Origin of the sequence: Atlanticothrix silvestris CENA357, from assembly GCF_016056295.1 — a bacterium.
Classification (GTDB): Bacteria; Cyanobacteriota; Cyanobacteriia; order Cyanobacteriales; family Nostocaceae; genus Atlanticothrix; species Atlanticothrix silvestris.
Map to the genome: position 1 here is coordinate 1 of NZ_JAECZB010000009.1, position 57671 is coordinate 57671.

General features: G+C 41.3%; 38 protein-coding genes, 2 tRNA genes, 2 rRNA genes and 1 pseudogene. 13 read left to right on the forward strand and 30 right to left on the reverse strand.

Annotation, left to right across the window (positions count from 1 at the left end; all coding sequences use genetic code 11):
• The 4 genes from I8751_RS06160 to I8751_RS06175 all read right to left on the reverse strand — a co-directional run.
• Nucleotides 1-2678 (reverse strand): 23S ribosomal RNA (locus I8751_RS06160); the annotation flags it as partial.
• 182 nt (nucleotides 2679-2860) lie between these two features.
• A tRNA-Ala gene (locus I8751_RS06165) sits at nucleotides 2861-2933 on the reverse strand.
• Nucleotides 2934-3027: 94 nt separating this feature from the next.
• Nucleotides 3028-3101, reverse strand: a tRNA-Ile gene (locus tag I8751_RS06170).
• Nucleotides 3102-3228: 127 nt separating this feature from the next.
• Nucleotides 3229-4718 (reverse strand): 16S ribosomal RNA (locus tag I8751_RS06175).
• Between the two features lie 323 nt (nucleotides 4719-5041).
• On the opposite strand from I8751_RS06175, the gene glyQ reads away from it, so the two are divergent.
• Complete coding sequence (gene glyQ / locus I8751_RS06180) at nucleotides 5042-5905, forward strand: glycine--tRNA ligase subunit alpha (protein WP_214438300.1); 864 nt, start codon at nucleotides 5042-5044, stop codon at nucleotides 5903-5905.
• A 586-nt stretch (nucleotides 5906-6491) separates the two neighbouring features.
• Complete coding sequence (locus I8751_RS06185; RefSeq protein WP_214438301.1) at nucleotides 6492-8849, forward strand: ComEC/Rec2 family competence protein; 2358 nt, start codon at nucleotides 6492-6494, stop codon at nucleotides 8847-8849.
• A 134-nt stretch (nucleotides 8850-8983) separates the two neighbouring features.
• Here I8751_RS06185 and I8751_RS06190 read toward each other — a convergent pair whose 3' ends face one another.
• From I8751_RS06190 to I8751_RS06225, 8 genes are all read right to left on the reverse strand, one after another.
• Complete coding sequence (locus tag I8751_RS06190) at nucleotides 8984-9946, reverse strand: ROK family protein (protein ID WP_214438302.1); 963 nt, start codon at nucleotides 9944-9946, stop codon at nucleotides 8984-8986.
• A 17-nt stretch (nucleotides 9947-9963) separates the two neighbouring features.
• A complete protein-coding gene (locus I8751_RS06195; protein ID WP_214438303.1) occupies nucleotides 9964-10743 on the reverse strand; it encodes a photosystem II S4 domain protein in 780 nt (259 codons plus the stop codon).
• Between the two features lie 422 nt (nucleotides 10744-11165).
• Nucleotides 11166-11672 carry a hypothetical protein gene (locus tag I8751_RS06200; protein WP_214438304.1) on the reverse strand — a complete coding sequence of 169 codons (507 nt, stop codon included), beginning with the start codon at nucleotides 11670-11672 and terminating at the stop codon, nucleotides 11166-11168.
• Nucleotides 11673-11826: 154 nt separating this feature from the next.
• Complete coding sequence (locus tag I8751_RS06205) at nucleotides 11827-12204, reverse strand: hypothetical protein (RefSeq protein WP_214438305.1); 378 nt, start codon at nucleotides 12202-12204, stop codon at nucleotides 11827-11829.
• Nucleotides 12205-12562: 358 nt separating this feature from the next.
• Nucleotides 12563-14806 (reverse strand): TolC family protein, encoded by a 2244-nt coding sequence (locus I8751_RS06210; RefSeq protein ID WP_214438306.1) that lies wholly within the window; start codon nucleotides 14804-14806, stop codon nucleotides 12563-12565.
• A 104-nt stretch (nucleotides 14807-14910) separates the two neighbouring features.
• Nucleotides 14911-16470 (reverse strand): circadian clock protein KaiC, encoded by a 1560-nt coding sequence (kaiC, locus tag I8751_RS06215; protein ID WP_214438307.1) that lies wholly within the window; start codon nucleotides 16468-16470, stop codon nucleotides 14911-14913.
• Nucleotides 16471-16558: 88 nt separating this feature from the next.
• Nucleotides 16559-16873, reverse strand: coding sequence for a circadian clock protein KaiB (kaiB, locus tag I8751_RS06220; protein WP_214430437.1), 315 nt, complete (start codon nucleotides 16871-16873; stop codon nucleotides 16559-16561).
• A gap of 93 nt (nucleotides 16874-16966) precedes the next feature.
• Nucleotides 16967-17551, reverse strand: coding sequence for a circadian clock protein KaiA (locus I8751_RS06225; RefSeq protein WP_214438308.1), 585 nt, complete (start codon nucleotides 17549-17551; stop codon nucleotides 16967-16969).
• A gap of 668 nt (nucleotides 17552-18219) precedes the next feature.
• Here I8751_RS06225 and I8751_RS06230 point away from each other — a divergent pair.
• The gene (locus tag I8751_RS06230; RefSeq protein ID WP_214438309.1) at nucleotides 18220-21648 is read left to right on the forward strand and encodes a hybrid sensor histidine kinase/response regulator; all 3429 of its coding nucleotides are present in this window, start codon (nucleotides 18220-18222) and stop codon (nucleotides 21646-21648) included.
• A gap of 84 nt (nucleotides 21649-21732) precedes the next feature.
• Here I8751_RS06230 and I8751_RS06235 read toward each other — a convergent pair whose 3' ends face one another.
• On the reverse strand, nucleotides 21733-23622 hold the full coding sequence (locus tag I8751_RS06235) for an ArnT family glycosyltransferase (RefSeq protein ID WP_214438360.1): 1890 nt from the start codon (nucleotides 23620-23622) through the stop codon (nucleotides 21733-21735).
• Nucleotides 23623-23758: 136 nt separating this feature from the next.
• On the reverse strand, nucleotides 23759-24382 hold the full coding sequence (locus I8751_RS06240) for a hypothetical protein (protein ID WP_214438310.1): 624 nt from the start codon (nucleotides 24380-24382) through the stop codon (nucleotides 23759-23761).
• A 620-nt stretch (nucleotides 24383-25002) separates the two neighbouring features.
• Here I8751_RS06240 and I8751_RS06245 point away from each other — a divergent pair.
• Both I8751_RS06245 and I8751_RS06250 read left to right on the forward strand, forming a co-directional pair.
• Complete coding sequence (locus I8751_RS06245) at nucleotides 25003-25335, forward strand: DUF565 domain-containing protein (RefSeq protein WP_214438311.1); 333 nt, start codon at nucleotides 25003-25005, stop codon at nucleotides 25333-25335.
• 27 nt (nucleotides 25336-25362) lie between these two features.
• Nucleotides 25363-26415 carry a glycerate kinase gene (locus I8751_RS06250; protein WP_214438312.1) on the forward strand — a complete coding sequence of 351 codons (1053 nt, stop codon included), beginning with the start codon at nucleotides 25363-25365 and terminating at the stop codon, nucleotides 26413-26415.
• 99 nt (nucleotides 26416-26514) lie between these two features.
• Here the strand turns inward: I8751_RS06250 and I8751_RS06255 are convergent, their stop codons facing one another.
• The 12 genes from I8751_RS06255 to I8751_RS06310 all read right to left on the reverse strand — a co-directional run bounded on the left by I8751_RS06255 (nucleotide 26515) and on the right by I8751_RS06310 (nucleotide 43867).
• Nucleotides 26515-28152 (reverse strand): cyclic peptide export ABC transporter, encoded by a 1638-nt coding sequence (locus I8751_RS06255; RefSeq protein ID WP_214438313.1) that lies wholly within the window; start codon nucleotides 28150-28152, stop codon nucleotides 26515-26517.
• A 791-nt stretch (nucleotides 28153-28943) separates the two neighbouring features.
• On the reverse strand, nucleotides 28944-29912 hold the full coding sequence (locus I8751_RS06260) for a glycosyltransferase family 2 protein (protein ID WP_214438314.1): 969 nt from the start codon (nucleotides 29910-29912) through the stop codon (nucleotides 28944-28946).
• A 27-nt stretch (nucleotides 29913-29939) separates the two neighbouring features.
• Complete coding sequence (locus tag I8751_RS06265) at nucleotides 29940-31169, reverse strand: class I SAM-dependent methyltransferase (RefSeq protein WP_214438315.1); 1230 nt, start codon at nucleotides 31167-31169, stop codon at nucleotides 29940-29942.
• 10 nt (nucleotides 31170-31179) lie between these two features.
• On the reverse strand, nucleotides 31180-32424 hold the full coding sequence (locus I8751_RS06270) for a class I SAM-dependent methyltransferase (protein WP_214438316.1): 1245 nt from the start codon (nucleotides 32422-32424) through the stop codon (nucleotides 31180-31182).
• Nucleotides 32425-32449: 25 nt separating this feature from the next.
• Complete coding sequence (locus I8751_RS06275) at nucleotides 32450-33475, reverse strand: NAD-dependent epimerase/dehydratase family protein (protein WP_214438317.1); 1026 nt, start codon at nucleotides 33473-33475, stop codon at nucleotides 32450-32452.
• Nucleotides 33399-34250, reverse strand: coding sequence for a glucose-1-phosphate cytidylyltransferase (rfbF, locus tag I8751_RS06280; RefSeq protein ID WP_214438318.1), 852 nt, complete (start codon nucleotides 34248-34250; stop codon nucleotides 33399-33401). The genes I8751_RS06275 and rfbF overlap by 77 nt, the downstream gene beginning before the upstream one ends.
• 1504 nt (nucleotides 34251-35754) lie before the next feature.
• The gene (locus tag I8751_RS06285; protein ID WP_214438319.1) at nucleotides 35755-36627 is read right to left on the reverse strand and encodes an SDR family NAD(P)-dependent oxidoreductase; all 873 of its coding nucleotides are present in this window, start codon (nucleotides 36625-36627) and stop codon (nucleotides 35755-35757) included.
• A gap of 682 nt (nucleotides 36628-37309) precedes the next feature.
• Complete coding sequence (locus tag I8751_RS06290) at nucleotides 37310-38794, reverse strand: hypothetical protein (RefSeq protein ID WP_225893991.1); 1485 nt, start codon at nucleotides 38792-38794, stop codon at nucleotides 37310-37312.
• Between the two features lie 235 nt (nucleotides 38795-39029).
• Nucleotides 39030-39863, reverse strand: coding sequence for a class I SAM-dependent methyltransferase (locus I8751_RS06295; protein WP_225893992.1), 834 nt, complete (start codon nucleotides 39861-39863; stop codon nucleotides 39030-39032).
• 159 nt (nucleotides 39864-40022) lie between these two features.
• On the reverse strand, nucleotides 40023-41282 hold the full coding sequence (locus tag I8751_RS06300) for a glycosyltransferase (protein WP_214438320.1): 1260 nt from the start codon (nucleotides 41280-41282) through the stop codon (nucleotides 40023-40025).
• Nucleotides 41283-41405: 123 nt separating this feature from the next.
• Nucleotides 41406-42338, reverse strand: a complete 933-nt coding sequence (locus tag I8751_RS06305; RefSeq protein ID WP_214438321.1) for a class I SAM-dependent methyltransferase — start codon at nucleotides 42336-42338, stop codon at nucleotides 41406-41408.
• Between the two features lie 671 nt (nucleotides 42339-43009).
• Nucleotides 43010-43867, reverse strand: a complete 858-nt coding sequence (locus I8751_RS06310; RefSeq protein WP_214438322.1) for an acyl-CoA desaturase — start codon at nucleotides 43865-43867, stop codon at nucleotides 43010-43012.
• 187 nt (nucleotides 43868-44054) lie between these two features.
• Between I8751_RS06310 and I8751_RS06315 the strand changes: the two genes are divergently transcribed.
• From I8751_RS06315 to I8751_RS06325, 3 genes are all read left to right on the forward strand, one after another.
• Complete coding sequence (locus I8751_RS06315) at nucleotides 44055-45284, forward strand: TetR/AcrR family transcriptional regulator (RefSeq protein WP_214438323.1); 1230 nt, start codon at nucleotides 44055-44057, stop codon at nucleotides 45282-45284.
• Nucleotides 45285-45557: 273 nt separating this feature from the next.
• Nucleotides 45558-46028: an NUDIX hydrolase gene (locus tag I8751_RS06320; protein WP_214438324.1), complete on the forward strand. Its 471-nt coding sequence runs from the start codon at nucleotides 45558-45560 to the stop codon at nucleotides 46026-46028.
• Nucleotides 46029-46341: 313 nt separating this feature from the next.
• Complete coding sequence (locus I8751_RS06325) at nucleotides 46342-47712, forward strand: alkaline phosphatase PhoX (protein WP_214438325.1); 1371 nt, start codon at nucleotides 46342-46344, stop codon at nucleotides 47710-47712.
• Nucleotides 47713-48081: 369 nt separating this feature from the next.
• On the opposite strand, the gene I8751_RS06330 is transcribed toward I8751_RS06325, so the two are convergent.
• On the reverse strand, nucleotides 48082-48375 hold the full coding sequence (locus tag I8751_RS06330) for a GNAT family N-acetyltransferase (RefSeq protein ID WP_225893993.1): 294 nt from the start codon (nucleotides 48373-48375) through the stop codon (nucleotides 48082-48084).
• 224 nt (nucleotides 48376-48599) lie between these two features.
• Here I8751_RS06330 and argZ point away from each other — a divergent pair, with 224 nt between their 5' ends.
• The 3 genes and pseudogenes from argZ to I8751_RS06345 form a co-directional block, all read left to right on the forward strand.
• Nucleotides 48600-50711 carry a bifunctional arginine dihydrolase/ornithine cyclodeaminase gene (gene argZ, locus I8751_RS06335; protein WP_214438326.1) on the forward strand — a complete coding sequence of 704 codons (2112 nt, stop codon included), beginning with the start codon at nucleotides 48600-48602 and terminating at the stop codon, nucleotides 50709-50711.
• 36 nt (nucleotides 50712-50747) lie between these two features.
• Complete coding sequence (locus tag I8751_RS06340; protein WP_214438327.1) at nucleotides 50748-51251, forward strand: DUF2085 domain-containing protein; 504 nt, start codon at nucleotides 50748-50750, stop codon at nucleotides 51249-51251.
• A pseudogene (locus I8751_RS06345) lies at nucleotides 51241-51393 on the forward strand (DUF2887 domain-containing protein); the annotation flags it as partial. The gene I8751_RS06340 and the pseudogene I8751_RS06345, both read left to right, overlap by 11 nt.
• 58 nt (nucleotides 51394-51451) lie before the next feature.
• Here the strand turns inward: I8751_RS06345 and I8751_RS06350 are convergent.
• Genes I8751_RS06350 through I8751_RS06360 form a run of 3 tightly spaced genes read right to left on the reverse strand, consistent with a single transcriptional unit; the run spans nucleotide 51452 to nucleotide 55285 of the window.
• The gene (locus tag I8751_RS06350) at nucleotides 51452-52090 is read right to left on the reverse strand and encodes a Uma2 family endonuclease (RefSeq protein ID WP_214438328.1); all 639 of its coding nucleotides are present in this window, start codon (nucleotides 52088-52090) and stop codon (nucleotides 51452-51454) included.
• Nucleotides 52091-52132: 42 nt separating this feature from the next.
• A complete protein-coding gene (locus tag I8751_RS06355) occupies nucleotides 52133-53422 on the reverse strand; it encodes a TAXI family TRAP transporter solute-binding subunit (RefSeq protein WP_214438329.1) in 1290 nt (429 codons plus the stop codon).
• 39 nt (nucleotides 53423-53461) lie between these two features.
• Complete coding sequence (locus I8751_RS06360; protein WP_214438330.1) at nucleotides 53462-55285, reverse strand: N-acetylmuramoyl-L-alanine amidase; 1824 nt, start codon at nucleotides 55283-55285, stop codon at nucleotides 53462-53464.
• 87 nt (nucleotides 55286-55372) lie between these two features.
• Here I8751_RS06360 and I8751_RS06365 point away from each other — a divergent pair, with 87 nt between their 5' ends.
• On the forward strand, nucleotides 55373-57010 hold the full coding sequence (locus I8751_RS06365; protein ID WP_214438331.1) for a CTP synthase: 1638 nt from the start codon (nucleotides 55373-55375) through the stop codon (nucleotides 57008-57010).
• A 223-nt stretch (nucleotides 57011-57233) separates the two neighbouring features.
• Nucleotides 57234-57656 carry a hypothetical protein gene (locus I8751_RS06370; protein WP_214438332.1) on the forward strand — a complete coding sequence of 141 codons (423 nt, stop codon included), beginning with the start codon at nucleotides 57234-57236 and terminating at the stop codon, nucleotides 57654-57656.
• Nucleotides 57657-57671: the final 15 nt, after the last annotated feature.

Genomic DNA, 57671 nt, shown 5'->3' on the forward strand with positions numbered 1-57671 from the left:
GCGGTTATCCATTCCGCACTTGGCTACCCGGCGGTGCCGCTGGCGCGACAACCGGTGCACCAGAGGTGCGTCCTTCCCGGTCCTCTCGTACTAGGGAAAGATCCTCTCAAGTCTCCAACACCCACGGCAGATAGGGACCGAACTGTCTCACGACGTTCTAAACCCAGCTCACGTACCGCTTTAATCGGCGAACAGCCGAACCCTTGGGACCTGCTCCAGCCCCGGGATGCGATGAGCCGACATCGAGGTGCCAAACCTCCCCGTCGATGTGGACTCTTGGGGGAGATCAGCCTGTTATCCCTAGAGTAACTTTTATCCGTTGAGCGACGGCCATTCCACTCTGCGCCGTCGGATCACTAAGGCCTACTTTCGTACCTGCTCGACTTGTCGGTCTTGCAGTCAAGCTCCCTTTATGCCTTTACACTCGTCGCACGGTTTCCAAGCGTGCTGAGGGAACCTTTGCGCGCCTCCGTTACCTTTTAGGAGGCGACCGCCCCAGTCAAACTGCCCACCTGAAACTGTTCCCTGACCGGCTTACGGTCATGGGTTAGAATTCTAGCTTCGCCAGAGTGGTATCTCACCGTTGGCTCCATATTCCCCACAAGGAATACTTCAATGCCTCCCACCTATCCTGCGCAAGCGAAGCCCGAACACAATTCCAGGCTACAGTAAAGCTTCATAGGGTCTTTCTGTCCAGGTGCAGGCAGTCCGTATCTTCACAGACATTCCTATTTCGCCGAGTCTCTCTCTGAGACACCATCCAGATCGTTACGCCTTTCGTGCGGGTCGGAACTTACCCGACAAGGAATTTCGCTACCTTAGGACCGTTATAGTTACGGCCGCCGTTCACCGGGGCTTCAGTCGTCAGCTTCAAGCTTTCGCCCTGACCAACTTCCTTAACCTTCCGGCACTGGGCAGGCGTCAGCCCCCATACGTCCTCTTACGAGTTTGCGGAGACCTGTGTTTTTGGTAAACAGTCGCCTGGATCTCTTCACTGCGACCCACGTCTGAGGTGGGCACCCCTTCTTCCGAAGTTACGGGGCCATTTTGCCGAGTTCCTTAGAGAGAGTTATCTCGCGCCCCTTGGTATTCTCAACCTCCCTACCTGTGTCGGTTTCGGGTACGGGTATTGTGCTTTCATCACATCAACAGCTTTTCTTGGCACTATCCTTCACCATGCGGAGTTCGTAAACTCCTCCCAAACCAATCAGGGTATGGCTATCTTTCATGCGTCCCTTTTGATGCTCCCACACAATAGTCAGGGATTGTTGACCCTGTATCCATCGACTACGCCGTTCGGCCTCGCCTTAGGACCCGACTAACCCTCCGAGGACGAACCTGGCGGAGGAACCCTTAGGGTTTCGGGGCATTGGATTCTCACCAATGTTTGCGCTACTCAAGCCGACATTCTCACTTCCGTTTCGTCCACAGCTGCTCGCCGCTACTGCTTCTACCTACGACGGAACGCTCCCCTACCGATTAATCGATAGACTAATCCCACAGCTTCGGTACATCGCTTAGCCCCGTTCATTTTCGGCGCAAGAGCGCTTGACTAGTGAGCTATTACGCACTCTTTCAAGGGTGGCTGCTTCTAGGCAAACCTCCTAGTTGTCTATGCACTCTCACCTCCTTTATCACTTAGCGATGATTTGGGGACCTTAGCTGGTGGTCTGGGCTGTTTCCCTCTTGACAATGAAGCTTATCCCCCACTGTCTCACTGGCAATGTGTGCTCTGGGTATTCAGAGTTTGTCTCGATTTGGTACCGGTCTCCCAGCCCGCACCGAAACAGTGCTTTACCCCCCAGATATAATCATTACCGCTGCGCCTCAACACATTTCGGGGAGAACCAGCTAGCTCCTGGTTCGATTGGCATTTCACCCCTAACCACAGCTCATCCGCCGATTTTTCAACATCGGTCGGTTCGGACCTCCACTTGGTGTTACCCAAGCTTCATCCTGGCCATGGTTAGATCACCAGGGTTCGGGTCTATAAAAACTGATTATCGCCCTCTTCAGACTCGGTTTCCCTTTGGCTCCGGCATTCCCGCCTTAACCTACCAGTCCCTATAAGTCGCCGGCTCATTCTTCAACAGGCACGCGGTCAGACTTTAAATAGTCCTCCCACTGCTTGTAAGCTAACGGTTTCATGTTCTATTTCACTCCCCTTCCGGGGTTCTTTTCACCTTTCCCTCGCGGTACTGGTTCACTATCGGTCACACAGTAGTATTTAGCCTTACGAGGTGGTCCTCGCTGATTCACATGGGATTCCTCGTGCCCCATGCTACTCGGGATTCAGCTACTATCCTTAAGTTTTCAACTACAGGACTTTCACCTTCTCTGGTACAGTATTTAGCTGTTTCGTTTAACCGCTAGATTCGATCTCGCTGTCCCACTACCCCAGTCAGTAAACCGACTGGTTTAGGCTTTTCCCCGTTCGCTCACCACTACTTAGGGAATCTCTGTTTTGATTTCTCTTCCTCCAGCTACTAAGATGTTTCAGTTCGCTGGGTTGGCTCTCTCCTGCCTATATATTCAGCAGGTAGTATTTAGGGTTGCCCCATTCGGAAATCTCCGGCTCAATGTCTGCTTCCAACTCCCCGGAGCATATCGTCGGTAACCACGTCCTTCATCGCCTCTGTGTGCCTAGGTATCCACCGTTAGCCCTTATTAGCTTGACCACAATACATTTGGTGTTTCACCATTGCAAACACAATCATTCAACTGAATGCCTGCGTCTGCCTGCTAATTTCGCGTTACTATGCAGTTTTCAAGGTTCTGGCTGAGATTAAACCCAGCAGTCTGACATTAATACGTCATGTTGCTGAATTCTCACTACTGTTTTTTGGCTTGACACCACAGGTGGAGGTTAGCGGACTCGAACCGCTGACATCCTGCTTGCAAAGCAGGCGCTCTACCAACTGAGCTAAACCCCCATCAATTAATTAAAAATTAAAAATTGATAATTAAAAATTAAAGAAGTTATCTGAAATTTTTAATTTTTAATTTTGCATTTTTAATTGATTCAGGTGGGCCATCCTGGACTCGAACCAGGGACCTCACCCTTATCAGGGGTGCGCTCTAACCACCTGAGCTAATAGCCCATATCGAACCAAATCATAGTTTGAAAGCACTCAACAATTGCAAATGTCTGCGACCGACCTAGGTTAGACCAACTCAATCTTTATTTACATTTTGCTTTCAAGATTTGAGGGGTGTAGGTCTCCCTAAAAAGGAGGTGATCCAGCCACACCTTCCGGTACGGCTACCTTGTTACGACTTCACCCCAGTCACCAGTCCTGCCTTAGGCATCCTCCTCTCCGAAAAGTTGGAGTAATGACTTCGGGCGTGACCAGCTTCCATGGTGTGACGGGCGGTGTGTACAAGGCCCGGGAACGAATTCACTGCAGTATGCTGACCTGCAATTACTAGCGATTCCTCCTTCACGCAGGCGAGTTGCAGCCTGCGATCTGAACTGAGCTACGGTTTATGAGATTTGCTTGCTATCGCTAGCTTGCTGCCCTTTGTCCGTAGCATTGTAGTACGTGTGTAGCCCAAGACGTAAGGGGCATGCTGACTTGACGTCATCCCCACCTTCCTCCGGTTTGTCACCGGCAGTCTCTCTAGAGTGCCCACCCGAAGTGCTGGCAACTAAAAACGAGGGTTGCGCTCGTTGCGGGACTTAACCCAACATCTCACGACACGAGCTGACGACAGCCATGCACCACCTGTGTTCGCGCTCCCGAAGGCACTTCCTCCTTTCAGAGGAATTCGCGACATGTCAAGTCTTGGTAAGGTTCTTCGCGTTGCATCGAATTAAACCACATACTCCACCGCTTGTGCGGGCCCCCGTCAATTCCTTTGAGTTTCACACTTGCGTGCGTACTCCCCAGGCGGGATACTTAACGCGTTAGCTACGGCACGGCTCGGGTCGATACAAGCCACGCCTAGTATCCATCGTTTACGGCTAGGACTACTGGGGTATCTAATCCCATTCGCTCCCCTAGCTTTCGTCCCTCAGTGTCAGTTGCGGCCTAGCAGAGCGCTTTCGCCACCGGTGTTCTTCCTGATATCTACGCATTTCACCGCTACACCAGGAATTCCCTCTACCCCGAACGCACTCTAGCCATGTAGTTTCCACTGCTCTTATGAGGTTGAGCCTCACTCTTTAACAGCAGACTTACATAGCCACCTGCGGACGCTTTACGCCCAATCATTCCGGATAACGCTTGCATCCTCCGTATTACCGCGGCTGCTGGCACGGAGTTAGCCGATGCTTATTCCTCAGGTACCGTCATTGTGTTCTTCCCTGAGAAAAGAGGTTTACAACCCAAGAGCCTTCCTCCCTCACGCGGTATTGCTCCGTCAGGCTTTCGCCCATTGCGGAAAATTCCCCACTGCTGCCTCCCGTAGGAGTCTGGGCCGTGTCTCAGTCCCAGTGTGGCTGATCATCCTCTCAGACCAGCTACTGATCGTCGCCTAGGTAGGCTTTTACCCCACCTACTAGCTAATCAGACGCGAGCTCATCTTCAGGCGGCAAGCCTTTTACCTTGCGGCACATCCGGTATTAGCCACCGTTTCCAGTGGTTGTCCCCGACCTGAAGCCAGATTCTCACGCGTTACTCACCCGTCCGCCACTAGCTCCGAAGAGCCCGTTCGACTTGCATGTGTTAAGCATACCGCCAGCGTTCATCCTGAGCCAGGATCAAACTCTCCGTTTTGATGAATCGTTTGTTTAGCTCTTAAATATGAAAGACTGATTCTTTTTACACTCCAGTCAAGTGCTTTATTTTCTTGACGCTGACCACTTGCTGTATAATGGCTTTCAAACTATAATATTTTCAAGGTTCGGCGTCCCTCCCGGCGCCGCTCTGTCGCGCTCGCCTCTTGGGCACTTATCTAATATATCGACCGCTCCTAACTTTGTCAACTCCCTTTTTCTGAAAAAGTTGGAATTTGTTTTTGATTCCTCTGTAACTCCCCACAGTGCTAGGTTGTAGTCAACAATGGTTTATGCACTTTGCTGTTTAAGGGAGGGTAGAGCGTGAATTTTCAGTCGGTTATTACTTCATTGCATCAATTTTGGGGAAGCCGAGGTTGCCTGATTGCTCAACCATACGACATTGAGAAGGGAGCGGGTACTAAAAACCCCCATACATTTTTAAGGGCATTGGGGCCGGAGCCGTGGTCTGTTGCTTATGTTGAGCCATGTCGTCGTCCTACTGATGGACGCTATGGTGAGAATCCCAATCGTTTTCAACACTATTATCAATATCAAGTTCTGATTAAGCCGTCGCCAGATAATATTCAAGAGATTTATCTTGATTCCTTGAGAGCTTTAGGCATTCGTCCTGAAGATCACGATGTCCGGTTTGTAGAGGATAACTGGGAAGATGCAACTGTGGGAGCTTGGGGCACTGGTTGGGAAGTATGGTTAGATGGGATGGAAATTACTCAGTTTACCTATTTCCAGCAGTGTGGGGGAATCGATTGCCGTCCCGTGTCGATTGAGATTACTTATGGGTTAGAGCGATTGGTGATGTATCTCCAGCAAGTGGAAGCTATTACAAAGATTCATTGGACGGACAATATTACTTATGGTGATGTCTTTCTGCAAAGTGAGATTGAACAGTGTACTTACAATTTTGAAGCGTCAAATCCGGAATTGCTACTTACTCTGTTTAATTTATATGAGCAGGAAGCTGCTCAATTGACAGAGCGAGGGTTGGTTGTACCTAGCTTGGATTACGTGATGAAGTGTTCGCACACCTTCAATTTATTGGATGCTAGAGGTGTGATTTCGGTGACTGAGAGAACTCGTTACATTGCCAGAATTCGTCATTTGGCAAGGAAGATAGCTCAATTATATGTTGAACAAAGGGAAAAGTTGGGTTTTCCTTTGCTTTAGGGGGCAGCAGTTTGAGTAGAGTTGGCAATGCACAACAATAAGACAGAAAATAAAGAAGATTAAAATTCCCTATCTTCCTTATTTTCTACTTTTGAAGCTTGAATAGATAAGGACTTTGAACAGCTACAAATCGGTACGTCTTTGTACACATACCTTAAGATGAATCCCAGGTATGTGTATAAAGACTGGTTATTCACGTTGCACTCTAGGGGCTGCATTACAGCCAGTTCGATATGAAACAGAAGTCATAAGTATGATTTCTACAGAAATTGCTGATTATTTTGCAGAAAAGCTTGATTTCCTCAAAAGCTTGCAAAAATAAATGTTTGACTAATTACTTTTAGTTAAGCTGATAGCCTGCCAATGCAGGCTTTGTTTGTATAAACCCAATGAACTATACTTCACCAAAAAGCATAAAATTTTCCTTTATTGCTTCTCCAGCTATTTTCAAATCGACTGTAAATTCTATTCGCTGAAGCATAAACATAATTTTGTTGCTCGTAGTCAGTTTCTTTAGCAATCAGGACAAAAATTTTAAGGGCTAAAGCCCTTACTACAAACAAGTGGGTTTATTTACCAGTTACTTATGATTCAGACGAGTGGTTTATTTATTTGTCTTGGTTACATTCTAGGGTTGTTGTTTACAGCAGTTCCTGGAGGTGGTTTGTGGATCTTAGTTTTAGGAATATTGGGAGCAATTCTTTTTAGAAGAGGCAATAATTCACGGCAAATTTTCCAGAAATCAGAAAAAGCTGGTGGTAAAACCAAGTCAGCACCCAATATCTGGCAAAATTTTCCCCATCCCCGTGTATGGCTGGCTGCTGGTTTAATAGGGTTGTTGGCAACTGCATATTTTCAATGGCGAGTACCCCAACCAAGTACAGAAGACATTAGTAAATTCATTCCGCAAGGAAATAATAATCAAGAACAACTGGTGATTGTTCGCGGAGAATTGGTAAGCAATCCCCGCTTAACTCGCAGTCAACGAGGGCAATTTTGGTTAGAAGCTACTCAGTTAGATGAGGTCAAAAATGATAAAGGCCCTGCAAGTGTCCCAAAAGGGGTGACGGGAAAGTTGTATGTGACAGTACCTATACTTCAAGCGACTGGGTTATATTCTGGGCAGGAAATTGCTGTGACTGGGGTTTTGTACCAACCGAAGGCGGCTTCTAACCCTGGTGCTTTCGATTTTCGGAAGTTTCTCAAGCAAGAAGGGTCATTTGCTGGTCTGATTGGACGGCAAATAAATGTTATGGATACGAGTGAGAAACGGCAATGGGGATTATGGCAAGTCCGGGAGCGGATTGTGCGATCGCAGGTTCGTTGGCTGGGTATTCCTGAAGGGCCGCTTGTCAGTGCGATGGTTTTAGGCAGCAAAGCAGTTGATTTACCTTATGATATCCGCGACTTGTTTGTACGAGCTGGATTAGCTCATGCTTTAGCGGCTTCGGGGTTTCAAACTTCTTTGATTTTGGGTGTGATTTTACAGTTAACAAAGCGTGCCAAAAAAGGAACACAATTTACTCTAGGCTTTTTGGCTTTAATCATTTTCCTGAGTTTAACTGGTTTCCAACCTGCTGTACTAAGAGCCGTAATTATGGGTTTTGCAGCCTTAGTTGGTCTGTTATTAAAGAGAAAGGTAAAGCAGTTAGGATCATTGCTATTGGCAGCAACACTTTTATTAATTTTTAACCCTTTATGGATTTGGGATTTAGGTTTTCAACTGAGTTTTTTAGCAACATTGGGGTTAATTGTCACAGTACCAGCAATAACTGAACGTTTGAATTGGTTGCCACCTGCGATCGCTTCTTTGATTGCTGTTCCCCTTGCTGCCACGATTTGGACTTTACCTTTACAACTTTTGGTCTTTGGGGTAGTACCATCCTACAGTCTGCTATTGAATATTATTAGCACACCATTAATTTCGATTATTAGTATAGGTGGAATTATCAGTGCCTTAGCAGCATTAATTTGGCCTGAAGCTGGAAGTGCTATGGCTGGAGTGCTGCACTATCCCACTGATTGGCTGATTAAGTTAGTAGAAATTTTTAGCAAATTGCCAGGAAATTCTGTTGCTGTGGGAAGTATATCCACTTGGCAATTATTAACGATTTATGCACTGATTATGTTGGTTTGGTTGGTGCATTGGTGGCAAAAACGCTGGTGGTTTGCCAGTTTAATTGCTTTTGGTTTAGTACTAGTTCCAGCTTGGCACTCTACCAGTACATTATTTCGGATAACGGTAATGGAAGCTAGTACAGAACCAGTTGTAGTTATTCAAGACAAAGGAATTGTAACCTTGATTAATAGCGGTGATGAGGGTACAGGACGCTTTACAATTTTACCCTTTTTGCAACAGCAGGGCGTTAATCAAATAGATTGGGCGATCGCTAGTGATTTTCAAGGCAACAATAGTAATGCTTGGTTAGAAATACTACAAGGTTTGTCTATTAAAAATTTCTATGTATATTCTCCCAAGCCAGGAAATACAATTACTAGTCAAGCAATTCAGCAAGAAGTACAAAAATATCAGGGAACCTATCAACCTTTAACACCTGGACAAGCGGTGAATACTGGTTCGATAGTGGCACAATTAATTAACGATCAATTGCCTATTTTACAATTACAAGTCCAAGGGCAGAACTGGTTACTAGTGGGTAATGTCAAGCCTAAAGAAGTAGAGACGTTATTCAAAATGGGGGGTTTGCCGCGTCCACAAGTACTTTGGTGTAGCTCTGCGTCTTTAAAAGATTTAATTTTTTTACTACAACCACAAGTGGCGATCGCTTCTTCTAGCAACCTTGACTCTAAAGCTTTATCTGAACTGAGCAAAAGCCGGACAAAAATATTTTTTACAGGAAGGGATGGGGCTATTCAATGGACACCCAACAATCAATTTGAAGCTTTTATTCAGACTACAGAAAACAAATCTTCTGTGTTATGAATAAATACGGTTCATTAGATAATTGGTCTTATCAGACGCGAGAAATTCAGATAAATTCAGACGCGATTTATCGCATCTCTACATGAGGCTTTTTGGCTTAACTGAACGGTGTTGTCAATTCCTATAATTACGAATTACAAAACTGATTCTGCCAAAGCCACAGCACCCCACAGCGGCGCATCATCACCTAACATCGCTGGAATAATTTCAAAATTAACTTCAGGTAACGCTGTCTCTCGCGCTGTTTTTTGCACGACACTCCACCAATTTTTCCCGGCTTTAGTTACACTACCACCTAAAACGAATTGCTGTGGATTAATCAAATTTGCAACATTGCCAATACCCACACCTAAAGCCCAAGCACTTTTATATAAAATATTCAGCGCTAACTCATCTCTTTGGCTGGCTGCTTCACTCACCACTTTTCCTGTAATCAAATCCAAGTTATTATTTACCAAGCTTCTCAGTATTTGTCCTTGGTTTGCTTCAATTTTATCTGATTCGTTCAATAAAAATTCTCTAGCATCCTTGGCCATGTAGGGACCAGAAGCCAAGCGTTCTACACATCCTCGCTTACCACACAAACATACTGGGCCGCAAGGATCTACAACCGTATGCCCAATTTCACCAGCCATGCCTGCTGCACCTCGCCAAGGCTTGCCATTCAATATCCAACCGCCACCGACACCTGTGCTGATGGTAATGTAAAACAAGCTATCATGTCCCTGACCAGCACCAAAACGATATTCGCCCAAAGCGGCAATATTCGCATCATTATCTACAACAGTAGGAATACTAAACTCTTGTTCTAATAAGTCTTTGAGGGGGATATTTTCCCAGCCAGCGACATGATGAGACAAGCGTACTTTCCCAGTGATGGCATCTACAGGCCCTCCAAAACTGACACCAATTGCAGAGGGAGTTACTCCTTGTATTAAAGAATGAATGAGCGATCGCATAATTTTTAGGTCAGTGTTAGCATCTGCATTCACTGGTGAAAAATGACGTTCATAACGCAACCACTCCCTAGAATCAAGATTTGCGATCGCTGCTGCCAATTTAGTTCCACCAAAATCCAGCGCTAAGATTAATGTCATAGTCTTGTACTAAAATTTCACACATACCTTGTTAATTGAACTCGGTAACGTTCCTTTTTAGTAACGGCGATTTCTCCAACTTCTAAACGCCCTTTGCCACGAATAGCGATTAAGTCACTTGATTTAACTTGAGAACTAGCTTGAGTAACTTCTTTCCAGTTAACACGCACATCACCGCTATCGATTAAATCAACCATTTTGCTGCGGGACATACCAAAACCAGCAGATGCGATCGCATCTAATCTTAAAGAAGCCTCTACAGTAGTTAATTCTTTTTTCTTGGGTTCTCGGACTTTCAACTCATTGAGATCAATCGACTGAGTTTTCACAGGAACCGATCGCACCTGTGTCAGACTCATTGTCAAAAAATCTGCCAATTCTGGTGCAACAATTGCTTGCGCTCCTCTTTCCCCTAGAACAATAATATCCCCTGTTTTTTCGCGGACAATTCCTGTTCCCAACATTGCGCCTAAAAAGTCGCGGTGAGTGGCGGTATCAAACAGAAAATTTCCGGCAATTTCTAAAGCAACAAGGGTAACTTGAGATTGATCTAAGGGTATTTCAGAACGAGCGATCGCTATTCTTTGACGTTCTGCTTGTGGATAACCACCCCATGCCACTAATTCTACTTCTGTTAATCGACTAAACGCCCGTTGAATTTCTGCCAGTTCTGGCGGAGACAAAAAATCTGTTAAAACTACTTCCCACGTTTTGATGGCTTGGTCTGCCTTATCAATGACACGAGCTACACTATCTCGATTTTCAACACCCTTTAAAAGTTCTTCTCGTGGTAACATTCTTAAAATTTATTTATAAATTCTGAAAAATTGATCAGCTAAAGCTATCTTAATTTTATAGTAAGGAACAGGAAATATGGAACAGGGTTGAAAGTCTCTTGATGTCGAAGTTTTATGACTAGTTTAGCTCTTAAGCTAAGTGGCAACTGCTATAATTTCAGTTCCCACTTCAAAAGGTTTTCACCTGTAGCAATTTCTTAGATTTCCAGTTTTTTGATAATTTGAATTGAGGCCAAATGAGCTAAAGATCATCTGGTAACATCTGAGCATACATTTAGTAAGAAATTTAATACCAAAGATGGATACCAATCTTTAGGAACTCTTGTCCTCAAAAGCTTCTCTATTTCTATTTGCTGCACCTTGAGCCACGTCCAAAGAATAGGGAAGTAACTCAAGGCGATTTGCAAAAAATAATTCATTTGCTACACGCTAGTTGTATCAGCATAGCCCTGGATATTTTCTGGTTCAAACTGGCGCAAGATCCGAGTTGCTTGCCGAGAGAGAGTTTCAGAACCCTGAACCACAACAATGTATTTTCCTGCATCCAAGCGGTTGCGGTAAGGTAAAGCATCTCCACCACCCACGACTAGACCAACTCCACCCCCAACAAATACACTACCCATTGCACCACTAGCAGCACCCAAAAGTCCGCCAATGAAATGATTGCCAATTTGACCCGCCCAAGCAAAGGTGTCTAAACCAGTAATGACGCTGAATGTAAAACCTGCAAAAAATCCGAATGGGACTAGCCAAAATGCCATTAACTGTGCTTGCTTTTTGGCCTGCTCTTTGGGATCAATCAAGCCAAACTCGTCAGCGGTCTTATATCCCCTACCCAAGATGGTACTGTTGATACCTTCTTTTTCTAAGGCTAAATAAGCAGCTTCGGCTTGAATGCGGTCTGGTAGTACGGTAACAAGGTAATTCATTATTTAACGATAGATGCTAATAGAAGTTTTGCCTTAATTAACAGCGTATCAGTGCTGCCTGAAAATAGGGCATAAGGTACATTATCAAGAAAATTTTTTATTAACAAAATAAAGCCCCGTAGCGCTGGCTCCTCAGTATTGAGTACTTTGAATCTTACTTTAACGAATCTAATGGCTCACAAAAATTGTTTACACCTTGCTTGAGGACGTATATCAATACTGGTGTTGCTAAAATTTTAGGAAACGTCGGCATTGTTTTGAGGTGTTTCATCATTCCCGCAAGTGAACTATTGAGCAAGTCATCTCGATATTCTTGCTCACAAATGACGGCACGCCATTTTCTAGCTAAAGCGTCTAACCACTCTGAATTTGTTCTTTCTGGTTCTTGTCCCGCCCGAATGGCTAGTGTCATTGCTGCATCTTCTAAATCTCCGTCGCAGTCCTCAATCAAGTCCAGTGCTTCCATAGCTACGGGATCATCTGTTAATTGAGAGCGAAACAGCGCAATTTCTCTTGATGTAACTTGAGTCATGAGTTTTTTACAAGCCAAGCAGTCTAACACTCAGCTTATTGAGTGCGTGATATTTATGATTTCAAAATCTCTACACCCCTGAGTTTCTGTGTCAGTGGTAATTATAACTTGATTTAGGTGGAGTCATGCGATCGCATACGGTGGGGCGTAGCCCATCGCACCATAGTAAAAATATGCCTGAAATTCAACGTTCCAGGCTCACAACCCAAATCTCCTTCAGTGAACTGATAGCCATAAATAGTGTCTAGCCCTCTAAAAAGGACTTATTGCTATCAGCCAGGGAATTAATTCCCTGGCGGTTCTTGGGGCTGGTGCAAGAGCTGTGGACAGTCATTTTAGTATAAGTACTAATGACTAACTAAGGTAACACCCTGGAGGTGACAGATCTTTGTAACTGAGCCAAAGCACGGTTGTACTCCAAAATTGCCTGGATTCGGTTGCCTTCAGATCTTGTTAGGTCATTTTCAGAGTTAATCACATCTGTTTGCGTACCTACACCAGCTTGGAATCGCAAACGCGCCAAACGTAAAGCTTCTCTAGCTTGTTCTAAAGCAGCATTAGCAGTTTGAACATTCTCCAAATTTGCTTGTTGGGTAGAAAAAGCTTGTTCTACCTGAAAACGAATTTGGTTACGTTGCTCAGCAAATTGAGTTTCGGCGATTGCAGCATTAGCGTTTGCTTGAGCTGCTCTGGCTCTTGCTGCTCCTCCATCGTACAAATTCATGGTTGCCCTGACTCCCACGGAATAACCGTCAGTGACGCTGATACTGTCATCAAATTGATCTAGCAGGTTGTAGCTGGCAACTAAACTCACTTGAGGCCCTAGCGATGAAAGTGCTTCTCTTCGCTGTTGCTCATTAATATTGCGTTGTGCCAACTGCTGTTGCAGTTCTGGACGATTTTGATAAGCCAGGATAATGCTTTCTTCTAATGTTGGGTTCCAAAGGCCGGCTAACTGTACAGGGTCTGCCGTACTGATACTTGCCGATTGTGCCAAACTTAGTCGAGTTGCTAGCTGACGGCGAGCAATCTGCTGCTGGGAGCGAGCATTAGTTAACTCTTGTTGAGAATTAGCTAAATTAACTTGCGATCGCAGCACATCGAACCTAGTACCCACTCCAGCCCTCTCTAAAGCCTGGGCATCTCGCAAACTAGCTTGGGCATTCTCTACAGATGACTGGGCAATCCGTACTTGTTCATCCCTTTGTTGCAGATTGTAGTAATCAGTGGTGACATTGAGGCGGATTTCCTCAGATTGGTTCTCTACAGCCAACTCATTGAACCGTACCTGTTCTTCAGCCTGTTTGATGTTAGCTTGCCGTCTCCCAGAAGTATAGAGATCGTAGCTCAGTTGTGCTTGACCACTGAAGCCTGTACTGGCTTCGTCTCCTGGTTGTGGGCTTCCTGTTTCCCGTTCTAGTTGTTCTTGCCGTAACTGAGCGTCAGCACCTTGGCTGCGAGTAATATCAGCACTAACGCCAAGAGTAGGCAGCAAAGCAGCTTGCGCTTCTCGTAGAGCTGCCCGGCTACGTTCTAGCTCCAACAATGATACTTGTAAATCCCGGCTGTTACGCCGTGCTAGTTCCAAAGCCTGTATCAAAGTAATAGGCTGATTTGCCTGAAGTCTCACTTCCTCTGGTTTGGTAGGAAACTGTAAAGGATTGGCATTGGGGTTAAGGTTCTCAGGAATTGGTACACCACTAGCAGGCGCGGGAATCACTGTTCCTGGCTGATTAGGGATTAGCTCAGAACCAGCAGGCGCGGGAGTCACTGTTCCTGGCTGATTAGGGATTAGCTCCGAACCAGCAGGCGCGGGAGTCACTGTTCCTGGCTGATTTGGAATTAGCTCAGAATCAGCAGGCGCAGAAGTTGGGTCAGGAATATTGCTTTGAGCTACTATTTTCCCAACCTGGCTGGCATGTTGGCAGGTTTTTGGGGATAAAAGCAAAGAATTCAAGCTCGCTTTTTCCTGAAAACAACTTTCTACCTCCAACAACTTTGCCGCCCCTACACCTCTGATCGCAGTTTGTAAAACGGTTGGCAACTGAGTTTCAAGATTTTTTTTGGGTACTACTGGCTGCCGTAAAGAAGACAAAGAAAAAGTTGCCTTTTTGGCAGAATTAGTTTCGGATGTAAAAATAGGAACGATTATTGTCTTTGATTGTTGCTGAGAAGTACCTAAATTACTTTGTTTTTTATTGCTTGTAAAATTACTCTGCTTTGACTGTTGAGAAGGATTGAGGGTAGATGTCAAACTGAAAAATCTACCTTTATCTTTCTGAGATATTTGCTCTACGGGTACACCAGTATTTCTTGTCAAGATTACTGGGTTACTGTTACTACTTAAAGATTCAAAATTGGGCTTAGTTAAACCATCATCTGGTACTAAGTCAGGAAAATTATTGCCCGTAGTATTGGGTAGTTGGGTATGAATAATATTGTCAGCAACTAATGTTCGGCTATCGACAGAAGTCAATACATTAGGAGAAGACGCTAACTGTATACCACCTACCTTCATTTCCCCGGCCAAAGTCGGCTGGGTTGTTAATACTGCTGCTGTTACGCTAGGCAAGAAGCTATGGAATATTTGTTGTCCTTTCACCGCATCCCCTCACACGAAAATCAATCTAGCGGCAGAAAACCTATCTTCACCACAGAATATAGCACGATACTAAATTTAGAAGAGAATATAGCACGATACCAAATCTAAGAATCGGAACTCGATTTATCTTCAAAACGTTTAACTATGCGAGAAAGTTCCGCCTTTTCATCAATACTCACACGGGTAGGAGCGCCACTGACAATTCTTTCGTAATTACGGAAAGAATCTTTAATATCGGGGCCGTCAGCTGTAATATTGTACTCGCGGATACCCTTGTCATGCCACGAACCTCGCATTTTAAATACGTTAATTGCCCGCGACATTTCTCCACGAATTTCTACGTACTGCAACATCAAAATTGTGTCAGTAATTGTGGAAATGTGAGAATCAGTAATTGAATGCGATCCCATGAATTGGTCAGTTGTATTAGTAAAAAAACCAGTTATTTCTTCTTGCTTAGCATAACCAGTAACACCAATAACAAATTGACGAAATGCATTATTGCTTACACCCCTTGCAAGCGCTGAAAGCGAGTCAATGGCAATGCGAGCTGGCTTAAAGGAGGCAATTTCCGATTTAATAATTTGTAAGTGATCTTCTAAACCAGTAGATTCAGGATACGTACAGATTATTTTGAGTAAACCTTGATGTTCTAATTCTTCAAAATCAATTCCCCAAGAATAGGCGTTGCGAGACAGTTGAGCGCGTGATTCTTCATAAGCAAATAATATCGCTCGTTCACCACTAACGCAGCCATCTTGCAGAAACTTACTTACCAACAAAGTTTTACCAGTACCTGTGGCTCCTGTTGCCAAAATAATAGAATCTTTAAAGAAACCACCACCGCACATCCCATCGAGAGTTTTAACTCCAGAAGATACGCGTACATTGGAAGATCTTTGAGTTAAGCGCATTGCCCCTAATGGGAAAATATTTACGCCTTCATTAGTAATTGTGAAAGGATATTCTCCTTTCATGTGGGTTGTACCCCGCAATTTTAGAACTTCGATGGTGCGACGGCGACGTTCTCCTTCTAAAACATTGCGTGCAATTAAAACATTATCAGATACAAACTCTTCTACCCCAAACGAGGCGACAGAACCGTATTCTTCACTACGTTCGGTTGTAATAATAGTGGTGACATTAAGCTGTTTTAGACGTGCAACTAGGCGAAAAATTTCTCGCCGCACTACTCCCATCGCTTCATATTGCTGAAATACTGCTGTGATGGAATCTATTGAAACTCGTTTGGCTTTGTATTTACGAATGGCATATTGCAAGCGTTCAATGAGTGCTGAAAGGTCAAAATTACCGACTATATCTTGACCTTCTGGATCGGGAGAAGCATCCAGAATAAATAATTTACCTTCATCGATTAAGTGTTGTAAATTCCAGCCAAAAATATGAGCATTTTTAATAATGTCACTAGGCGATTCTTCAAAAGTAACAAATACTCCTGATTCATCAAAATAAGTGATGCCGTTATAAAGAAACTGAAGAGATAATAAAGTTTTGCCCGTTCCAGAGGTACCACTAACCAAGGTAGTTCTACCCATTGGTAAACCACCATGAGTGATATCATCAAAGCCCTCTATCATTGTGCGAATTTTTTCTACACCCTTGATTGGTGTAATTTTTTTTTCTGGTTGCTCGTTTTCGCTCATTGCTTCATGACAAATGGATATTAAACCTAGTTTTTTCTTATGTTAATTTAATAATTTGTAATCAAGTTTTTAATGTTTAAGGATTAATTTACTCTTCCCAATCTTCCTCACTTAACTCTTCATAAAGCAAATCTAACCCTATTAATACTCTTTCTCGGTCTGAAAGATCACCAATAATTTTGCGAACCGGCGGCGGCAAAATTTTAGATAACGTTGGTGTAGCTAATATTTTATCTTCTTCTGCTAGTTGGGGGTTTTTTAGCACATCAATTACTTTCAAAGCATACACACCTTGAAACTCCTGTTCTAGGATGTTTTTCAGTATTTTTAATGCTCGTACAGAGTTAGGAGTGTTTCCCGCTACATAAAGCTTGAGAACGTAGGTTTTTCTGGCTTTATTCATAAAGCTATAGGCTTGATCATGAGAATTAAATTACATTATATTCTGGTGAATTACAACAAAGATACAACTTCATCTTAACTGTAAGAATTTACTTTATCGGGAAGTTGAACACCTATATACTTCACACAAATGAGCTAGGACATCTATTAGTGTGAGACGATAATCGAGTAATGTTTCATCACTTCTTCCTTCTAATTTTAGATGCTTAGAAAATTCTTCAATCAAGTCCATGTGAATTTCTATGATTTGGGGCACAGGAATATTAGCACAAAATACCGCATTGATAAATTTATCAATTTTTTCCTTCAATGTTGTGTCTGTAGTAAAGTAATTTATAAGAATTTCGCGGTAATCTGATTTGAGTTGCCGTAATAATACCTGCTGATCAACTTGAGTCATTCGCTGAAAAACCTGCTTTGGTATTTGCTCTTGGCAAGCAAATACATAGAGATATTGGTCAGAAAAATTTTCACTGAGGTCTGTTTTTAAACACCTGATTAAATAATGGATTTTTTTAGTGGTGGTAGTAATAAAAGGCAAAAGATTCAATTGTTCAATGGCGTATTTGCTAAAATTCCATATCTGTTCCTTTGATGATTGTGCTTGGATAGCTAACCTTGTTGGACAATCTAAATTTTTTTTAACATCCGGTTGAAAAATCAATACGGGTAGTAACATTTATATACTTACGATATTTTATCAATCGCCTAAATCAAAGACTGATAGACCGCTAGTGGGAGAAACCGTAAGTGTGCATTAGACTTATAAGTTCACCCTATAACTTTTTCTATGTTAACTAAACTTGCTTAGTCAACAAAATAGCCTGATGATAGAAAGGGAGCAGTTCAGATTTGGGAGGTCATTGATGGGACATTAGCTTTATAACGCTATATGACTTAATTTGGGATTTGTATATGCATATCTATCTGAATTATGATTTTTTATTTCACTCCTTAATAAGTTACTTAAACGAACTTAAAGTATTGTCGCATTGTAAATCATTATAATTCCTCAAGGTTCTAAAGCGAATCTTTAGAGCCATAATTGTTTTAACCGTCACTATCGATGAAGAGTTTCAATACCAGTAGGATATGGGTAAGAATGTTTCCCTAGAGATCTTAGAAGTGGCAAAAGGAAACGCTGCTGCTTGCAAAAACTAGTGGATCAACTACACCTTGTCCAGGAAGAACCAACCCAATTGTTTCAATGGCGTTGAAGCTTGAATAATAAAATCGCTTATATGAGTCTTCTCAAAGGTTTTTGCTTCAGTCGCAAACACTATTCAGGCTAAATCACTGATTAGTGAAGCTAGAGGCTACCACAGGAAGAGTGAACCCCAAAGCCCTATGTCAATGCTACATTACCCGCTTTATGACTTCCTAGCAACCGTACCTATCTGCTTAGAAACAACCACTCTAGCAGTAGTGCTGGAGGTTTTTGATCAACAGCAGTGCGATCGCTTGGTAGTAGTAAACCAACAGCAATGCCCAGTTGGGTTGTTGTACTCTGCCCGGTTGAGCCAAAAATTATTGGCGGTAGCTAGTGACGACCAATTTTTAAATTTACAACAGCAGCTTTCGACTTTAGGCCAAACTCTGGTTGAGCCGATTCAGACCTTGCCAGCCGCTGATCGTCTGGAACGATTCAGCTTGCTTTTATCTGAGCAACGCGCCTACGTCAACAATAACTTAGATTGGGCGTTGATTGATATAAATGGCAAATTTTTGGGATTATTGGACAGTAAACGCCTTTTAAGATTATTGGCTCAAGAAAAAGCTGTAAACAGTGCGGCGGAAACTGTTTACTCAACTGCTAATAGATCGTCCAAGAGTAGTTCTCAAGAATATAAATATGTAAACCCGGTTGACAGGAGCAATGTAGGGGTAAAAAGTCACTGGCGATCGCCCAGGAATAATTCTCCTCAGCCTTCGGTACACAAACCACTGGTACAGTTGCTAGAGCGACTACCTTGGCCTTTAATGTTGCAAACTGGCACTGGTGAAGTCGTAACGCAAAATCCGGCTTGGTGGCAACAACTAGGAGTACTCAAAGATCCTGAAGGAGTGCGACAACAAGTAGAGGCAATACTAACCCCCACCCAGATCGTCAAACCAGAATACGCCCATCAAAAAGCGGTTCAAGTTTCTCCTCATAGTAGGGGCAATGAACAAGAACGCGAGGAGCAATCCCTACCACTAAAACTTCATCCTGGAGAACATACCTTGTCTGTCAGGAATGAAGCCCTGCTGTCTTCGCCAGCAGCAACGCCACTTATTAAGGATCTCCATGATCAATCTGCATCCGCAGCAAGTGGAGTCCGGTGTTTTTTAGATGGACAAGTGGGTACTTGTACCTGTGTTGTGGAAGTACAAAACGGCCAAGAGCGAGTCTGGCAATTTGCCAAAATTCCCTTAGATAGCCCAGAATTAAAAATACTGAGTAATGATTCAGAGATTTTACTCAGTGCTCAAGGCTCAGAAGTGAGTACTGACCTATGGTTAATATTAGCCACCGATGTCACCGAACAGCAACAGCTTTGTAAAGAACTAGCAGCGAAGAATGCCGATCTTATTCAACTAAATCGGTTAAAGGATGAGTTTTTATCTTGTATCAGCCATGAACTAAAAACACCCTTAACTGCTGTTTTAGGATTATCGCGCTTGTTGGTTGATCAGCAATTAGGAGAACTTAACGAACGTCAAGCTCGTTATGCAGGACTAATTCATCAAAGCGGACGACATTTAATGAGTGTGGTCAATGACATTTTAGATTTGACCCGCATGGAAACTGGACAGATGGATTTGACTCCTGTACCAGTAAAAATTCGCTCCGTGTGCGATCGCGCTCTCTCAGAAGCAAAAGCAATTCATACTCAAACTACTAAAGCTACTGCCCAACCTCCAGCAGCAACTTCATCATCTCCCGAATTCACTCTGACGATTGAACCAGGTTTAGACCAGATCGTAGCGGATGAATTACGCCTGCGCCAAATGCTGATACATTTGCTTTCCAACGCTTTTAAATTCACCGAAACATCTGGTGAAATCGGTTTGCGTGTCAATCGTTGGGAAGGTTGGATTGCCTTTACAATCTGGGACACAGGGATTGGTATTCCCGAACACCAACAACATTTAATATTTCAGAAATTTCAACAACTTGAAAATCCTTTAACCCGTCAATTTGAAGGTACTGGTTTGGGACTGGTTTTAACTAGGGCGCTTGCCCGCCTGCATGGAGGTGATGTCAGTTTCTTATCACGTGAAGGCAAAGGCAGCCAGTTTACACTACTTTTACCACCTAGTCCCCCCACAACAGGCTTTACTGAAACAGAGGTAAGAGCAAGATCTGAGGGAGAAACACGCAATACCAAGCAAGGAGTTGCCGCCTCAGTACGTCAGCGCACGACTCCCAGCACACAGCATCATCCCCCTTGCTCACAACGGTTAGTCTTGGTGGTCGAAGCAGTAGCCAGATATATTGAAGATTTAACTGAGCAACTCAAAGGTTTAGGTTATCGCGTAGTGATTGCGCGCTCAGGAACAGAAGCAGTAGAAAAAGCTCGGCGCTTACAACCGCAAGCTATATTCTTAAATCCCTTGTTACCTTTATTGTCTGGGTGGGATGTGCTGACTTTATTGAAATCTGATGCTGTAACTCGCCATATCCCTGTGATGGTGACAGCAACCGGAGCTGAAAAAGATCAAGCTTATGCTAACCAAGCCGATGGTTTTTTGAACTTGCCAGTTGAGCATCAAGCCTTGGAGCCACTTCTAAAAAAGTTATGTGATACACCAGTAATTCAGCAGTCAGGGGCAGACAGTAGCGAAATTATCTCTACTAAAAACCCATTGCGAATTTTGAGATTAGTTAATCCGGCATTAGAGTCAATTAATCCTCGCCCTTCACTGCGAGACCATCGGGTGATAGAAGTAGATGACTTAGATCAAGCAGAACTATTAGCGCGAGTTTGGCAGTTTGATGTCATTTTGCTGGATTTAGAAAGTTCCCTGGCGCAAACTTACCTGCAACAGCTGACTCAGCACCCAAGATTGTCTGCTTTACCGCTAGTAACTTGCGATGTAGCAACTACCTTAGCAGCTTCCCAAATACCTGGATTATCTGTGTTTCCTTGTTTAACACCTCTTGGCAAAGACAACAACACTCGCAACGGTAAACCCGATGCTTTATTATCAGTGCTGCAAATTGCATCTGGAGTCTGTTATCCACCCAGTATCTTAGTAGTGGATTTAACAATGTTGCGCGACTTACCACAAATCAGACGTAAACAGGTGAAGAATTATCGTACAACCAAAAATTCCTCACTTAGTAGTGAAACTGCTGAACGGGGTTCTGAATGGTTCCAAGCTTTAGTTCAGTATCTGCAAACAGCTGGCTTGAAAGCCGCAATGGGAAACTGTTGGGCAGAAGTGTTACAACAAATTCGCCATCAAAGTGTTGACTTGTTGCTGATTTGCTTAGGAGAATCATCCATCCAGAAAGAAGCGCTTAAAGCACTGAAAGCTTTGGGAGATTCACCTTTCGATTTGCCACCAATTGTGGTGATAGATCAAAGATTAAATAGCATTGAGATGAATTCATTGCCGAACATTTCTCAGACAAAAATTCCTCAGTCAAGAAAAAGTGCCTCTGAATCCATAGAAACTGTTGTCGGTGCGATCGCTACCCAAATTTTACCTCGCTCGATTTCTATGGAAGACTTATTAAGTCATATCAATCAAGCTTTAGATATGAAAGGTCAATATGGTAAATATTAATAACGTCAGTAGTCAGTAGTCAGTAGTCAGTAGTTAATAGTTACTATATTTATACAACTCACAACTGACTATTGACAAAGTTACTTATGAGATATTGACTTTTTTCCGTTTCATTTTCTTAAAATTGACTCGATTTAACTGATAAGCACCTTTTGTAGCTAAATTTTCATAACCATCGGGCTGCAAGTCCATTTTGACAAAGTTTTTCTGTTCAGCCAGTACTAGCAACGAACCAGATTGCCCTTCTTGAGCAACTTGGTTTTGAATATGCTTTACAGCATCTTTTGTCAGCTTGATAAAATTTACGTGTTTATGAGAGTAAAAAACTACAGTTGGTTTTTTGAATCCAACCATGAGTAGTTCTTCATTTGGTTTTTGGACTTGTGCTGTCACCACAGATAACTGTCTTAAAGGCAGCTGACGCTCCTGATCCATCAAAAATACAGCAGGCATCAAGACAATGATCAAAAATGCCGCAAACCCCAGCAAATTTAAGCCAATTACAGAGTGCCAACGGCGACTAATGATTGAAAATGCGATGATCACGGCACTCAAAAGCAAAACCCAACCACCCAGTACTGGTAAACCAGAATTTTCAATCTGGAGGCGGAAATTGGGTGCAGCTTGATCGCTACCTAATAACTGGGGCAAGTGAAACATTCCTACTGCCAATGCAGATAAAAACACGACATTTACCCAACCACTCAAGAGGAGAGCAAGAGGAGATGAAGTGAATAATTTTCCTCTTACTCTTGGTGTTAACTCGTTTTGACTGGGGAAAAAGTCGCTCCATAACAGAGCTACCAGAATGGCAGCTGCTGGCATTAAAGGTAAAACGTAGCTAGGGAGTTTAGTAACAGCAACAGTAAAAAAGCCAAATATCGTCAAAAACCAGATGCAGACGAATAAACCCAATTGCCTAGCGCGTTCTTGAGCGCGCCAGTGCGATCGCTGCCAAAACTTCAGCCGAAACATTGCCAAAGGCAAGTAAACTGAATACGGTGCAAAACCCAGCAGCACTACCAAAAAGTAAAAGTACCAGGGAGCTGAATGACCATTAACCACTTCTGTAAAGCGTTCTAGGTTGTGATAACCAAAGAAGGAGTTAATATAATTCCAGCCATTGCGCCAAATCACTAAGATATACCAGGGAGCTGATAAACCTAAAATAATCAGCATCCCTACAAAAAAGCGCATTTCCCGTAATACTTCTCGTAACTTTCCGAGATATAGCAAAAAGGCAAAAATAATTAGCCCAGGTAAAACAATCCCTACAGGGCCTTTAGTTAAAATTGCCCCAGAAATTAGTACATAAAAAGCTAAATACCACTTGTTAGGAAGTAAAGATTGACTACTCCCTGCTCCCCTGCTCCCCTGCTCCCCTGCTCCCTGCTCTTTCTTCCCTGCATATCCTAGAAAAAAGCATAACAAGGCTGATCCCATACACCCAGTCAATAGCATATCTGAGACACCGATTCTTCCCCAAACAATCATCTCAGGGTTGAATGCCAGCACAGCAGCAGCTACAGCAGCGGTTAAATAGCGACGATTAGGGCGCGAAACCTGCTCTAATTCGTCTTCTTTTGCTAAATGCCATTGTAAAGTGTAAAAGGTCAGACTAATGACTGCCATTGCAGCGATCGCTGAAGGAAGACGCACTGCCCACTCATTTACCCCAATAATTGCATAGGCGATCGCTTGAAACCAGTAAATTAAAACAGGCTTATCGAAACGAGTTTCGCCATTGAAAAAAGGAGTGATCCAGTCACCTGTGACAAACATTTGACGAGAAGCTTCGGCAAATAACGGCTCGGTTTCATCAATTAAGCCAATACTGCCCAAATTCCACCAATAAGCTACCCAATTAATTAGTATCAACCACAGAATCGACACAGTTGCAGCAAGGGCTGGACGCGTCACTATCTTTTGGAACCACTGGTCAATAATTGGGGGAACACTCAATTTCATCCTCATTTCGCTATCTGTCAATAAGTCAATAGTCAACAGCCATAAATCACTAGTCGTTGACTACTTATATTTTGTTCTTTATTCCTGCTTTTTAAGCAATCTACTGACAAATGACAACTAACTACTGACAACTGACAACTAACTACTGACTAAGTACCAATTGCCATTCTTGGTTTTGGGAATTCCATGTTGGTAAGGAAGTTTCCCCAACAACAAAGGGGCCCCAATAGCGCCGGGAACCGTCCTGTGCAAAAGCCACTAATATATCTCCTGTCTCTAATTTTAGATTTCCATTAGGTAAAGAAAGAATCAACCCCTTGTTACTACCTTCACTAGGAGCAAAATCCCAATGTGCTGGAACATCATAGTTAATTTTTTTCTCAGCGGAGCTTTTTACTTTCGATTGTCTGGCCAGTAGTGCCAGCCGCACAGGCTGATCTGTTTGATTGCTCATCCGCAAAGTGCCCTGATGCTTGGTATTGACAGCGGAACCCTGACGAGATGCCAAGACGGGGTTAGTTTTATTAGTGTTAAGTTCTACCTGGTTGGTTGGAGGATTGGTAGCGCTAGCAGAAATGCCTGTCTGCGATGCAACATCTGACGCTGGATTTGCCTCTGCTTGAGTCGTATTATCTGATACTGGCAAAGATATATCTGGATTCGTGGGTTCAAAAGACACACTCATCCCCAAGCATCCTACTAGTAACCCTAGCAGCCCTAATACGCAAGTTGTAATAGCAGCGTTTCGATACACTGAAGATTTCATATTGATAATTATTAGAAATAAATATTTGTCTACTCTTGACCAAATAGTAGCCTATTATTCAAAAGTAGTAATTATGGAAAGTTGCTTACTTGCCTACTCTAGAGTCTAGTATAATTATGGGGGGAGAATGTATCATAAGTATCATTCTTTTTAGAAATTATGGACATGAATGATTACCTAACTTCTCAACGATAAACAGGACTCAATCCTTATTTATTCGTTGCTTCTTGCTAACTCAGCTCATAAAAAACCAAAATTATGATACATAAATAGCAAATTAACTCGTAGAAACACAAACATAAATTTTTGGAATTCGCGTAATGTGAATAACAAGGTGACTTTTGTCAAACTCCTAAATTTATCTGCTGGAAATTATTTATATTTCTTAATAATTTTTACTTATTTGTAGATAATACCCTATTACCATAAGATATTATGATAAAAAATATACCTAATGATAGAGGGTACTGTTCTCAGGAGCAAAAAAGTATCAAATTTGATAAGTACAACCAACTCAGCAAATATTTACAATACGATTTAAATTAAGCTTATGCTAAAACCGATATCCTAAATATCAAAATATTTCATCAAATTTTGACTTTCTACCATCAGTCTTATTGATGCAAAATACTCGTCTCAATAACTTGTTTGAAGCCATTGCTAAAAGCTTAGGGCAATGGTTTTTAAATCCTTGGCGGAGATTATCGCTACTGCTAATTAGTTTTTTGTTTGGCTTTTTTCTAGGAACCGCGATTTCTACTATAGCTGGACAAAGAGGTACATTAGACATTATGGTAGCTGGTTTTTTAGTAGCATTAACGGAGATTACTAGCAGGATATTTTATAGCCGTAGCTTTTTAGCTAGGCAAGCGCTTTGGGTAGAATCATTAAATCTTCTCAAAGTGGGTTTTATTTACAGCATGTTTGTCGAAGCCTTTAAACTGGGTTCATAATGTCTACGGCAAAGGAGTTTAAATAAGATGAATTTGTGGCTAAGTGAAATTGTGGCAAAGGATGTCATAGATATAACTTGGCTACAGCAAGCACGAGAAGTAGTGCTGGCAGATCAGTTAAGGGCTAAAGCTTTTGGCATTACACCGAAAAATATTGATGAAGTAATACTGACGCGATCGCATTTACTCAAATCTGTCTGGCCAGCTTTTAATCAACTTTGCCAAACTAGCCTTCATGTACCACCCCAGAAAATGTTAGCTGTGTTGTGGGATTTGTGGCTACCTTTAGCTGTAAAAATAGCATCTCATCGCCAAAAACTAAGCCGTCCTTTAATCCAGGGAATTTTAGGGGGACAAGGTACAGGTAAAACTACAATGTCTCAGGTGCTGACCTTGATTCTTCAGCAGTTAGGATACCGCGCCTTGAATTTGTCTTTAGATGACTTATATAAAACTTATAGCGATCGCCTGACTTTAACACAACAAGATCCGCGTTTGATTTGGCGGGGGCCACCAGGAACTCACGATATAGATTTAGGTTTAAATGTACTAGATCAGATTCGTCAATGCCAAAATCCTGTGATTGTTCCCCGCTTTGATAAATCTGCCTATAATGGTGCAGGCGATCGCACCACTCCAGAAATCGTTGCAGATATAGACATTGTGCTGTTTGAAGGCTGGTTTGTAGGTGTAAGACCAATTGATTCTGAAGCGTTTAATACAGCACCGCCACCAATTATTACAGATGAAGATCGGGTATTCGCCCGTGATTTAAATCATCAATTAAATTATTATCTCCCGCTTTGGGAACGATTAGACAGCTTAATTTTGCTTTATCCTATTGATTATCGTTGTTCTTTGGCATGGCGCAAACAAGCAGAACAGCAGATGATTGCTACTGGTAAATCGGGAATGAGTGAAGACCAAATTGAGGAGTTTGTTAATTATTTTTGGCGATCGCTTCACCCAGAATTATTTATTAAGCCATTGCTCAAATCTTCATCAGCTGTTGACTTAGTGATTGAGGTGAATCCCGATCATAATTTTGGTGCAGTTCATAGCACAAAACAGTTCAGTTAAGGCTATGCAGTGTTTAAAATAAGGAAAACACAAGACTTTGTTATTGTCCCAGTACTTCTGCATCCTACTTTTTTCGAGTTGAATTATATATCTACATTTTTATATTTTTTGGGAAAACAAATTTTCCACCTTTACCTTGCCATATTCCATTTTAATGAGCCAATCTGCTATGTGAAAATATTTGTCATCGTGACTGATAACTAGTATAGTTTTGCCTCTATTTTTTAGTTCTGGCAACAGTTGAGTATAGAAAATTTCTTTAAAAATAGGATCTTGATCTGATGCCCACTCATCAAACAGATAAATAGGTCGGTCTTCTAAGTAAGTAGTAATAAGGGCAAGGCGTTTGCGCTGTCCTTGTGAAAGATCGGTAGTAGAAAGCACACCATTCTTAACTGTCACTTTATGATCAAGTTGCAATTGAACAAGGTATTTTTGAGTTTGAATATCTAGCTCATTACTATCTAATCCAAGTAAGCGCTCAAAAAGATAAAAATCAGAAAATACTGCCGAAAACTGCTGGCGATACCACTCTATATTTTTATTATTAATGAGTCTATTATCTAAATAAATTTTTCCTGTTTCAGGTATATAAAGCCCAGTGATCAATTTGGCAAGTGTAGACTTACCACTACCGTTACCTCCAACAATAAAAACAATTTCTCCTGGCTGAAACTTTAAATTAATAGGGCCAAGTATAAAATTTTTTTCCTCACGTTCTTGATAATAAGTATGTGTAACGTTATTTAATTCTAAATAATTCCATTCTTTATCTAAATTAATCGAGTAATTAAAATTTACTTCATTTACTTCATCTGCCAAAGATAGTCCTAAAGATTCAACTTTATTCAAAGCAACTAAAGCTTTAGTGATATTAGGCATCATACTCATAATATATTCTAAAGGTGAGATTAAATAAATAGTAGTTAGAGTATATGCAGATAAAGTTGCAGCAGGAATTTTATAGATAATGGGTAGGATAAATAACAGTAAACCAATACTTATAAAAAATAAAACTTGCCCCCAACTAGAGGTAGCAGCAAAGATGCTCATACCCACAACATTATAACGACGATATGTTAAGGCAGTAGCATAAACATCTTCGCGTAGAAATGCTTGTCGTCGCTGGCGATGAAGCTTAAGTTCCTTTGTGCCTTGAATTATGCTGCGGAAATGTTTAAACAATCTATCTTCCTGTTCACGAGCCAATTTAAAAAAATACATGGCTTTTTTCATTGGTACTGAATAGCTTAATATTCCTAAAAACATAAAGCCAATACCTATAAGAAAAATAATTTTAGAGAGGTAACAGAGATAAATCAGACAGGCAATTACAATGGCAATATTAATACATAAAAAAGGGATAGTAAAAGCTGTGCTAGAGATTGCTTGAATATCCTCAGTGAGGATAGCTAAAAGACCATGAGCGCCTATTTTTTCTAATTGACGTAAAGGAGAAGCAAGAATACGGCGGCTTAAAACCATTCGCAAGTCGAGGACAGCTTTTTGTGAAAGATGGATTAATAAAACTTGAGAAACAAAATTAGCAATTAGCCTCAGTAGACAAAGACCTACAAAGCTCCAAACTAACGTTGTTCCCAATGGTTGATTTTGACTCAATGTTATATTAATTAGAGCAATTATCCCAGCAGCCGCTGCACCGCTGAGGATTCCAGCTAACACGGCGAGGCTCAGAAAAGCAGTAGAAGTGCGAAGCAGAAGACGAATTAGATTCATTGTAAAAAAGTTAATTGATTATTTTATTCAAAAACAATAATTTTTATTTGATATACACCATCTTTAATTACTTGAATTTTGATCTCAACTACTACATTTTTAGCAAAAACTTTTGCTTGGCTACCTTCTAGTATGTATGGGTTTTTTATACTATTTTTTCTAATCTTTCGATGTACAAAAAAGGCGATCGCTAAAAATTTTATTGATTTTAATCTTATATTCTCCAAAGGGAGAGACTAGCGCCTGTTATGGAATGCTCGTAACCCTACGGTGAAGCAAACTACGCTTAACGTGAGTTCGATGAACCTCTCACTCCCTCCCTCTCCAAAACGGAACTACGGTGTACACACAAGTACTCTCCATATAGGTTTCAGCGTTTAAAGCAGCTATAAACTGTCATTACGAGCGAAGCGAAGTAATCGCAAAAATTGTTGGGTTAATGGGATTGCTTCGTCGTTCCTCCTCGCAATGACCGCGCTTTGAGAGATTTATCGCATAGTTCAAAACCCAGTTTTAGGTAGGATTTTAAGACTTCTGTGTACACCGTAGCCAAAACGGAAAGGGAGGAGCAACGAAAAATTCAGCTTTTTGCTCCCCTCTCCGTGTCGGAGAGGGGTTGGGGGAGAGGTCAAATAAGACTTGTCGAACTCACGTTACGCTTAGCATCTCCTTTAGGAGAATGACTGTAGGTAGAAGACCGCACTGCCTCAACCTTAATGTCTGTGATTTATGCACATGTTATTTGAGTCAGATACTCAATTGCAATTGATATGCAATTTGTATGCAACCTATCAACTTTTAATTAATCCTATTCGCCAATTTTGCCAAAATATTTGTAACGCTTTTAGAAAATCTTGTAGCAAAAGATACTCTGTACCTTTTGACTGCTGATACATACTTCTATAACAATGAAGCTGCTCGTTCAAACTTAGTGAACTGTGCCATATAGAGAGTAAGTACTCCCAAAATATTCTCCAATGTGGCATTATTATTTTACCTTTATTTGCCGAATCAAACCATACTGAATATGCATAGTAATCAGGTAGCATACTTGGTGATATGATTTGATTTTTGTTCGCAAATAATAAGTAATTGGGAACGAACATACTCATTGATTGCTGTTTATGCTTTCTAGCAAAAAATAGGTATTCTGGAATTTCATAAAAACGACCTAAAAGACCAAGCCTTAACAATAAAATCCCATCTGCATGACCATAACTACCCAGAGGAAATACCTTCTTGAGGGCACTGGTACGGATTACTCCGAAAATTTGATAGCATAGGTGCTTATGTAGCAGTTCGTGAAAGCGTTCGTGTCGTTTTGGTGAATCTGTCTTAAGTTTGACCTCGTAATTTTGGAGAAATTCTCCAGCTGCATCAATAATAGTTACGTGGGAGTGGCACAAGATTACTGTAGGGTCTTGGTCAAGTACTTCAACACATTTCAGAATAAAATCTGGAGCATATAAATCATCGCAGGCCGTCCACTTAAAGTACTCACCTGAAGACAATTCAAAGACTCGATTGAAATTAGGAGCGCTACCTTCATTTTTTTCATTGCGATAGTAACGTATACGTTTGTCTTGCTCAACGTATGCTCTACAAATTTCCTCAGTTCGGTCTGTAGATGCATTATCTGAAATAATTAGCTCGAAATCTTCAAAGGTCTGAGCCAAGATTGAATCTATGGCTTCTTTGAGAAAGTTTTCACCATTGTATACAGGTAATCCGATGCTTAATCGTGGCTGATTGTTAATCATAGAAAATACGTTAGTCAAAAGTAGATATTACAGAGTTATGACTTTGGTACTTATCCCCAGGTTATCCAGCATTTGCTGAATTTCTTGACAGTAGATGGGGTTCATCACAATCACTTGATCTGGCTGATATTCTTGGAGAAATTCTGGTGGCATGATTTCTTTACCAACGCCAGGGATGAATTTTCCATGACGATGAGGATTTATATCAACAACATATTGAATTTTGTCGATGGTATTAAGAGTTGTCAAAAACGCGACACACTTAGATCCCGACCCCCAAATAACTATCCGCTTACCTTGTGCCTGCATCTTTTCTAAATATTGCTGCCAATGAGTTAGCTTTTGGTCGATTTGGGTAACAAAGTGTTTGACAGCTTCAGCAGTTTGTTCCACACTATTTTCTAAGGGATGTACCTGAGTAGAAGGTATTGCCACAGGTTGGGTTTCGATTAAAAGATACTGCTGACCATAAGCTCGATATAAGTCAATGACCTCGAAACCACAAGAACGGAACAAACGAGCTAGTGTCCCTGGTGTAAAGTAAGAGCAGTGTTCGTAGTAAATATCCTCAAATGTCAGATGCTGCAATATACGAGTGGCATCGGGAATTTCAAAGAAAACAGTAGTATCTGTGCGATCGCCAATAGAAAAGCGTACAGTTTTAACAAATTCAGCAGTGGGTTGAATATGTTCTAGGGTATGGCGACAGCAAATAAAGTCACCAACGTACTTAGCATGTTGCTCAGAATAATAATGTGGGACAAAAATCACACGTTCAGCAGCTTCTGTATTGACTCGTCCCGGAACCGCACTCGGATCAATCCCAACACCGCGATTATTTCCCAGTTCGCACAGTAGTAGTAAGAAATCTCCTTTGCTGCAACCAATTTCCACAATATTTTTGTTATGCAAATCATATTTTTCGACCAAGCGATTTGCCAAATCTAGAGAAAATTGATTAAAGGTAGGCGAAAAACTCTGCTGGTCTTCGTAGTTAGGTGCGTAAGCTGACCATTTGGAATTAAAAGCGATATTGGTGATGAATCCACAGCGATCGCACAATCCCAAAATAATATCACCACAAGGGAAATCAAGAGCCTCTTGTTGAGTGGACAACATCAAGCAACTGTGGACAGGAACATTATAGACTTCGTAGAACACGAATAATTGGTGATGACCACAGTTAGGACAGACATGATCGACAGGTCTGGTGAGATGGTCTAGACCAGCAACTTCCAGCCGTGATAATTGGTTCATATTATGATTACTAAAGAATTTTGGGAGTTGGTATAGGAATAATAAATTTACCGCCCTGCTGTTTATATGCTTCTTGTTGCTGCATGATTTCCTCAGCAAAGTTCCAAGCCAGAATTAAGACATAATCTGGCTTATCTTCTAAAAGCTTGGAAGGTGCAAAGATAGGCAAATGATTACCGCCCATATAGCGGCCTTGCTTGAAGGGATTCAAATCTACTACATAATCCAGTAACTTTTGATCGATGTCTGCGTAACTCAAGAGGGTTGTAGCTTTTGCTGCTGCACCGTAACCAGCAATTCGTTTTCCTTGTTGCTTCAAATTTACTAGAATATCTAGCAAAGCGCTTTTAATGGTACGGATGCGATCGGCAAAGTTGCTATAGTAATTAAATTTATCTACACCTCGCGCTGCTTCTGTCTGCAACAAAGACTTGACTGATTCATCAACCGCTTCATGGTGTCCCACAAACAGGCGCAAAGAGCCGCCATGAATTGCTGTGCGTTGCACATCATTGAGAAACAAAGAGTGTCTTCTCAACAATCTATCCAAAGCAGTTACTGAAAAGTAGCATAGGTGCTGATGATAAATTGTGTCAAACTGGCAATGATCCACTAAATCCACTACATAAGGTACTTCAATCACTGCCACGCCATTGGCTTTTAATAGAACTTTCATCCCTGCCACAAAGCCGTTGAGGTCGGGCACATGAGCTAAAACATTATTTGCTAGAAAAACATCAGCTAAGTTTCCCGATGCTCGCAGTTGCTCGGCCAAGTCCTTAGTAAAGAAAGTACAAATGCTAGGGATACCAGCTTTCTGAGCTACTTCAACAGGCCCGACTGCCGGGTCAATACCTAACACAGGAATGCCTCTGTCTACAAAGTTTTTCAACATATAGCCATCGTTACTAGCGGCTTCAATAACTAGGCTGTTGCTGTCAAGTTTATGCGATTCAATAATTTCTAACGCGCTCTGGCGAAAGTGCTTCAGCAATGAGGAAGAAACTGAAGAAAAATAAGGATAATCTCGACAAAAGAGAATTTCTGGCGGCACAGTTGTTGTAATTTGCACTAGCCCACTGCTGGGAGAAAAGGCTAGCTCTAAAGGAGCAGTATACTCTGGTTGACCTAGCTGGTCTTTGGTGAGCAATGCATCTGCTAGTGGTGTGTTACCGAAGGAAATAATTAACTCCAAGTCATCAATACCACTTGCACGACAAGGCGGCATCAAATCAAGAGCGATCGCATCTATCATAGTTGCTTGTTTTTCTTGCTAGGGGTTAAATTTTCCAGCGCAGGGTGGTGTCTATTTGTCTTTTTCTAAGTAATTCTCGGATATGTGCAATCCGTTTATACTTTTGTCCTTCAAATTCTTCCAAGGTCAAACCGACTTTCTGATAGGCTCTGTAAAGTTCTTTTGCTCCTTTGTAGGCATCCCATTGGGGTTGAAATTCTGGTAATGTACGTATAATTTTGCTACAATCAACACGATAACAACGGCGATCTTTCCCTGCATCTGGAGCATATTCAATATCACAGCCAGGAATCGTTTGTTGAACGATTGTCGCTAAGTCCCGAATGCGATAGTTATCTTCGTTGCGTCCCACATTGAAGGCTTGATTATGTATAACCTGACGGGGAGCGTGCAATACACTCATGAAGGCACGAGAGATATCTTCAATATGGACAATGGGTCGCCAGGGAGTGCCGTCACTTTTAATATAAATTCTGCCAGTAGCAAAGGCCCAAGCTACTAAGTTGTTGAGTACCAAATCAAAGCGCAGGCGGGGCGAGACACCGTAAGCAGTGGCGTTACGTAAAAAAGTAGGGCTAAAGTTGTCATCGGCTAATTGGCTAATATCTCCTTCAGCCCTGACTTTGGAGATGCCATAAGGTGTAATTGGATGAAAAGGTGATTCTTCATTCAACCAGCCTTCTCCACCAGCACCATAGTTACTACAGGAAGAGGAAAATACAAATCTTTCAACTCCCACCTGTTTGGCTAACTTTGCCAGTCTTACAGAGGCAACGTGATTGATTTGGTAAGTTAAATCGGGATTTAAGTCTCCTAAAGGGTCATTAGAAAGGCCTGCCAGATGTAATATTGCCTCGAAACCCTCCAAATCGGATACTTCGACATCGCGGATATCTTTTTTCAATTCAGGGATGTTCTTAATCCCCTCACCAAAAGTGCTACCTGCAAACAAATTACTATCTAATCCTACAACCTCATGCCCTGCTGCTAAGAGCATAGGAATCATGACCGTTCCAATGTAACCCTGGTGTCCCGTTACTAATACTCGCATCTTGTTCTTCCCAGATTTTCCACGGTGCATTACCACTTTGCCAAAGACTGTCTAGGCGGCGCTTATCACGTAAGGTATCCATACACTGCCAGAATGAAGAATGCTTGTATGCCATCAGCTGACCGTCTTGGGCTAATCTCTCTAGAGGTGTTTTTTCCCATTGAGTGTCATCTCCGTCAATGTAATCAAAGATCTCTGGTTCTAGGACAAAAAAAGCACCATTAATCCAGCCTTCGCGGGTTTGTGGCTTTTCAGAAAATTCGACAATTTGATCACCATCTAACTCCAGATGACCAAACCGGGCTGGCGGTCGTACTGCTGTTAAGGTAGCGAGTTTGCCATGAGAGCGATGGAATGCCAGCAGTTCATGCAAATTTAAATCGGAAACTCCATCACCCCAGGTGAGCATAAAAGTCTGATTGTCTACATAGGGAGCTAGCCGTTTGATACGACCACCTGTGTTGGTGTTAAGTCCGGTATCAACTAACTCAACTATCCAGTTTGGTTTGTAACCCCCATGCATTTTAAATTCGCCAGTTTGTAAGTTGACAGTGAGGTTACTGTTCAGAGAACAATAGTCCACCATATATTTTTTGATGACTTCAGCTTTATAGCCAAGAGCGATCGCAAAATTATTGAAGCCATAGTGGGCATAATGCATCATAATGTGCCACAGGATGGGCTGCCCACCAATTTCGATCATAGGCTTAGGTTTGCTTTCAGTTTCTTCAGCCAGGCGGGTGCCTAAACCTCCAGCCAGAATTGCAACTTTCATAGTTGAATAATTAGATCGTTGTTGAAATTAATTTGAGATACTGTTGTAACTATTCCCGCTTGAATCATCCCTCAAGCAAATATGCAATGCTGGTTTTGCAAACATGGCTTTTGATACCTAGCATTCGACTTTCCATATCACACCGTTACTCGTAACTCACTAACGGTTGAGCTCTGTGGATTCCTTGCAAGGGAGGAAGCGGCATGTGAATTAAAGTTGGGATATGAGGCATCAACCTGATGGGCTTTTTTAACCTGCTCGTTAAAAAAGAGATGAGAGAGCTGTAGTGCTTAAAAATCGGCGTTGCTGATTAATGGGATGATTTTTATCTCACGCAAAGGCGCAAAGGGTAAGAGTTGTCAAAGTTAAATTTTAATCATTTCATCCCGCACTTATGCAATACCAAAAAATCTGATCGGGATCGCAAACATGGTTTTTCAGCAGATGTTGTACTGTTTCTTTGAAAACCAAATTAACAGGCACATTAATTTTATCTTGAAGTTTGAGATACTTAGCAAAGACCGAACCATAAGCTGTAATATAGCAGTTCTCGCTTAGGTGCAGTACAGTTTTGATCTCTCTCCAAACCTCTCTCCTTTTAAGAGAGAAGCTTTGAGTTTTACTCCCCAACGCTAGTAGCGAAGGGGCTGGGGGTTAGGTCTGTATTCTGTATTCCATGCAATTAAAAACTGCTATAATCAAACCGACCACATCTCGTGGTTGCCCCCAATCGATGTAATACAGTCCTTTGTAATCGTGGAGAAACGAGCCTACAAAAATTTAGGTGCTACTTCTTAGACGCGCTTTTATGGGAGACCTAACCCCAATCCCTAAAAGGGATTTGGAGATAATTTAAAGCTTCTCTCTTTGCAAGAGAGAGGAGGAGACATAATAACTTCTCCTATAATCGACACTGCATGAATGGTGGGCGAACAAAACTTTTCAAAACAAAGAAGTTTTCCATATCCGGTGAAAAGGCAGATCCAGAAATAGTTATAAATAAACTAGGAAAACACATTGCTAATTTAGATATAACCGTGTGGGTATGTACTTCATGCGTGAATATTATCAGTCGCACACCACAATAATCAATGGAAATGCAACAACATTTATTTACCAAAAATTTTATTGGTTAAATAAGTATAAAATAATAAAATAAACTAATAAAAATAACAAGCCAATCCGTGTCTACGCTCTGGCAATATAGGTGGTTCTGGTTGGGGACTACCCATTACATCTGCGATCATTTTTGCACATTAAAGTAGTTCAGACGTTATGAGCCAATCAAGTAAATATACTATATTGATTATTAGCCTGCCTTCTAAATAGGTAGTAAGTAATGGACAAAATACATTTGTTAATTACCATGATGGTTATCAATTAGTAAATTTGTTCAGAAATTCACTTAACATTTTTGAATGTTACAAAAATGTAGTATGATTTAACAACAAAGTTTGAATTTTGTATAGACACAGAATGGCTTACCGTAAGATAGCGGTATTAATCACCCACGTTTATCAACTACAGACTTGATCATTCTATCATCCATACACCGTTGCTTTTCTACACGCATTCGGTTAAATTTTGGTATATCAATCCATCGATAAATTGCATCTACAAATGGTGAATATAATTGTCCAATTGCAAATAGTAATCTCGTAAAACATTCTGTTATTAGTTCTTGATTAACAATTATTTCTGCCTTATTTTGCTTAATAGCTCGGATTACAGCATTCGCTACATAAGTTGGTGTAGATTTACCAGCTAATTGTGGCGCAATGGAGCTATTTTTAGCAACTGACCCTATTGGAGATATATACCCTGGACAAATTACAGACATCTCCACTCCGGTACCAACCAATTCTTGCCGCATAGCATCACTCCATATAATCAAACCTGCTTTACTTGCAGAATAAGTACTGCTATAAGCAACTCCTTTTTTACCACCTAAAGAAGCTATATTTACAATGTGTCCACTACGCTGTTTCAACATATTTGGCAAAAACAAACGGGTTAATTCAATGGGAGAAAGTAGATTTACTTCCAACACTGACTGGATTTCATCTAAAGAATAATCGGTAAAAAACTGACAAATTTCTATGCCAGCATTATTAATTAATATATCAACTTTTCCCACAGATTGATGAATCAAGTATTTGAGAGTTGACAATTTATTTACATCCTTAAGATCAAAGGGGATGCTGATGCTTTTGCCGCCCAAAGCCGTGATTTCATCACATGTTATATCTAGTTCTGCCTTGGAGCGAGAAACACAAACGACAGTTGCTTTTTCTATCGCCAGGGCACGGGCAATATATACTCCCAAACCGCGTGAAGCACCTGTTAGAAGTACTGTCTTACCTGCTAAATTTGTCATAAATAACTCCTTATTCTGTTATTGTTAACACTCTTGATAAAAGTCGAAATTTAGAACTGTTTTTGAGGTTCTATTATTTAAGTACAGCTACTTTTAACTTTCCCTGTTTAGACCATGCTTTAAAAATAAGTTTGTTATCCTACTGAAGCCTTTACAGCATCAAAGAAACTAAAGCTTTGTACACTCTTCAGGTTTCGTTTTATCAATTTTGAATTATTTATATAATATGTTACTGAGATACTCAATTGCAACTCATATGCAACACATTGAGGATATGAAGAATTGGCATTGATAACTATTAGTAATGAGTCATTTGTTGTAAACACAAATGACTCATTACAACTTATTTTAAAATTTAAATACTTAGTAGCTTAATACACGTTTAATATAATAAAAATTTCGACAAACAATTATTATTAAATTTACTTAATTTTATCAAGTTATCTATTTAATATAACTTTGACTTCTCTCAAATTATTATAGTTAGAGGTGACTGTTTGACATGATAAAAAAAGTGATCATTCTTGCAATATATCAGGTTCCAACCACCTAGATTACAAGAGCGATCGCAATTGCATATCATAATAATTTAAAGTTTGCAAAACCCTTTTAAACTAATATTTAATTGATTTTAAGCGTTAAACATTAGTTTCTCTGAGCAACATTATCTATATTGCTAATTTTACCAAAAAGCTTTTGCTTCTTTCCCTTCTAATACGTCAGGATTTTGTATGCTCCTCTTCTTGATTTGTCGATATGTAAAAAAGGCAATGATCAAAAATTTTAGTTTTTTAACTATTGTAAATAAATTATTGTTTGTATCTATTATATGTTTAAAAATTTCAATTTTTTTTGTCAAAGGTAGCCACCAAGGTAAGCCATCATCTACAATTTTTTTAATGTTATGCTCTCCATATAGTAATTTCAATCCTTGAACAGAATTAGTCCATCTATAGATTTGTTCTATCCAAGCTTTTTTTGGCGGATTATCTGTTGTCATATCTGTAACTTTAGGGGTTCTATTTGTAGCGACAACATCTATCAATATGTCGCCTTTAAAGCCTGCATATTCTGCCAAGATAGTGAGATGAGAGTCTTCACATCGACTTCCTGGATAACTTTCGGCAATCACTGTTAACAAGCTAATTATGATATCAGTTTTACCAAATGTACCACCTCCAGGTTTAGTCATAAAACTGCTAAATCTACCGTGAACAATATCTAAAAACCATTGAATAGGAGGCAAATCTTCGCTAAAATTAGGCACCAAGACCTCAAGTTTATCTAACATAGCTTTTTGATAAACTAAAAATTTATGTTTTACACCCAAAATATCTATACCCGACTGATTTTTTAGCTGATTTATGATTATTTTCAAACCGTTAGAATCTGGCTCGATAAATGAATACTTATGCTCTACTAAAAATTGAGATTCAGCATCAAAAGTTACTAAAATTGCAGGTGGTATCCACCCATTATCTATACTCTTAATCAGTAATGAGCCATAAATATCTCCCAGAACTCGAATTTTACCTGCTGAGTATTGCCCCTCTTGTTGATGAACAACAAATATCCTATATTTAGTTGGAGGAAAGTCAATGTTAGTTATGCAATAGGGTTTACCTTCGCACATTAAATTGTCAAATATTTTAGCTGGAGTGTTATTTGCCACTTTTTCTCCAGTATAAAGATGAATCACTTGGACATCTGGACGCAAAGTAAAACGATCAATAACAGCCGGACATTCAAAACCATTGTTGAGACCGATTATTATATCAGCCATCATTTCTATTTCAGAGATTTGTTGGATAATTTTTGGGATAGTATAGGGTAAATAATTTTCAGCACCTTTAGCAGCTGCTACTATTCCTAATATTCTTATATGGTCAAAAGTATTGTTAGTTTTAGCTTGAATCCATGCTCTGTAAGACAAAACATTTTTTACGTCCGCTTCTAACGTTTTGTCTTGTTGTTTGCGTAATGTAAGTCCTGGTTCTCCTAAAAATTTATTAGAGAAATCATATTTTAATGATAGCTTAGTCAACATCATTGCTTTGATCCTTACCTTGCCAATAATTAAATATTCAAGTTTTACTGTGCCGTATTCTCGTTTTATGAGCAGGTTTGCTAGATAAAAATATTGGTTATCAGTAGTGACAACCAACATAGTTTTTCCTCTATTATTTAACTTGGTAGTATGGAATCATGACGCTCCTACCACTGTCATATTTAAGTACTGTATTATTTCTAACGACAGCAGATAGTTAAGCGGAATTTTTTATTTTTTAGACATTCTCTTAGTGCTATTTAATCAATAACCACTATCTTTAATATGCATGATCATGTAAAACAAAAAGAGCAAATAAATAGGTTAAATGAGCGCATCTTTATTCAAAAGCTCATCAAATTTTGAAGTCATTTAATTTCATCAAATGTAATCCATACATACTTTGAAACCTTGGAAATAGCGACATCATCAACCGTTCTATAAAGGGAAATCTATTTAAGTATTGAGGAAAATCTGCTGGAATATAGACTGAACGATGTACCTGATACCTTGAATCCCAAGCTTGCATTTCCTGAATATTGCGAATTCCCCACTGGAACTGAGCATTTGTATATTTAACTGCATCGAATCTACGGCGAATTTTGATTAAAAATGGGGAGGTGGCATCAAATAAAATCCACGAACCCGGAAAGTTTTCTGCCAATGTTTTAAATATATTTTTAACCTGCTGCTCAGAAAAATAAAGTAAAACACCTTCTGCAATAAACAACATTGGCCCATTGCTTAAGCTTTTCACTTGATCTATCCACTCTGTTTCCAATATTGAAGCTGAGATGAAACGATGGCGATCGCTTTCTTGAAAAAAGCGTTTTCTGACAGCGATTGTATCAGGTAAATCTAGATCAAACCAGTGTAAACTTCCATCATCTAATCGTTCAAATCTATTATTCAGACCTGTACCAATTTCTAAAACTGAGGTCTGGGGATGGGTTTGTAAAAATTGTGTAACTATCTCATCGAATGCTCTATTACGAAGACATATTATAGCTTGAGAGCTTTTTTCTTGGGAGAATTTATGAAAATCATAGTCGATTTTAGCTAGGATAGTAGCAGCTTTTGAGTCAATCAAAATGGGATCGATTTGGTTCATCTCACACGCTCGTGCCCAAAGTGTAATTAGCAGCGTTTCTTGAATAATGCCCAAGCTGACAGTATTTGTATTAATCATTGTTATTTGTAAAAAATGGCGGGGGAGTTGTTATCTACTGAGATGTTGTATCGCTTGTAAGCATATTGTGAGATTTTTCATCAACACAGCTTGCTGATTTCATATTTGCAGCTGATTTATTGACGATGATGCAACATTGAAGTTATGGAAATTTGTACTTCAAAGTGAAATGTTAGTGTCTAGTGATTTATTCGAGTGTCGATAAGGATAGTATTTAGTTAAACGAACATTCCAGGCATCTTTGATTTGATAGGTTATGCCACGCCACTCGACACTTTGCGCCAACATCGCTGCTATAGTAGTGACTGCATAAACCAACTGTGTTAGCGGAATTGCTAGCAATATTTTTGCTATCATCACGACTGAAAAACTCTCCGTCAGTTCGCCCCGCGCTCGGAGTACTTGTCGCACGCCTTGCTCCCCTAATACCAGTAGTAAAGCCATTCCCAAAATATAGCTGATAGCTCCACCTGCAATCACAATCGCAGCATCAAAGTTACTAGTTATTAAAGCAATCACTAGCATTGGAGGGATCATGAACAAAGCTAATGTGCTAATGAATACGGCACTAGCAATCACAGTCCAGTTGGGATTATAGAGTCGCGCAACGAGTAATTGGCGTGTAATAAAGCGCAAACATTGGGCAAAATTACACTCCTCGCGGTTGCTCATCATAACTGAGGGTACAAATTTGACCTTTAAGCCAATTTCTCGCAATGCTTTGTGAATGGGGGTATCAACAGAAACTCCGTGTTTCCATGTTTCCAGCAGCTGCGCTTTGCGTAAGACTGAAATTTTTAATGCCATTGAGCCTCCCCAAGGGCATTGGTAGACATACATAAAGGTGACAGCTGCCGCGTTCCACACATATCGAACTAGCGTACCCCACTTTCCAATTTGCGGTATGTACCAGCGATTTCCTGTGGTGGCTCCGACTTGCTTATCCGCTAAAGGTGCAACCAATTCACGCAGCCAGTTAGGATGAGCGACAACATCAGCATCTAATAGAGCCACCACATCATAAGAATCGTCTAGTTGTGAGATGGCTTGAACTAATGCGCTACATTTGAGACTGCAAGTGTCGTGTCGAAAGATTAAAGGGTTGACTTGGACATGTGTTGCTTGCTCTTGCAAGATCGTATTATTGACAATTTCCCAGGCTGGGTCTTCCTGACTATCAATGACAATGTGTACTTTATACTGTGGGTAATTCTGGTTTAACAGAGCATGGACACAGTTAGTTAAAAACGGATCGGCACCTCGCAGGGAAAGAACGATTGCAGCTTTAGGTAATGATTCATCCTGCACAGGCTCTGGACTTGGTGAATGGAATAATGATACTAAATTCAGCACTTGTAGGGTCTGGTAAATCACTAAACCTGCTAGAATGCCAAAAATAATCATTGCTAATTCGTTCATATTGCCGATAATCCTGTCAGTTATCGAAATAAAAATCTTATTCCAAGAAGCTCATAATGATGAGTTTTTCTGCGCCAATTTAATTACGCGTACTGCAAAGCTGAGTCTTAGGTATTTGCCTAATCAGCTCTTACGGAACATAACTGCCATTCCAGTTCGGAAACTCAACCAATAACCAAAAAGAGAGTAGAACCAAAATTTGTAGGAAGTCAGTGCTTTCCAAGGTTGAATAGATTCATAAACAACGTCAATCGATCCATCAAAAAGATTTTGGTACTGATTAAAAGCGCGAGTGTTCATGCTAAACCAGGGTGTATCGTAATAAGAACGATCAAAGAAATCTACAGATTTCCACCCTTGGAGATGCCCTAAAGATTCAAGAATTTCACGAGTGTAGATATGAAGATGATAGGGGACATGCACCTGATTATAAAAATCGGATACATCGGGTCGAGTAAGATCAAGATGAGCAGCATTTGGTGTGCCAATTAGAATATATCCACCAGGTGCAAGTAAACTATCTAACTCAGATAATAGTTCATTAGGATCTTCAACATGTTCAATCACTTCTTGGAGCAAGATATAATCGAATGGCCCATGTTGTAATGTTGTGCGATCGCCAAAGCCGTCTTCAGGAGCATAAAGGTCGTAACCATGACAATTGGTAAAGCCTTGTTGTCGCAAATATTCTAGGAATAAACCATTAGCACAGCCATAATCAAGTAATGAATGACTCTTGGAAAAGCCATGTTTTGTCATTCTTCGGGTAAGATTTTGAAAAATTAAGCGGTATTGCCATGTGAGTTTTGCCTGGGCAATAGGATATTTTGCGTAGTAGTGTGGCAGATCAACCACTTCTAGACAATTAATCGTCTGACATTTTGGGCATCGCCAAACATTGAAGGTTTCATTTTTAAAAGCTCTAAGATTACAAGCAAAAGTTGCAAATGCAGATTTGTTATTCTCATTTATTGAGTGATTACAAACTATACATTGAACGCGCTTTTTACTAGTTTGCTCGTTGTTTTCTTGGGTTTTTAAGATACTCTTGATCATCTGTTTTCACCCTAAATTCCAAAATTTTTCAATAACTTCATTGGACAAATGGTAAATTTCTTATCCAGATTCCAACCCTTGAACTAACATGTGGAAGATTTTTGACAAATTCATAATTTCTCAAAAGTTCTCAAAAAGAACCCTTAGAAAAAATAAAGGTTATAATCTTCTACTATGGTCATCATTTTATAGACACTATAAAGAAGTATCTAGCAACGTTTGCAGATATCAGTAGCAATGGGAAATGCAGTTGAAACTACATTCATTTGGCTAAAAACTTGAATGCTATTTCATCATGCCGTTGAATAATGATGGCGTTGTGATTTGTATTCATACTATGGCAGTGAGATACTCAACCGCAACTCACATGCAACTCGTGTGCAACAACATGACAATTTCAGGAATTTACCTTTAAATGCGTCTTCATTTCTGATGTTGAACTAATCAAAAAAATTGCCAAGCCGACTGCTTATCTTGCTATCGGCTTGGCAATTTCATTGAATCCCATTGTGTGTTTATCGACAATTTATTGGGCTTCTACGCCCTTATCTGTAATTGCGTCACACTTTCACATTAACTTTGAAAGGCTTGTAGTGAATGCTTGGAAGCACTGAAATGCTGACTACAAAATTTTTATATGCAAGTGTTGGTTGCATCAATACCAACAATTGTTAACCTTGACTTGCACCTTGAGGGGGATGCGAGACGACCTTTTTAGCTAATCCCAAAGTCTTTAATAACTGGATGCTCCACCAAGTAATATCAATCTCCCACCAAGACAATCCAGATTTCGCCATGTGGGGATAAGTATGATGGTTGTTGTGCCATCCTTCGCCATAGGTTAAAAGGGATACCCACCAAAGATTACGAGCTCCATCATTGGCCTCAAAGGTGCGATAGCCCCACAGGTGGGATGCAGAGTTGACAAACCAAGTGGAGTGCCAAAGCAATACTGATCTGACAAACATGCCGTAAATCACAAAAGACCATCCTCCTAAGGCATACAGCAGTAGCCCCAAGGGAATTTGCAACAGTAAGAAGTAGCGATCTAACCAGCGATAAAATGGTTGTCGTGCTAGGTCAGGCGCATATTTTTGATAGACTTCATAATCAAAGAACTCAGGACGCGGGTAAAAAATCCACAGTATATGGCTCCACCAAAATCCTCGCTGAGCAGAATAGGGATCTAGATTGACATCTTCAGTGTGGGCGTGATGCTGGCGGTGTCCCCCAACCCAGAAAATCGGCCCTCCTTGAAGAGCTAAGGCTCCGATAATGGCGATCGCATATTCCAACCATTTAGGTACTTGAAAACTCTTATGACTGAGTAGTCGATGATATCCCAGACAAATGCCAATGCTCCCAAAAAGCCAGTGAAGAAATACCAACAAGCCTAATGCTGACCAAGAGAAAAACCAAGGAGCTAGGAGCGCTAAAGCATGAAATGCCCCAAAAAATGCCACATTTGTCCAATTTAACCGAGGCGAGTTTCCTCTCTCAGTCGCGATCGCCTGAAGTTGTGCAGTCATAGAAATTCCTGTTGATTGATGATAAAGTCACTTGCTTTTCCTTCGGTTTTTTCTTTTGGTGCAACTCTATTAGGCATTTACCCATTCTGCACAGCAGTTCGTTAAAGTAAAGAAGAGCAAGTATCACTTACATTTGGTATGCTAACAATTTTCTTGATTCTATGCAAGTAGCACTTGCATGATTTTTATGTCTTCACAACCTCTTTCTGCTCGTCAACGCCTAATTCGCTCAGCACTTGAGTTGTTTACTGCTCAAGGAGTTAGCGCCACTACAACGCGCCAAATTGCCGAAAAAGCTGAAGTCAACGAAGTCACTCTCTTCCGGAATTTCGGTAATAAACATGGATTGCTTTTGGCAGTGCTAGAAGAATCTGCCGCCTTCAAAAATTTAGGTGAATCCCTTGTACAGCGGGCAACTCCTCCTGGTAATGTTTACCAAGCGCTAAAAGATTATGCAAGTGAAAGCTTACATGCACTAGAACGAGTTCCAGAATTTGTTCGGTCTGTCGTTGGTGAAGCCGATCAATTCCCTGCCGAAAATCGCCGGGCTTTAGGACGAGGGCTAACAGAAGCAAACCGCTATGTAGCCCAGTATTTGGCTGCTGTGATTCAGCAGGGAGACTTAAATACTTATCTACCCGCAGAAAAATTAGCTAGTTTACTCAATGGCATGATTTTGGGATACGCCGTTATTGAATTTACCAGTGAATTTCACGAATTGTGGGAAAGTCGGGATGATTTTTTAGAAAATTTAGTGGAATTGTTTTTACATGGAGCGATGTCACACCCAGAAAAATCAGCAACAGTTAGCTTAGCAGGAAGCATGATTACCAGGGAAGTAATTGATTTACCTGCTGTTTTAGTCCACGAAATTCTCCGACAAGCCAAAAGATTGGGAATGCAAGATTATGCCTTGGCTTATATATTATTTGGGGCTGGATTATCTGCCTTAGAAATAGTTAACTTGGAGCGATCGCACCAAATCTATGATCCTCAAGGACACTTTTTGCAAATTACCACCCCAGGATTTATCCGCCAAGTACCTGTAAATCAGTGGATTTTGGGCAAACATTATGGTTCCTACACCAACAATCCTTTAATCAAATGGCTGAAAAGTCGTAAAGATGCTCACTCTTGCATGTTTCTTAACGAAGCAGGTACACCAATTTCAGAATCAGAGATTTTGGGACGCTGGGAAACGTGGACTCAGGGACTATTAACACCCCAAGGACAACCACCAGCGATCGCTCAAGCACAAAATACCTGGTGTGTAGAAATGTTAATGCGAGGGATGAGCTTAGAAAATTTGAGTATTTTGACAGGCTGCGATCGCACTCAACTACAACCTTATGCCAAGAGAGCCAGAGAAAAAGCGGCACTAGAGCAAGCAACACATTTAGATCACAAACCCGCATAAGTAGAAAGGTGTAAATATTTGTAGTTGAGATGAGGGTTTTAGCATTGTTTATCTTTCTTAAGATAATTGTATTTTTCCCCACCGACTTACTTAGTAGATCTCTACCTTATAGTAGTTGGCTAATAGGGGCTTTAACATCGACACTTTCTGAAGTCAGATCTTCAGATTTGATGAACAAAAACATATCTTCTTCAAAATCCATCTGGCATCAACTTCCTGATTTATGAAGTCAGAATTGTACATTAAGACTGAATTACAAAGGATATATGTCCTATGAGTCGAAAAGTCAGCAAAACTTTTAAACAGTCCGGGGTAATTCCTTATCGAGTTCAAAACGGAAAAATTGAAATCTTGCTGATTACAAGCCGCGATCGTCAAAAATGGGTAATTCCCAAAGGAGGGATTTCTAATGGCATGAGTCCGCCAGCTTCAGCAGCAAAAGAAGCATGGGAAGAAGCTGGGGTCATTGGGCAAGTAAATATCAATAAATTAGGTACTTATAAATATCGCAAACGAGGAAAAAGTTACCAAGTACAGATATATTTGATGCCTGTAGAAATGGTATGTGAAGAATATCCAGAAGTTGGTAAAAGGCAACGCCAATGGCTAGATTTTACTAAAGCCATCATGTTAGTTAAACAAGCTTCACTTCAACGAATCATCCTGAAGGGGATTTTTCAAACCAAACTTCATTTTTGTGTGTTATCTCTGGTGAAATACTATCAGCGCTCATCTTGCGGATAGGCGTAGACATATATCCCGTTGGACTCCAAGAGTTTTAAAGACGGGATTTTCTAGCTCCATTATATTGAGGTAAAGGAGGTAGCGTTTAACCAACTGTCTGCTTAAGGATAGATTTGCGATCGCCCCTTCTAGATTTTGGTTTCTCGTTGTTCGCTATTACACACTTTTTTTGCATTTACAGAGTGTTTATTTATACAATAAATTTGTTATTGTATAAATAACCCGTAGTTAAACTAGCGATTATCTAAGCTTAATCTAAACTAAATAGCTTTCACTTAATCCCTGCATTTTCAAGAAACAAAGATTAAGCAGAATGGCATTTTCAAGACGCAGATTTCTCTCATTAGCCGGTGCTAGCGCAGCTGGTGTCTCCATGCTTTCGCCCTTGGAAGCTTTATATGCAAGGGCTGCTCGTGGTCAAGTTGCACGAGGAGTTGGTTATGGTTCATTAAAAGCAAAACTGCCAGAAAATGCAGATGAACTTGTTGGTATTATTCTGGGTGGATTTAACTTAGGAACCACTCCCTTACTAGAACTTCCTCCCGGATTTAACTACACCGCAATATCTTACACAGGCCAACCTATGGATGATGGGAACAGAGTTCCAGGTTCTCATGATGGCATGGCTGCTTTCTCTGGCCCTAACAACACTACAATTCTGGTACGAAACCACGAGTTGAACCCTACTGCTAATGGTGCTATCGCACGCCCCGAATTTGTATATGACCAAATCGGAGGAGGCACAACAACAATAGTTGTTGGTAATAACCGTCGGGTAAGAAAGCATTTTGTATCTCTGGCGGGGACTATTCGTAACTGTGCCGGTGGGCCAACTCCTTGGGGTTCTTGGGTTAGTTGCGAAGAGAATCTAACTCTTCCTGGAAGTGGTGGAGCTACCAAAAAGCATGGTTATAACTTTGAAGTTCCGGTAACAGATGAGATTAAAGTTGCCGAGCCAATTCCCCTCGTAGCAATGGGTCGCTTTAACCATGAAGCCGTTGCAGTTGATCCGGCAACTGGATGGGTCTATCAAACAGAAGATGAAGGAAGTAGCTGCTTCTATCGCTTCCGTCCTAATGAATATGGCAATCTCCGCAGTGGTGGAGTACTTGAGGCGTTAGCTATTGACGGAATGTTTAGAGTTAATACTCGCACCAATTTCCTTCAATATAAAAACCAACCACTGCCAGTCCAGTGGGTGACAATTGATACTGTTGATCCTGTTACTAATAGCTCCACTATTGCTGTAAGGACTCAGGGGCAAAATAAGGGTGCAGCCATCTTCTCACGCGGTGAAGGTTGTTGGTATGGCAACGGCTTGGTCTATTTTACTTGTACCAATGGTGGTAATGTAGGGCAAGGACAGGTTTTTGCTTATGATCCCAGCAACGATACTATCACCTTAGTTGTGGAGTCTACTAATAGTGAGGAGCTGAACGCCCCCGATAACATTACTGTGGCTCCTTTTGGAGACCTTTTTGTGTGTGAAGATGGTAGCGGTACAGAATACGTTATCGGCGTTAACCAGCAAGGTGAACTGTATCGGTTTGCAACAAATGCTATTAATGGCAGTGAATTTGCTGGTGCTTGCTTCTCGCCCGATGGTCACACATTGTTTGTCAATATCCAGTCTCCTGGAATTACCTGTGCGATTTGGGGCCCTTGGACACGCCGTCGCAGTTAAAGGTGATACACCCTGTCAACTAGGGTAAAGATTTGTAGTAGTCAAATAGTGGATTGAGATTACGCTAACAAATTCTTGGTTGGTGTATGAGTATTTGAGGTGTCAAAAGTTTTACTTAATGCCTCACTCATAGCCATAATCTAGCGTGAAATCTATTTGTTAAATATCTGACGGTTATTTGTAATTATAATCGTCAGATTTTCCCCACATCATATTGCCAGGTCTTTCTTTCAAAACAAGGAAACAGTCCAACATTAAATTTGTTTTTGCAAAAAATACCTTTTATAACCGGGAGGAAAATCCTCCAATACACCAAAAATTTTATACCCCAAACGCTCGTAAAAGCCCAAAGCCTGAAAACTAAAAGTGTCAACCACGCTCTTTAGCTGTTTGCTCGGCTTTGTACATCAATTCCCGTCCGTATCCCTGACCTCGCAGCGTATCCAAAACCCCCAAATGTGAGATAAACAACCATCCCCATTGTGTTTCGCCAACTAGACCCCCAACAATATTACCTGTGGCATCTCGAATCAAAACTGCTAGAGGATACGCTATGTCTTTCTCTGTTTGGCTATTGTTGTTGTAATCAAGAATATTGCCAATTACAGCCTGAATATCTTTTAATTCAGGATTATCCTCAACTGTTATTGTTAGTTTTGCCATTGGAAGTAATCAGCACTGAATGGCGGTACAATATCATAAAATTGTACTTTCTGCCTCATATTTTTGATTCTTTTGTCCCAGTGGGTAATAGAATGAAAAGCGAAGCCTTTGTGCTACCTTTAACTATCAAAAGGTAGAGGGTTAGTAACAGATTAAAAATTGGCAAAACAAAAAATCTGTATTCAAAATAGGCTTGTAGCATCTAAAACGCTCTTAAAATTTTTATGACTTCCCGGATTCGCTTTTTGATGTGCGCCCCTGACCATTACGATGTGGACTATGTGATTAATCCTTGGATGGAAGGGAATATTCACAAGTCATCGCGCGATCGCGCCGTCGAACAGTGGCAAAAGTTACACCAAGTCCTCAAAGATCACGCCATTGTAGATTTAGTAAGACCTGAGAAAGGTTGGCCAGATATGGTTTTTACCGCCAATGCTGGCTTACTACTAGGAGATAATGTTGTTCTAAGTCGCTTTTTACACAAAGAACGTCAAGGAGAAGAACCTTACTTCAAACAATGGTTTGAGGAAAATGGTTACACAGTTTATGAACTGCCTAAAGATTTGCCCTTTGAAGGAGCCGGAGATGCACTCCTAGACCGCGAAGGACGCTGGCTATGGGCAGGATACGGCTTCCGTTCGGAATTAGATTCTCACCCTTATCTGGCTAAGTGGCTAGATATTGAAGTACTGTCTCTACGATTGATTGATGAGCGCTTCTATCATTTAGATACTTGCTTTTGCCCCCTGGCTAACGGTTATTTGCTCTACTATCCCGGTGCTTTTGACGCGTATTCTAACCGCTTAATCGAAATGCGAGTAGCGTCAGAAAAACGGATTGCAATTGCCGAAGCCGATGCGGTCAACTTTGCCTGTAATACGGTGAATGTGGATAGTATCGTGATTATGAACAAAGCCAGCGATGCTTTAAAAGCACGCCTAGCAGATGTTGGTTTTAGAGTCATTGAAACGCCCTTGACCGAATTTCTCAAAGCTGGTGGCGCAGCTAAGTGTCTCACTTTACGGGTAACAGAGCCAGTACGGGCAGAAGTTCATGCCAATGTCTCGGTAGAAAGTCGGATTCTGCGAATTGAAGGACACTTACTTGATTCTGGTTTAATTAACCGTGCTTTGGATCTGATTATAGATTCTGGTGGTAGTTTCCAAGTATTGAACTTCAACTTGGGAGAACAACGGCAAAGTACATCAGCCGCTGAGGTGAAGGTGTCAGCACCTTCCCATGAAGTGATGGAAGAAATCATCTCCCAGTTGATTGATTTGGGTGCTGTGGACTTGCCGCAAGATGAACGAGATGCCAAACTAGAGCCTGTGATTCAAGCTGGCGTAGCTCCTGATGATTTCTACGTGAGTACGATTTATCCCACCGAAGTGCGAATTAACGGTGAATGGATGAAGGTAGAAAATCAGCGCATGGATGGCGCGATCGCAATTTCTCAAACTCCTAATGGTTTAGTTGCTAGGTGTAAAATTCTGCGCGATTTAGAAGTAGGCGATCGCGTCATTGTAGATGTCCTAGGTATCCGCACTATCCGCAAACCGGAATCACGAGAACAACGCAATACTCAAGAATTTAGTTTTATGTCCGCAGGAGTTTCTAGCGAACGCCGCGTGGAATTAGTTGTAGAACAAGTGGCCTGGGAATTACGTAAAATTCGTGACGCTGGCGGTAAAGTAGTTGTCACGGCGGGGCCTGTAGTTATTCATACTGGTGGCGGTGAACATCTATCGCAACTGATTCGAGAAGGATACGTACAAGCGTTACTTGGTGGCAATGCGATCGCAGTCCACGATATTGAGCAAAATATCATGGGTACTTCCCTCGGCGTGGACATGAAGCGGGGTGTCGCTGTGCGTGGTGGACACCGCCATCACCTCAAGGTAATTAATACTATCCGCCGTTTTGGCAGCATTGCCAAAGCAGTTGAAGCGGGAGTAATTAAAAGTGGTGTGATGTATGAATGTGTCCACAATCATGTACCTTTTGTACTGGCTGGTTCCATTCGCGATGATGGGCCTTTACCTGATACCCAAATGGATTTGATTAAGGCACAGGAAGAATATGCCAAACACCTAGAAGGTGCGGAGATGATTTTGATGCTCTCATCAATGCTGCACTCGATTGGAGTGGGGAATATGACACCCGCTGGTGTAAAAATGGTATGTGTGGATATTAATCCAGCTGTTGTTACCAAATTAAGCGATCGCGGTTCTGTAGAATCGGTGGGTGTAGTGACAGATGTCGGGTTGTTCCTCAGTCTGTTGATTCAGCAATTGGATAAGTTGACAAGTCCATATATTTCTAAGGTAGGTTAAATCTCACGCAAAGGCGCAGAGGCGCAAAGGAAGAGAATGGCAAGAGTCGCTACCAGGAAAGAGTTGCAGGTTAATTGGGTAAGTTGGTTTGCTGATTTTCTATTGGTGGGGATGGTTTTTGGCCCCCCGTTTGCTCCTTTTCTGGCTGCGTCTGGGGTGTCTTTGCTAACGGGTATTGCGGACATCATTTACTTCATGGGTAATCATGTATGTCCGCAACCAGATATGGGGTTAGATTTAGTACCCCCGTTTCTTATGGCTGTATGTATGCGTTGCTACGGTACTGTCACGGGTTTACTAATGATTCGCCTGTTGTATGGGGTGACTGGCGGTAAGGGTTTTTATTGGTTAAGTCAGTACGGCTGGAATGGTGCAGCCTTAGCTAGTGTGTTGATGATGGCTTATCCTTTGGAATTAGCAGCGCAAATTTTTGGCTTGTGGAGTTTTAATAATTACGTGGTTACACCTTTCGGGTTAATTACGGGTTTAGCATGGGGGTTGTTTACGATGCCAATTTTACACGGTTGGCATGAAAACTGACTCTATTTTTTATTAGTTATTTCAAAACTTCCCCAACATATTTTTTGAGTTAATTGGTGAATCTGCGACAACTGGTAATGCTTATAAATTCACATCAATTGAAATCAAACAAACTGCCTTTCGCATTGATGGTTTATTTTTATCTTAATATTGATTCTTTACGTATTTCAATGCGAATATTGAGATAACTCCACTACTATTTATGATTGTGCCAACTGCTCTCTTACCCATTGCCGCACATGACAAATTAAACTTGTCTCACCCATCGTTAAACTTAACTCCAAAAACGACCTCAGCACACCAACACTAAACATCGGCAACACTAACGACATCTCAAGGGGTTGATAGTCATCATTGACCAAACTTGAAATCGTCAAAATCTCTCGATCAAAACACCATACCTCCGGCACTCCCAGCGCCGCATAAATCCCCATGCGATTCATCGAACTGTTTGTACTATCAACCTCAATCGCCAAATCTGGAGGCGGATCAATTGTCAAATCGATCGCATCTTTACCGCGCACTGCTAACTCATTTTGAATGTAATAGCACTCATCTGGCTCTAAACCCTTTTGTAAGTCTTCTCGTGTCCAAGTTGTAGAGCCTAAACTACGAATTTCAATTCCTATCTCTTCTGTCATAACTTCAGCAAAGCGACCAAGTAATTTCTTAAAAGTTTCGTGTGGCGGTAGCGGCATCATAATCTCCAAGATTCCACCATCATAAGTTAGCCGCATTCCTGGTTGCGACTCCAAATCTCGCACCAAATTCCGATAGGTGTCCCAGTGAATACCTTGAAGTATGGTTATATTTGTAGGCGAAGCGATCGCAGTATTCATAGTTTTCTCCTTTAGCTAATACGCTAAATGCTTAACGGATTTCTATGGAAGGCGAGAGATTGTGCTTGTTGTTAACCAAATTTTACGATCGCGCATGGCTGACATCGCCGCTTCCCAAGTGAAGGTAAATGACTGAAACGATTCTGGTGTAATTCGATCTTTGTCTAAAGATTCGACAACTTTCTCAAATTTATCTAACAACTCAGCACGAATGCTTTCTAGGGTATCGATATTTGAGCAAGTTTCAATTTGTTTGAGGAGTTGGACAATATCTTGATTGTAGTCATCACCACGATTTTTTTGTATCTTCTCAATTTGCGCTTTTAACTGCCAAAACCAAGACCCCAAGAGTAATACAACTGTTAGTATTAATCCCAAATATTCGGCATTCTCTTGAATAAAGTTAGGTTTTTCACGGTCATAATAAGCAGTTGCACCTCTGTGGAGTGGTAAACCAGTCCCGCCAACTGTTTGGGGAGGACTAATGTTTGCCGCTAAAGACATTTTCCTCGTCAACTCTTGACGATACTCATACAAAATAGAGGTGACTTGGCGGATAATATTACCATCGACTACTTTGGAAGCCAAAAGCGTTCTTTGCACAGTTACAGTGGGTAAATCTGTAGCTGGAATTGGAGGATTTCCCTGATAAGCTCCTTTGGGGATAAATGCTGGTTCAATAGCTGGTTCATTAATTTTCATCGCCGCAGCTTGGTCGATTGGTACTAACCTACCACCGCTGTTTTGCACAAGTTCTTGGATGGATTGATTACCTGGGGGACGGACGCGAAACACTGCATCTACTTGTTGGTTACGAAAAGCTGCATCAGATGCTTTCTCTGATATGGCTTTGTATGTAAAATCGCTTGGTACAAGACGATAATGTTGAGCCAGCAACCAGAATGATTGGTATTGACCACCTCCTTGTGGTGGTAAAGCAATACGTTTACCTTTTAGATCTGCAACTTGCTGGATACCAGATTTATCAGTCACAATCAGTTGAAATGCGTCTGAAAACAAATTGCAAATTAATCGAGCTGAGGGAAGGGTGGGAATATCAGCTTGTGCGGTAGCCAGTTGCGCTTTGTTGTCTTCGAGTAGTTGGATATTTTCTTCTGTCCCTTTGGTTTCTAGAAGTTGGATTTGAATTTTCGGCTCATGTTTGGCGATGACTTGGGCGATCGCCTGACTTAAAATATAACTTTCCCCTTGTTTCGATCCCGCTGCGATCGTCAAGCGATGCACTTGGTTGAGATCGATAATGAAATGTACTGCCAGAAATATTGTCAAGCCAAGACTCAACAGCAAAGGAATCAGCAGCCTACGGTTCATTATAATTACAGACGTTTTTGCAAAATATATCTATAAATTTTACCGCACACTGCCAAACCATTCAGTAATTCCTTGGGCGATCGCTTTTGCTAGTTTCTTCTGTTCTTGAGAATTTGTTACCCATTCAAATTCGTTGGGATTGCTCATAAAACCTAATTCCAACAATACCGATGGTGCAGCTTGAGGACGTGTCAAGGCTAAGTTATTCCAAAACACACCATAAGAAGGTCTACCAAGTTTTTTGACTAGATAGTTTTGCATGAATATAGCAAGGTTATGAGCTTGGGGATGATACCAAAAAGTCCCAACTCCTTTGGTGTTTTCGGCATCACCATCATCAGGTAGAGAATTGTAGTGTATCGATAAGGCGATCGCAGGTTCTTCTTGATCAATAATTGCCTGACGCTCTGGTAGGGAGAGATCTTTATCGGTGTCTCTGGTCATAACTACCGTTGCCCCTAACTGTACCAAATTGTCCCGCAAAAGCTTCGAGACCGCCAAATTGACATCTTTTTCTAAATACCCAGTTGGCCCCGCAGCCCCAGATTCTTTGCCACCGTGTCCGGGATCAAGTACAATCTTGATACCAGATAAAGGCTTTTGGTTTTTACGCCCAATTGTCGGCGGATGACGCAAAGCTAAAACCAGGGTTGTACCGTCGTATCTCAGTTTATATCCCCACTGTTGAGCTTTTTTGAGGTTAAAGGTGTATTGCACCTGTTCCGGAGCCACCTGCTGCCAATCTAGACGAGAAATTAAAGGGTCATCATCTAGACGAATAGTGTCTGTTTGGGCAGTAGTGTTGTAAAGTGTGAGGGTGAAATTTTGATCACTTTGTTGCACGCTCACGGGTACAGGAACTTGTAAAGGAAAAACGATCTCCGTTGCTCTAGGAAGTTGACGATATCCGACACTGCGAATAATTGTGCGTGGCGGAACAGCACCAGGAAGAATGCGAGTCTCTTTACTATTAATCCAGGCTCCATAATCTAGGCGGAACCATTCACCTTCTTTGCCTGTAACTGCTGCTCTTGTTCCTTGAGGCAGTGGGGTCAGCCGAGAATAATCGGTACTAGGGCCAGTGCGTGCTACGCCTGCATCTGCTACCACCTCAGCAACAGGCAACTGTGCAGGTGAGAGAATTTGAATTTTACCAGCCCCAGGTTGAGTTATCGTTTTACCATTGAGTGTGAGTCGAAACTGAGGTTTTCCCAAATCTACCTCTTTACTTGCATCTGGCACAACAGCGCCTGAGGTGATGTTGTTACCGTAAATCAGGGTTTGAGAAACAAGTTGTTGTACTGTAGTGCAACCTTCATACTTTCCTACGGTAGACTGGGCAGTAGGCCGATTTCGCCCGGTGAGAGCTGCCAAATTACTTGGTAGTTGCGCCTGCTGAGGTTGGGGTAAAAGAGCAACAGTTTGATTAGCCAAATTGACAGATACACTGGCATTGGGGGGTGCGATCGCTTTAAAACAAATTAGTTCCCCTGGTAGTCTGGCTATATCGGCTGCTGGAGTGAGAGAACCTTTAGCAAAGGCTAACCCCTGTGGTAACTCAGGCTGAGTAGAAAGCCTGATCACCTTAATCTGAAGTTCTTGATTTTGGTGACGTACAGTAAAAAGATTCTCTCCTAACCGCAATGGTAAGCTGGGAGAAAAATAACCGGCCTGGCTACGATTTATTGGCTTACCATTGATGAAAACCTGATCATTCGGTGGGGCACTACCAAGAAAGAAGATTTTTTCCGCAGTTGTCTGGTGGTTTGTCTGGGGAAAAACGACTACAAGAGATGACTCTGCCAATGCAACGGAGGAGGTTACTATATAGCCTGATATTACTAATCCTAAAAGTTTTTTCACGGCAAACGCACAAAAAGATTTCACCACAGTTGAGTGTGGCACAATGACGGGATGTATTTTGAAAAGTTGCTAAAAAATCAAACTACTATGACTAAGTTTATTTTTGTAACTGGAGGTGTGGTTTCCAGTATCGGCAAAGGCATTGTAGCAGCAAGTCTGGGACGTTTACTCAAATCACGAGATTATTCGGTGTCGATCTTAAAGCTCGACCCCTATATTAATATCGACCCAGGTACGATGAGTCCCTTTCAGCATGGAGAGGTATTTGTTACCCAAGATGGTGCTGAAACAGATTTAGACCTGGGGCATTACGAACGTTTTACCGATACTTCCATGTCGCGGTTGAACAGTGTTACCACTGGCTCGATTTACCAAGCGGTAATTAATAGAGAGCGTCGCGGTGACTACAATGGCGGCACGGTGCAGGTTATTCCCCACATCACCAATGAAATTAAAGAACGGATACTGCTAGTTGCGAAAGATACTCAACCAGAAGTATTAATCACAGAAATTGGCGGCACGGTAGGAGATATTGAATCACTACCGTTTATGGAAGCTATCCGCCAATTACGTAAGGAAGTGGGACGGCAGAATGTGCTGTATATGCACGTCACATTATTGCCGTGGATTGCCTCCGCTGGGGAAATGAAAACTAAGCCAACCCAGCATTCTGTTAAAGAACTGAGATCTATTGGTATTCAACCAGACATTTTAGTTTGTCGGAGCGATCGCCCGATCCCTCTCGGATTAAAACAAAAATTGTCAGAATTCTGCGATGTGCAGGAAAAATGCGTGATTACTTCCCAAGATGCCAGCAGTATCTATGAAGTACCCCTGACTTTGGAACGGGAAGGACTGGCACAGCAAGCGCTGGAATTGTTGCACATGGAACAGCGCCAACCGAATCTGATGCGTTGGCAAACAATGGTAGAACGGTTGTATAGTCCCAAATACACTGTGGAAATTGCCATTGTTGGCAAATATGTCCGCTTAAGTGATGCCTACCTCTCGGTTGTGGAAGCACTACGCCATGCAGCGATCGCTACTTATGGGGATTTGCGTTTACGCTGGATAAATTCCGAAGATTTGGAAACTGAAGCAGTTGAAACTTATCTTGCGGGCGTAGATGGTGTACTTGTGCCAGGAGGCTTTGGGATTCGGGGAGTAGATGGCAAAATTGCCGCAATTAAATATGCCCGCGATCGCCAAATTCCTTTCTTGGGCTTATGCCTAGGAATGCAATGTTCCGTTATTGAATGGGCTAGAAATGTGGCAGGACTAGTCAATGCTAATAGTTCTGAGTTTGACCCCTCTACCAACTATCCAGTCATTAACCTGTTACCAGATCAACAAGACGTGGTTGATTTAGGCGGCACAATGCGTCTAGGTGTGTATCCTTGTCATATTCTTCCCAACAGTCTTGCCTTTAAGCTTTATCAAGAAGAAGTGGTTGAAGAACGCCACCGTCATCGGTACGAGTTCAATAATAATTACCGCCAGATGTTGGTAGATTCTGGGTATCTTATTAGTGGTACTTCTCCTGATGGACGCTTAGTCGAAATTGTGGAATATCCACAACATCCCTTCTTTATATCTTGCCAATTTCATCCAGAGTTTAAATCGCGTCCCAGTAATCCACATCCTTTATTTAAAGGATTTATGTCAGCTGCGATCGCCCGCACTCATCCAACATCTAGCTTACAAACACCTGTGGAGGTATCTTAAATTAATTCGTAATGACGCTCAAAGACTCGCTAACGCTGCGCTAACGTAATTCGTAATGGCGTTTGCGGATTCATGCTTCACAGTTACGTTTTGTAACGGGGGTTTTACTCCGACACAAAACCGCTGCCTGTAGAGACAGACAGCAACATTAACTTGAGACTTGAGAAATTTTCTGATATACAGGGTGCCTATCTTTCATAAACTTCGGACTTGAGGAGATGTTGTGGCGTACTGGGTGAAAATCCTTTACGAGAGGAAAGAATATGTAGTCAATTTTGACCGTGTTAATGCTTTTTGTTATGAAAAGAATGGCAGGGTAACTTTTTGGTTGCCCGATAGTGCTATTCCTATTGTGATTAACCCCCAAAGTAACTTAGAAGATTATCAAAAGGTGCTGGACTATCTAGAATGCGTTACAGAGTTGGAAATAGAGAATGCCTACTGGGTAAAAATTCTGTATGAAAAAAATGAATATGTCATTAACCTCACTTGCATTAGTTCTTTTTGTCAGGAATCTAATGGTAGAATAACCTTCTGGTTGCCTGATGGTACGATTCCGATCATTATAAACCCTGTAAGTAATCCAGACTCATACCAAAAAGTTTTACAATTCGTTCAGAAAGCTACAGGATATTCTTTGTTTTAAAATTTTGAAGGAAAA

What these genes read in the sequence shown, in the direction of transcription:
- I8751_RS06185 (WP_214438301.1), top strand. Translation starts at nt 6,492, where the DNA reads ATGATTCAGACGAGTGGTTTATTTATTTGTCTTGGTTACATTCTAGGG.
- I8751_RS06190 (WP_214438302.1), bottom strand. Translation starts at nt 9,946, where the DNA reads ATGACATTAATCTTAGCGCTGGATTTTGGTGGAACTAAATTGGCAGCA.
- I8751_RS06195 (WP_214438303.1), bottom strand. Translation starts at nt 10,743, where the DNA reads ATGTTACCACGAGAAGAACTTTTAAAGGGTGTTGAAAATCGAGATAGT.
- I8751_RS06200 (WP_214438304.1), bottom strand. Translation starts at nt 11,672, where the DNA reads ATGAATTACCTTGTTACCGTACTACCAGACCGCATTCAAGCCGAAGCT.
- I8751_RS06205 (WP_214438305.1), bottom strand. Translation starts at nt 12,204, where the DNA reads ATGACTCAAGTTACATCAAGAGAAATTGCGCTGTTTCGCTCTCAATTA.
- kaiC (WP_214438307.1), bottom strand. Translation starts at nt 16,470, where the DNA reads ATGAGCGAAAACGAGCAACCAGAAAAAAAAATTACACCAATCAAGGGT.
- kaiB (WP_214430437.1), bottom strand. Translation starts at nt 16,873, where the DNA reads ATGAATAAAGCCAGAAAAACCTACGTTCTCAAGCTTTATGTAGCGGGA.
- I8751_RS06225 (WP_214438308.1), bottom strand. Translation starts at nt 17,551, where the DNA reads ATGTTACTACCCGTATTGATTTTTCAACCGGATGTTAAAAAAAATTTA.
- I8751_RS06230 (WP_214438309.1), top strand. Translation starts at nt 18,220, where the DNA reads ATGTCAATGCTACATTACCCGCTTTATGACTTCCTAGCAACCGTACCT.
- I8751_RS06235 (WP_214438360.1), bottom strand. Translation starts at nt 23,622, where the DNA reads ATGAGGATGAAATTGAGTGTTCCCCCAATTATTGACCAGTGGTTCCAA.
- I8751_RS06240 (WP_214438310.1), bottom strand. Translation starts at nt 24,382, where the DNA reads ATGAAATCTTCAGTGTATCGAAACGCTGCTATTACAACTTGCGTATTA.
- I8751_RS06245 (WP_214438311.1), top strand. Translation starts at nt 25,003, where the DNA reads ATGCAAAATACTCGTCTCAATAACTTGTTTGAAGCCATTGCTAAAAGC.
- I8751_RS06250 (WP_214438312.1), top strand. Translation starts at nt 25,363, where the DNA reads ATGAATTTGTGGCTAAGTGAAATTGTGGCAAAGGATGTCATAGATATA.
- I8751_RS06255 (WP_214438313.1), bottom strand. Translation starts at nt 28,152, where the DNA reads ATGAATCTAATTCGTCTTCTGCTTCGCACTTCTACTGCTTTTCTGAGC.
- I8751_RS06260 (WP_214438314.1), bottom strand. Translation starts at nt 29,912, where the DNA reads ATGATTAACAATCAGCCACGATTAAGCATCGGATTACCTGTATACAAT.
- I8751_RS06265 (WP_214438315.1), bottom strand. Translation starts at nt 31,169, where the DNA reads ATGAACCAATTATCACGGCTGGAAGTTGCTGGTCTAGACCATCTCACC.
- I8751_RS06270 (WP_214438316.1), bottom strand. Translation starts at nt 32,424, where the DNA reads ATGATAGATGCGATCGCTCTTGATTTGATGCCGCCTTGTCGTGCAAGT.
- I8751_RS06275 (WP_214438317.1), bottom strand. Translation starts at nt 33,475, where the DNA reads ATGCGAGTATTAGTAACGGGACACCAGGGTTACATTGGAACGGTCATG.
- rfbF (WP_214438318.1), bottom strand. Translation starts at nt 34,250, where the DNA reads ATGAAAGTTGCAATTCTGGCTGGAGGTTTAGGCACCCGCCTGGCTGAA.
- I8751_RS06285 (WP_214438319.1), bottom strand. Translation starts at nt 36,627, where the DNA reads ATGACAAATTTAGCAGGTAAGACAGTACTTCTAACAGGTGCTTCACGC.
- I8751_RS06290 (WP_225893991.1), bottom strand. Translation starts at nt 38,794, where the DNA reads ATGTTGGTTGTCACTACTGATAACCAATATTTTTATCTAGCAAACCTG.
- I8751_RS06295 (WP_225893992.1), bottom strand. Translation starts at nt 39,863, where the DNA reads ATGATTAATACAAATACTGTCAGCTTGGGCATTATTCAAGAAACGCTG.
- I8751_RS06300 (WP_214438320.1), bottom strand. Translation starts at nt 41,282, where the DNA reads ATGAACGAATTAGCAATGATTATTTTTGGCATTCTAGCAGGTTTAGTG.
- I8751_RS06305 (WP_214438321.1), bottom strand. Translation starts at nt 42,338, where the DNA reads ATGATCAAGAGTATCTTAAAAACCCAAGAAAACAACGAGCAAACTAGT.
- I8751_RS06310 (WP_214438322.1), bottom strand. Translation starts at nt 43,867, where the DNA reads ATGACTGCACAACTTCAGGCGATCGCGACTGAGAGAGGAAACTCGCCT.
- I8751_RS06315 (WP_214438323.1), top strand. Translation starts at nt 44,055, where the DNA reads ATGTCTTCACAACCTCTTTCTGCTCGTCAACGCCTAATTCGCTCAGCA.
- I8751_RS06320 (WP_214438324.1), top strand. Translation starts at nt 45,558, where the DNA reads ATGAGTCGAAAAGTCAGCAAAACTTTTAAACAGTCCGGGGTAATTCCT.
- I8751_RS06325 (WP_214438325.1), top strand. Translation starts at nt 46,342, where the DNA reads ATGGCATTTTCAAGACGCAGATTTCTCTCATTAGCCGGTGCTAGCGCA.
- I8751_RS06330 (WP_225893993.1), bottom strand. Translation starts at nt 48,375, where the DNA reads ATGGCAAAACTAACAATAACAGTTGAGGATAATCCTGAATTAAAAGAT.
- argZ (WP_214438326.1), top strand. Translation starts at nt 48,600, where the DNA reads ATGACTTCCCGGATTCGCTTTTTGATGTGCGCCCCTGACCATTACGAT.
- I8751_RS06340 (WP_214438327.1), top strand. Translation starts at nt 50,748, where the DNA reads ATGGCAAGAGTCGCTACCAGGAAAGAGTTGCAGGTTAATTGGGTAAGT.
- I8751_RS06350 (WP_214438328.1), bottom strand. Translation starts at nt 52,090, where the DNA reads ATGAATACTGCGATCGCTTCGCCTACAAATATAACCATACTTCAAGGT.
- I8751_RS06355 (WP_214438329.1), bottom strand. Translation starts at nt 53,422, where the DNA reads ATGAACCGTAGGCTGCTGATTCCTTTGCTGTTGAGTCTTGGCTTGACA.
- I8751_RS06365 (WP_214438331.1), top strand. Translation starts at nt 55,373, where the DNA reads ATGACTAAGTTTATTTTTGTAACTGGAGGTGTGGTTTCCAGTATCGGC.